The following is a 57,671-nucleotide window of genomic DNA, read 5'->3' on the forward strand; positions in this document are numbered from 1 at the left end:
CGTTTTTCGTCCACCACGTTTAGTACTTGATCCTTGTCCTACCTCAGTGACAATATTTTTTGTTTGAAGTGCATTGAGTACCCCTGTAATTGTAGCCTTATGAAGGTGTGTTAGTTTGGCAATTTCTGTTCGAGATATGGGTTTGTGGTTAAAGATTGTTTTCAAAACCAATTGCTCATTCGTATTTAAAGTGAAGTGATGATGCATAGTGCTCCCCCTCTAACATATGCGCATAATCATAGATATATTTAAAATTTCTAATAATAAACACAAGTATAGCATAAAGAATCAAACATTATAGAAAAGGCTTTAATCGTTGAGAGGCTGTTGATTTCTCGATAAAGAATGAATATATGGTGTTGATTGCGAGCAGCATGATATACACCACAGAGATAAATCCAATATAATTTAATGGAACACAAAGAATGCTTATTTAGATGATAAAAGTTTTACAAAGAAAAGGTGGTTTATGATGGAATATAGAACATTAAATAATGGAAATAAAATGCCACATTTGGGGTTAGGTGTTTTTAGAGTTCAAAATGATGATACAGCTAAAAATGCGGTAAAACATGCAATTGAAAGTGGTTATAGAAGTATTGATACAGCACTAGTATATAAAAATGAACAGAAAGTAGGCGAAGGAATTCGAGAGGCACTAGCTTCGACTGGATTGAAGAGAGAAGAACTATTTATTACATCTAAATTATGGTTTGATGACTTTGGTAGAGAAAATGTAAAAAGAGGTTACAACCAAACACTAGAAAATTTAGGTTTAGACTACTTAGATCTCTATCTTGTTCATTGGCCAGGATTGGATGAAAAAGTCATGATCGAAACATGGAAAGGTATGGAAGACTTATATCGTGAGGGTAGCGTTAAAAATATCGGAGTCAGCAACTTTAATATTACACATTTAGAAACGCTAAAAACACATACTTCAATAAAACCAGTGATTAATCAAATTGAATTCCATCCCTATTTAACACAAACAGATTTAATCGATTATTTAAATAAAGAAGATATTCAACCAGAATCATGGTCTCCATTAATGAATGCTGAAATTTTAAATGATGCAACTATTCAAGAAATCGCTGAAGAAATTGGGAAGTCTCCTGCACAGGTTGTGATACGTTGGAATATTGAAAATGGTGTCATTACAATACCCAAATCAGTTACACCCTCTCGTATAGAGGAGAACATCAATGTATTTGATTTTGCACTAGACGAGAAACATATGAAAAAAATAGCAATGCTTAACCAAAATAAACGCATTGGACCAGATCCACTTGTTTTTAATGGTCAATAGCATCATATCAATGCAAGGGAACATCAGCGAAGTGAGTTGTATGTACCCTTGCATTATTTGTATACAGATCATCATTTATTTTGATGATCAATATCAAAAACCATCATTTTTATTAATCTAAAACTTCTGTTTATAATATAAAAAAGCTTTAAACAAGGAGGATTAGATGAATACTCGACAAGCATATCAACAATTATTATTTGGGATGATGTCATTAATGATTGTTATGGCAGTAGGACGTTTTGCATATACACCGATTTTACCTTTTATGCAGCAAGCTATTGATATGACGCATCAAGAAGCAGGTATACTAGCAACGTTAAACTATTTAGGTTATTTAATCGGTGCCATTATTCCTATGTTTATCGTGCTAAAATCCAAAGTATACGACTTAAAATTATATTTAATGATTAATATTGTATCTACATTATTACTGGGTGTTTTTGAATCATTCTGGGCATTGTCTGTATTGCGTATTGTTTCAGGTATTACGAGCGGTACAGTATTTGTGTTGGCATCAAATACTGTATTAGAGGCATTGAAAAAAGCAAATAAACAACGATTTTCAGGTGTTTTATACAGTGCGGTAGGTATGGGGATTTTTTTGAGTAGTATCTTTATATTTCTATATACAACAGTAGAAACATGGAAGTCAACATGGCTATTATTAGGGGGAGGTTCGTTACTCTTAGGTTTTTTAATTATAATAGGTATGAAAGAAGCTCCTCAAAATACTAATTTAAAAGATGTGCAACATAATAAACCATCTCAAAAGTTCACTTTAAAGTTTATGATTTGTTTTGCCTTCGCATACTTTTTTGAAGGCGCAGGTTATATTATTACAGGTACTTTTTTAGTTGTTATTATCAATGCTATACCTGTACTGTCTGACTATGCTGCATTGAGTTGGATGTTTGTTGGGCTGGGTGCTATCCCTTCAACACTCATTTGGTCATTATTGGCAGAATATATAGGATATGAAAAAGCGATATACAGTGCATTTATATTACAAATTATAGGTGTAGGATTACCTTTAATTACGCACAATGCTTGGATGATAGTGATAGCTTCTATGTTATTTGGTGGTACATTTTTAGGGTTAACGACACTTTTTATGGCGAAAAGTCAGGAAATAATGTTACAGACTAATCAAAAAATAAATATGGTTTCATTAATGACAATAGTATATAGTTTGGGACAAATGTTGGCACCTATGATCTCGGGTCATCTTATTGGGAATTCAGAGCATTTTGATCTAGCGTTACTTTTTGCGACAACATTACTTTTATTGGGACTCTTATTCAGTATTTTGAGTTATCACGGTTATAAAACACAGGGGTGATTCAATGCACTTAGAAGATTTAAAAGCATTTGATAAAGTATGCGAACTTGGTAGTTTTACAAAAGCAGCACAAGCTTTGAATTTTGTACAATCTAGTGTCACGATGAAAGTCCAAAAGCTAGAGGCGTATTATGGAACACAATTATTGTATCGTGACAAAAAAGCGATTAAACCTACTGCAGCAGGAAAAGCATTGCGTATCTACATCAAAGATATTTTTCGATTATTAGATGAAGCAGAGCAACATATTAGCCATAATCATCAAGCGCAATTGAATTTGGGAGCGATTGAAACGATTACAGCGACACATTTACCACAGATTTTACAGCACTATCATCAATGCGAACCAAGTGTTGCAGTACAATTTCAGACTGGTTCAACTCAGGCATTGGTCAATAAGGTAAAAGCTAGAGAACTGGATTGTGCATTGATTTCAGGAGAGATAGAAGATCAAGCACTTGTTGCGGAGACATTCACTCATGAACAAATGGTTGTTATTGCATCAAAAGCTTTAGACGTCGAGCAGTCTAACCTTACAATACCTATTATTGTATTTGATCATGGTTGTTTTTACCGAACATACTTTACATCGTGGTTGAAATATCATGATATAGAGGTCAGTCATATGATTACACTTAATACACTTGATGGCATGTTAGGTTGTGTAGAAGGTAATCTGGGTATTGCGATGTTGCCACAGTCTGTTATACAGCGTTATCCTGAGCATAAATTTCAGTGTTTAGCTGTATCAGAGCCATTTTTACCTGTTCCGCTGCAAATCATATATCGAAAAGATTTATTTCAAACGGATACAATTCAAAATTTTATAAACTGTGTAAAGTCATAAATAAAGGCTGAACGAGCTGTCATATCAAAAGATCGTTCAGCCTAAAGTTGATTTAGAGGCTGATGATTCTCAATATTTTTCATGGTTAGTGTACTTTTCAAATAGAAAAAATAAACTTCTAAAGCAAAATAGTATGAATAGGAGCTGGAATATAGCGGAAATTTGACCTAGATCGGTGTAAGGGGAAATGAATATAGAATCACGGAATGGAACATACATAAATTCCTATTATAAATTAAGTTTTTGTTTTTATATAATCAAGAGTGTTTTAATTGTTTATAAAACAGATTGAAAAGTGTTAAAATTGTTCGAAGATATGAAAGTGATATAGTGATGAGATATCTAATGTACTCATCAATGTATCATCTGTTTTTGATAAAACGCAATGATCAAGACAAGTATAATAAGGAGGGATTTGATGTTTCTTGCATGGAACGAAATACGACGTAATAAATTAAAGTTCAGTCTCATTATAGGCGTTTTAATTATGATTAGTTATTTATTATTCTTACTCTCAGGTCTGGCAAGCGGTTTGATGAATATGAATAGGGAAGGTATTGATAAGTGGCAAGCTGATGCAATTGTTCTCAATAAAAATGCAAACCAAACAGTTGCACAATCACTTTTTAATAAAGAAGATACAGAAGGTACTTATAGCAAACAAACGACTTTGAAGCAATCAAACGTTATTGTTTCTAATGAGAATACTGAGGAAAATGCACTTCTTTTTGGTGTAACCCAAGATTCCTTTTTAGTACCCAAGCTGATTGATGGCAAAAAATTTAATGCAGATAATGAAGTCATTGCAGACGAAACGCTAAAAGAAAAAGGATTTAAATTAGGAGATACCTTATCACTTTCTCAATCTGATGAAACATTAAAAATTGTGGGATTTAGTGAAAGTGCCAAGTATAATGCTTCACCCGTCCTATTTGCGAATAACAACACACTCGAGAAATTAAATCCCAAATTGACAGAAGATGTGACCAATGCCGTTGTTATTAAAGATAAAAATTGGAAAGACAAACAGTTAAATAGTGATTTAGAAGCAATCGAAATAGAAAGTTTCATTGAAGAGTTACCGGGTTATCAAGCACAAAACTTAACACTTAATTTCATGATTACATTTTTATTTATAATTTCAGCGACAGTTATTGGTATTTTCTTATATGTGATCACGTTACAAAAAACAAACTTATTCGGTGTTTTAAAAGCACAAGGGTTCACCAATGGCTATTTAGCAAAAGTAGTGCTCTCACAAACCTTTATCTTAGCAGTGATTGGTACGCTTATTGGTCTTGGACTCACGTTAGTGACAGGTATGTTTTTACCCAATGCTGTACCGATTAAGTTTAGTGCAGTTACATTGACTATTTATAGTGTGGTATTAGTGGTCGTATCATTAGTTGGTAGTTTATTTTCTATTTTAACAATACGAAAGGTAGATCCATTGAAAGCGATTGGATAGGTTAGGAGGCGAAATGATATGTTGGAATTTAAAAATGTGACGAAGAATTTTAAAGATGGTAATCGAATCATTGAAGCAGTCAAGCCCACATCAATCAAATTTAATAAAAGAGAGCTTATCGCAATTATTGGTCCTTCTGGTTCTGGTAAAAGTACGTTTTTAACAATGGCGGGCGCACTACAAACACCATCATCTGGAGAAATTATCATTAATCAGCAAGAAGTATCACAAATGTCTCAAAAAGCACTTGCACGTACACGTATGCAAGAAATTGGTTTTATTTTACAAGCCACTAATCTCGTTCCATTCTTAACAGTAAAACAGCAATTTCAGTTACTCAAAAAACAGAAAAAAGATGTCATGGATGAGACATCTTACAAAAAGTTAATCAAACAACTAGGGCTTGAAAAGATTGAACATCAATTGCCTAGTGATATTTCAGGAGGACAAAAACAACGTGTTGCTATTGCCAAAGCGCTTTATACGCAACCTTCTATTATTTTGGCAGATGAACCTACAGCTTCACTCGATACAGAAAATGCAATGGAAGTTATGAAAATAATGAAAGAACAAACTGTGGAACAGCATAAAACCTGTATTGTTGTTACACATGACGAACGTCTGACATCTTATTGTGATGAGGTTTATCGTATGGAAGATGGTGTATTAACACGGGTGGAGGGAGATTGATCACTGTTATAGTGTTAAGTAGGGTCAAAGGTTGAATGTGAAACTGGAATAGAGCTTATGGTAGTAATACTAGGAAACTAGTACTTATTTAGCTAGTTTCCTAGTGTTTATATATAAGAAAAAGTTATTAAAGTGCCTAAAACTGAATTTTGATGACTTTTTATCAAAAGAACTAGATATCTATGTTCCGGTCTTAGAATTTAATTTATAAACTATAAAGACAGTGAGATAAATTCAGTTATTTTGATTTTTAATTGCATCAATAATGGCTTGAGAATGCTTATTTTGAGCATCGATATTGAATTGTGTATTTAGGCGTCCATTGCGATCATCGTTGTATTGGTTAATTTGATGAATAACTGTTTCAGAAAAAGATTCGGCGCGATGTGCTTCAAAAAATGGTAGAGGAATTGTGATACTATGTCCATTGTTTTCATATTGAAAAACAGTCAAAATACCTGATGATACCAATAATACTCCTAGTAGTATAAACAAGAAAGACATGAAAAGGCTAAGCTTTAATATCAAAAGTCCAAATAAAGCAATAATCGCGCCTCCGAATATTCGTCCTAATTTATAAGAGCTGCTCGTATAAACATTAGAAATATTACCTAACGGTGTCGTATGTTTACGGCGTCCCGCAGGAATAAGACCAAATAGAACAGTATTAGGAATATCAATCATAATATTATGATGGTCAACATCCATTTTTCCTTTAATCCAAGGTGTTGCAACTGATACTGCAAACATTTTTTCTTCGTCTGTCATTAATTGCATGGTAATGCCTCCATATATTATAAGTGTTGAGTAGTTTAAATATTTTTGAGTAGACTTTTATATTGAGAAAAAGAGAGTGCTATTTTTTGAATTAGTATTACGCATATTAAATGTTTAGTTTTTGATTATAAAAAAGAGTGAGTTCCATTAATAATATAAGCGACATTAAACTGATATACGATTAATTAGAACATACATAATGGTAATTTTATTTTATATGCTAGCATTAACAGTATTTTGCTTTGATTATCCCCTTTTCTTAATAAAGGTTTTACATTTTTTTAGTTATAAGAGTTCTACTTTTTACATTATTAAGTTGCTTTTAGATATTTGTTACTTTAGAGATGCTCTAATTTACTTCACTTTACGTTAGATTATTTTAGTTAATAACCATCTTTTTCAAATAATGTAATATATTAATAAAAAATACGAGTAATATAAAATACCTTTATCTACACCAATATTTTGTATGAATGAACAGGACTCACTATAAATAGCAAGATTTTATAGTGAGTCGTTTTTTATATCAGTTTTCAAAACAGTAAATTTTTTACTATAATTTAGTTGGTTTTTTTATTGCGTCTGAAGAAATATGTACTTAATGCTAAGACTAAGCTGCCAACAAGTGTTGAACCAAAGAGTACGGGATTATTATCAATACCAGTTTCTGGTAAAAATCCCTCTTTATTAGATTCTTGGTTTTGTGTTTGATCATCTGATTTTACAATAAGTTCTTGGCCAGGCTTAAGTGTGCTTTGATCCGTTAATTGATTATTTTTCATAATTTTTTCAACTGTTGTATCGTGTTCTTTGGCAATTTTATTCAATGTATCACCTTTTTTTACGACACATGTTGTATTTGATTTATTGTTAGCTTTGTTATTTTTATCGCTCGAGGCAGTAACACCAGCTTCTAGATTAGATACTTCATCTTTGTTTGTCCCTTTTTTGTCTTCAGAGGGGTTGTCTTTATTATCTGGAACAACAACACCAGCTTCAGGGTTAAAATTATCATTTTTATTGCTTTGATTATCTTTTGTAATTTCTTCTATTGGTGTGTTGTTGTTAACATTTGTTGTGTCTGATTTGCTGGCTTTTACCGCTTTATCAAAGATAATATCAGGGTGTTCGGAATTTTCTCGAATTTCTTGATAGAATTTTTCTTTTTCATCGTTGCTTAGTCCTGGTAAGAAAAATAGTTTAGAAAGAACATCTTTTTGAAGACTGTCATAAGGATCTTCATATGGTTTATGTGTTAGTAAGTCATTTAGAGTCTGAGCTTCAGCCATTAATTTTTCGAATGAATGAGGATCTTTTTTAACCTCCTTAACATAGTAGTATAAGTCATATTGAGTAAGATTATCAAAGTTTTGAGCAAATTCATCCAAGAGTTTAGCTTCTACATCTTGCTGAGCGTCACCTTCTGGTAAAACTGGAGTGGCTTCTCCATACTCTTTTTCGTTAGACTCTTCACCTTCTGGTAAAACTGGAGTGGCTTCTCCATACTCTTTTTCGTTAGACTCTTCACCTTCTGGTAAAACTGGAGTGGCTTCTCCATACTCTTTTTCGTTAGACTCTTCACCTTCTGGTAAAACTGGAGTAGCTTCTCCAAATTCTTTCTCAGTAATCTTCTCATCTTCTGCTTTTGTTTCAGTGGTAATATTTTTCTCTTTTTGAACTTCCTCTGCTGAGCCAACTGAGCTAAATAATAAAGAAGATGCAATCAGGCAAGAGCCAACACCTACTGAAAGTTTTCTAATGCTAAAGTAATGTTTCTTGTTCAATATAAACGCCCCCATTAATTGTTATTGTTCTAAAATAATTGATGTTCTATTAATTTTATAATTTTATATATTAAATATGATGTTCTCTTGTATTAATATCACCTCACAAATCTGCTTTGTTTTAATCAATCATATAAAGGTTCAACATGTTTAATAAATGTTTTTTAAGTTTCTTAACCAGGTATTGAGGGCCAAGTAATTTAATATTCGTCGTGTGTGTGATACATAAATGTAGTGCTTCTGTGTCTGGAATATCAAGTTCAACAATGTAGTCTTCGCCTATCTGTTTAATAACATTAATTGGATAGAGCTTTTTTAATTCAAGCAATATATTTTCTCTTGTTTGCAAAACAATTTCGTTTGTATAAGACGCTACTTTTTCATTGATGAGTTTGATATCTTTTATTTGATCGAGTGGTATAAATTTTTCACTTTGTCCATTTCGATAAAATAAGCCAACTTCGTGTTTATATAGTGTGAGCTTAGTTGGTAACATAGAAATACTGTCATAGTTACGTGTAGTAATACGAATAAATTGTGATGTGTTAACTGCTTTTTGTAATACAAGAAGGTTTGAGGAGTCTATCTCGTAATGTTTGACTTCAAGATGATTGATTAAATTAAATAAGTGAGTTTTATCTTGTACAAAATATTCAAGAACAAGAGATTTCAAAAATATTATAGTGTCTTTCCATACAGGAATATTAGATATGTTCAGTAATAACAAGAGTGCTTCTAGGTCTTGCTTTTTAATGTTCATCTCAAATTCTTTTGGAATACGGTATACTTGTGTTGTGTAATCAAATGTAATATCTTTTTTATCTAAAAATTCTTGACTATCATAAAGATAATTACGAATTTCACGAATATCACGTTTTACAGTTCTTTCACTGACACCAAATTCCGTAGATAATTGTGATTTATTAATATTTTGGTAATGTATTAGCCTGGTATAAATGCTTAGTAAACGTGTTGAACGACTCACGACATCAACTCCACCCTCCTGTTGCGATTATATAAAATAAAAAGGACATTTAAATGTGCAACCTGACATAGAATTTAATAAAATTTCGTTTGGGAAACTATAATTTCTAAAGGTGGATAACCCAATAGAGACAAATATCGTCCCTGTATGTAACTTTGTTTTTTCAATATAGAAATACATATAAAATTAATGTATGATTTTGTTAGAAAAGGTGTAAAAACCACAAATGAATTGCACAATAATATTTTAAATTATATCAATTTTGGTGGTATAAAATAATAGTAGGCATATTTAAAAAAGAAAAGGATGAGGTAAAAATGAAAAAGAGATTAGCAATTATTACCTTGAGTGCGTTAACATTAGCAGCGTGTTCGGGGAACAACAATGAACAACAAAGTAAAAATAATACGAATGAAAGCGAGCAAACAAAACAAGCCAGTCAACAGAATGATCAGTCGAGTTCAAAACAATCATCTAACAACAAAAACACATCTAATAATAATCAAAACCCCTCAACAGAAGAAGTGATTAACAATTTAACAGATGAAGAAAAAGTGGCATTGGCATTATTTGAACCGTCAGTGGAACAAACTGTTATTACAGCGAACGAACTTCTGAATGGTCAGTATACGGACTTAGGGGCAAATAGTAATAAAGGCAAGCAATTATATTCAACAGATTCGATGACGTTAGAACCCCTTCCTACTGAAAGTGGTTTACTAGCAGGTGCTCCTAGTACGATGAAGTGTTACCAATCCCATCCAAATAAAGGCACAGGTGCGGTACCTATAATAGCTGTAAGTGATCAAGAAGTTTTAGTGTTTGGAACGCAAAGTATGCCCACATATGATGAAATAAAAGATCACAATAACCCAACAAGTTCGGTTTTTAGCTTACGAGAGCTATATGAAAAATGGGGCAATCAAGATTACAAGCAAGTAGCAAGTAAAATTAAAATAGGTCAACCTGAACAAAACCAAATGAATCATGAAACATCTTCTTCAGATAAAAACAATCAAGAAGCTTCAGCATCTAAATCTTCAAGTTCAGCAGGTACAGTTGTAACAAGAGATAATGTGATTGATTTAGTAGAAGAATATGAAGGTCACTATTTGGATACGGATACTTATACTTATAAAGAACCAGCACGATTAGAAGATGGAAGTTGGGGCTTTTCATTTGTAGATCAATCGGGTGACTTGGCAGGGTCATATATTGTGAGTGAAGATGGAGATGTTACAAAATATGATGAAAAAGGTAGACCAGAGTAGTTTAGTACGTGCAATAAAAGAGGAATAATGATGAAGAGAAAATCCCCCTGATTTTTAGGTATGATAGCCGCATCCTTATTGGCAACAGCACTTGTAACAGAAAATGTACAAGCAGCAAGTTTAGATGATTTTGAATTTAAAGATTGGGACTTTACTAAAGATATTGAAGTGACAGATAAGAATGGTTCGCGTATTCATCAGCCAACAGAAGGATAGTCTCGTTTTGAATATATGCTAGGAGGATATTATGTTACTAATACATACAAGTATCATACTCTATGGATTAGGGCGATTATTTTATAATATACGCCCCAAAGAGATTAATCATTTCTATGGATTTCGTTCTAAAAAATCAAAAAAGAATGCGTACAATTGGGATAAGGCACAATTGATGTTTAGTCAATTGATGCAAAAGTATTTTGGTTACAGTAGCTTAGGGGGGATATTCTTTTTAGTGTTTGATGTATTATGTTGGGTGATTCACCATGACACACTCTTAGCTATCTCATTAAGCATACAAGGGGTTATTATAGGTGTATTACTATTGCTGATCTATATTCAGGTGAATTCGTCGTTATTATGACTTACGTGCACCCGCTATCACGAATGACAAATGTCTCTTTTGTCACATCAAGTTCAGCCATGGCACCATAAGGTAAAATACACTTAGGTTCATTGTGTCCAAAGCTTGCATTATAAAAAACAGGCTTATGCTGTTGGTGAAAGGCAGCTAATCCTTTTTGCCAAGTTGCTTTTATCATATCGTAGCCATCATTATTTTGAGGTTTACCGATAATGATGCCTTTAACATTGTCTAATATGTGTTGCGCTCCAAGTGTGTGTATCTCGTCTTCTAATAAATGTTGTGGAAGTGGGTCTTCTGAATTTTCAAGGAAGAGTATTTTGTCTTTAAATACATCAGGTTTAGGAAATATATGTGTTCCTCTTAGTTTACGAAGACTTTCCATACATCCACCTAGTAATGTACCTGTTACAATGCCTTGCCCGTTGATGACATCATAGCTTGCATTTTTAATTTTGGGACGTGCAATGTGAGGTGTCTCATTTGACCATTTTAATCCAAACTTACGATAATAGGGTGCTGTTGCAATAGGACCTATATTTGAAGATGAAAAGAGAACTTTATATAACCATTCTATGGTGTATTCATCCATTTCAACATTTTCAGCAAAGTCTGTAAGAATAGCTGGTCCATAAAAAGACCGTAAGCCTAATTGATAGAGAAATAAATGGACAGCTGTTGCATCGGAATAACCCATGAAAATTTTAGGATTTTTCTTAATCACATCTTTATTGAGGTAGGGGGTTATGCGAATCGCATCGTTACCCCCGATAAATGAGATGATGGCTTTAATGTTAGGATCAGCAAAAGCTGTATTCAAATCTTCTGCACGCTTTTCAGGATATTTTGCCAAGTCATCTATACCATTGCGTGCATTAGGCATTATTTTGACATTGAGATGAAAATATTGTTCTAGTCGTTGAATCGCAGTTTTAATACGTTTTTGCACAAAATCTTCTCCTGCAAGTCCAGATGATGGTGAGACGAGAGCGACAGTATCTCCATATTTGAGTGAGGGTGGAATGATTAATCTTGTCATTATATACCTCCCATTTGATGAGTTATAGAATAGAATAGCATATTTATAGTTGTTTGAAAATTCTGATTATAAAAACGGGTAGTGTGCCGTCATTATGACCTCACTCATACGGGAGTCTAAAAAATAACAAGAGGCGTCAGATGGAAAGGTTAGGATTGTTTGCCTCATGCGTTGATTAAGGTATATTGATACGTATTCATATTTTTGCCTCACACTCTGTGTATCTTTGGTGTATGATAATAATAATGAATAAGTGTGGGAGGTTATTTTGGTGACGCAAATACAGCCAAAATTTTTAAAGATTTATAATACACTATATGAAGAAATTCAGATGGGTCAGTTTCCCGGAGGACAAGCATTGCCCACTGAAAAAGCTCTATGCGAACGCTTTGAAGTGAGTCGTATGACGTTGCGACAAGCAATCAAGCTATTGGCGGAAGATGGTATTGTAACAAGTGTAAGAGGGAAAGGGCATTTTGTTGTATCACAAAACCGAGAACATCATGCGTCGAGTATAGGTCAAATTGCACATCCCCTTCAACAAATGTCGCATAGTGCAATGTCACTCTCGTCATTGACATATCGTGTTGATTTAGAGAGTGAGTATACTAATCATTTGTTTCCAACACACCCGACAGCTGTTGTAGCAATGGAGCGTTATTACACTTCTGAGACGAATCATACACGTCATGCTGATGCATTTTGTTTTAGCTTTATTCCGATTAGTGTGATCGATGCATACCATGTTAATACACAAGATGAGCAGGCTATCCACGTGTTTGTTGAGGAGATCGTATATAGTCATGCGAGCCATTCGGATTTAAAGTTATCAATAACGCAATCCCCCGCGTTTAAAAATCAGACATATACTTTTGATGGAGGGGACAATTGTTGGTTAGTGGTAGAGTCTTTGTATGGTCAACAGGAGAGTCCGATTATGATTAATAAATGGTATTTACCACAACAACATGCCGATGTTATTGTTTCTCGTGTGCGTGATATGCTATGACAGGTACCATAGCGCAATGTATATAGAATAGGTATGACAACAAAGTAGGCGTTTGCTAGATTAAATTTGTCAATTCTAGTTATATTTACTGAAGTGGAATGATGAAGCCTTTTGAGATATTGAGGTTTCTATTCCACTATTTTTATGTGAATTACTGAAAGCGTTCTCAAATTTGTCACAATTTCTATATTGAAAGCGTTATCTTACAGATGTATTATATAAGTGGTTAGACAATTAGACAAATAAATATACAACTTTATGGAGGTCATTATCATGAAAGCAACACCACATATTAAACCTATGAACGATGTAGAAATTGCAGAGACAGTGTTATTACCGGGAGATCCTCTACGTGCTAAGTTTATTGCAGAAACATACTTAGAGGATGTGAAACAGTTTAATACAGTGCGTAATATGTTTGGTTATACAGGAACATATAAAGGTCAAAAAGTATCTGTTATGGGATCAGGTATGGGTATTCCATCGATTGGTATTTATTCATATGAACTTATTCATACATTTGGATGCAAAAAATTAATTCGTGTGGGTTCATGTGGTGCTATGCAGGAAAATATTGATTTATACGATGTCATTATTGCACAAGCAGCCTCTACTGATTCGAACTACGTACAACAATATCAGTTACCTGGTCATTATGCTCCAATCGCATCTTTCAAATTATTAGAAGGTGCTGTCGATAAAGCACGCGAAAAAGAGGTAGCCTATCATGTCGGAAATATTTTATCTAGTGATATTTTTTATAATGCGGATACAACAACAACTGAACGATGGCAACGTATGGGCATTTTAGGTGTTGAGATGGAATCAGCAGCATTATATATGAATGCGACATATGCAGGTGTAGAAGCATTAGGTATCTTTACTGTAAGTGATCACTTAATTCATAATAAAGCGACGACACCAGAAGAAAGAGAACGTGCATTTACAGATATGATTGAAATTGCACTCTCTCTCATATAAGGAGTGGTAAAACATGGATATGGCATATTCAAAAGTAAAAAAAGCAGTACCTATTTTACTCTTTTTATTCGTTTTTAGTTTAGTTATTGATAACTCGTTTAAGTTGATTTCAGTGGCGATTGCAGATGATTTAAATATTTCAGTGACTACAGTGAGTTGGCAAGCGACATTAGCAGGTTTAGTTATTGGTATTGGTGCGGTTGTGTACTCATCATTATCTGATGCCATTAGTATACGAACACTTTTTATTTATGGTGTATTTTTAATTATTATTGGTTCAATTATTGGATATATTTTCCAACATCAATTTGCGTTATTACTTGCGGGACGCATTATTCAAACAGCAGGACTTGCAGCAGCAGAAACGCTCTATGTTATTTATGTAGCAAAATATTTGTCTAAAGAAGATCAAAAGACTTACCTTGGTTTGAGTACAAGTAGTTATTCACTTTCACTAGTTATTGGAACATTATCAGGTGGGTTTATCTCAACCTATTTACACTGGACAAATATGTTTTTAATTGCATTGGTTGTCGTGTTTACATTACCGTTTCTATTTAAATTATTGCCAAAAGAAAACTCAGATAACAAAGCACATTTAGATTTTATTGGTTTAGTATTAGTATCAACGATTGCAACGACAGTAATGCTCTTTATTACAAACTTTAACTGGCTCTATTTAATCGCAGCTATTCTTGTTATTGCAATTTTTGCACTATATATTAAAAATGCAAAAAAACCACTCGTAGATAAAAAGTTCTTTCAAAATAAACGTTATGCATCATTTTTGTTTATTGTGTTTATTATGTATGCAATACAGTTAGGTTATATCTTTACGTTTCCGTTTATCATGGAACAAATTTATCATTTTGAATTGGATACAACATCACTTTTATTAATTCCTGGCTATTTAGTAGCTGTTGTTGTAGGTGCATTAAGTGGTAAAATCGCATCTTTCTTAAATTCTAAGCAAGCAATCATTACAGCAATTGTCTTGATTATGTTAAGTTTATTTTTACCAGCCTTTGCAGTGGGGCAACATGTAGCGATTTTTGTAGTTTCTATGGTATTCTTTGCAGGTAGCTTTGCACTTATGTATGCACCATTATTGAATGAGGCCATCTGTACAATTGATGCGAATATGACAGGTGTGGCTATTGGTTTTTATAACCTTATTATTAATGTTGCGGTATCAGTGGGTATTGCGATTGTAGCAGCATTAATTGATTTTAAAACACTTAATTTCCCGGGTAATACTGCATTAGAGACACACTTTGGTATGGTATTAATTATTTTAGGGGTGATGAGTGTCGCAGCACTTGTATTGTTTATTGTGCTAAATCGTTGGACAAAAGTAGAAGAATAGGAGAGACAAATAATGAATTACGAAAAATATATTGATCATACATTACTAAAGCCTGAATCGACACGTACTCAAATAGATACGATTATAGAAGAAGCAAAGACGTATCATTTTAAGTCCGTTTGTGTAAATCCAACACACGTGGCTTACGCAAACAATAAATTAGCAGATTCTGATGTTCTTGTTTGTACAGTTATTGGTTTTCCGTTAGGTGCATCAACACCAGCGGTAAAAGCCTATGAAACCAAAGATGCCATTGCGAATGGCGCAGATGAAATAGATATGGTCATCAATATTGGCGCTTTGAAAGATGAGCGTTATGAAGCGGTTCAGCAAGATATTGAAGCCGTAGTGGAAGCCGCACAAGGTAAAACAGTGAAAGTCATTATTGAAACGGTATTATTAACGGATCATGAAAAAGTGAAAGCATGTGAACTCGCTCAAGCTGCAGGTGCGCACTTTGTTAAAACTTCAACAGGCTTTGTGGGTGGCGGTGCGACACCTGAAGATGTCAAACTCATGAAAGATACAGTGGGTGATGCCTTAGAAGTGAAAGCATCAGGTGGCGTACGAAACTTATCAGATTTTCAAGCGATGCTAGAAGCAGGGGCAACGCGTGTCGGTGCGAGTGCAGGGGTACAGATTATGCAAGGCTTAGAAGCGGATACAGATTATTAATAATTCATAAGGAGTGAGTGCGATGTCTACACCATTTCAACGTGTGCATCTAATTGTAATGGATTCTGTCGGTATTGGAGAAGCACCAGATGCGGCAGTATTTAATGATGAAGGATCACATACATTGAAACATACGCTCGAAGGTTTTAATCAAACATTGCCTAACTTAGAGCGATTAGGATTAGGGAATATTGATGATTTGCCAGTTGTGGGTCGTGTCGATTCGCCCACAGCGTATTATACAAAGATGAGTGAGGCGTCTGTTGGGAAAGATACGATGACAGGACATTGGGAGATTATGGGACTTCATATTGATGAACCGTTTAAAGTATATCCCAATGGTTTTCCTGACGAACTTATTGATGAAATTGAACGTTTAACAGGACGTAAAGTTGTAGCGAATCGTCCAGCATCAGGGACACAGATTATTGACGAGTGGGGTGCACATCAAATGGAAACAGGCGATTTGATTGTGTACACCTCTGCAGACCCTGTATTACAAATTGCAGCACATGAAGATATTATTCCACTTGAAGAGCTATATGAGATTTGCGAAAAAGTACGCGAACTGACAAAAGATCCCAAATATTTAATTGGACGTATTATTGCACGCCCATATGTTGGAGAGCCGGGTCACTTTACACGGACAAGCAACCGTCATGACTATGCGTTAAAACCATTTGGGAAGACTGTGATGAATACGTTAAAAGATGCGGATTATGATGTGATTGCGATTGGTAAAATTAATGATATTTATGATGGTGAAGGTGTGACGGAAGCGATTCGTACGAAAAATAATATGGACGGTATGGATCAGTTGATGAACGTCGTAGGACGTGACTTTACAGGATTAAGTTTTCTAAATTTAGTTGACTTTGATGCGTTATACGGACATCGTCGTGATAAAGAAGGTTATGCGCAAGCATTGAAGGACTTCGATGCACGTTTACCTGAGCTGTTGAGTCAGTTGAGAGAGGATGACTTGTTGATTATTACAGCAGATCATGGTAATGACCCAACAGCGGAAGGCACAGATCATACACGAGAATACATTCCGGTGTTATTCTATAGTCCGAAATTCAATGGTGGCAAAGCTTTAGATGGCGATACAACGTTTAGCTCTATCGGTGCAACGATCGCTGATAACTTTAATGTGAAGTTACCTGAATACGGTAAAAGCTATTTGGAACATTTGAAATAACATTGAATGTAAAAATGTATCATTTTGATGACTATATATAAAATAACCATTCATGCGATATAATTTTATTGCATGAATGGTTATTTTTTTTGCACTGTGTCATATGTTTTGTGTATTTAAGGTAGCTTTATGATTCTTTTTTAAGGTGTTCAACAATGTGAATCATATCATCCTGAATAACAAGTTGTGCTTTGTCATCAAAAGGCGTTGCAGTTTGGTTAATAATAATTAAATTTTTACCGTTAAAGTATGTGATGAGACCTGCTGCAGGTTGTACGAGTAGAGACGAACCTAAAACCACCAATGTATCGGCAGTTTGAAGTTTAGTTAATGCTTGATGAATTGTTGTATCATTTAACATCTCTCCATATAAAACAATATCGGGTCGTATGGGACTACCACACTTTTGACAGTGTACTAAATCGTGTTTGATTACTTCTTGTTTAGTATAGTGTGTGTGACAAGACATACAATAAAAACGATTCAGTGTGCCATGCAATTCGTCAACATTTTGGCTGCCAGCATCTGAATGCAAACCGTCAATGTTTTGTGTGATCACCCCGAGAGATTGCCCGGATTGTTCGAGTTGTGCAATCCAATGATGTACAGCATTTGGTTTTTTATCTGCAAAGAGTAAGTAACGCTGACAAAAAGCCATAAAACCAGTAGGGTCAGTATGCAAATAGTCAGAACTTAGTAAATATTCGGGAGAGCGACCTTCCTTTTCGACTTCATCATACAAGCCACCTGCTGAGCGAAAGTCTGGAATACCACTTGCCACAGAAACACCTGCACCTGTGAAAAAGACAATCCGTTGTGAATGATCTATAATGTTTTTTAATTGTGTGATCGTGCTGTTCATTATTCGTTCACTCCATTTATAACTTGTTCATTCTAACATAGCATTTTTCATATAAAGGAGGTATTAATTTGTTTCAAGAATGATAGATATATTTAAAAGAGATGATGTATTTTGACAAATAAGGTTGTCATTATGAATATTTTATAATACATTTATATCATCAGAGGATCGAGGAGGAAAAATCGATGAAAGTATGGCGGTTTTTAGGATTAATATTGCTCGGCGGATTAGTAGGAGGTGTGATAAGTATCGTTTTTAACATAGCAAATGGATTTCATTTTGTTACGTTAAAGTTAGAAAACAATCAAGTGATGATGACGATTACGTTTATAACACTTTTGATTATATTATTGTTATTTATATATAGTTTGTGGATACAACGTAAAGCTTTAGTATGTAAACAGTATATTTATCAAAACAAAGTCGATAGTGATACGGATTTATTAGAAAAAGAAGGAGAGCAATTGTTTTGGCAAGTTGGTATGCTCATGTATGGACAGTATACGGTATTGTTTATCTATTGCTTTATACTCGTTTTAGGCAATGCTTCTGATCGTTTTTTATGGTATATCCCATTTGTAGTTTTTGTGACTAGTCTAAGTGTACTCCCCTATAACTTTTTTGTTCGAAAATATGATCAGAGATTTCCTAAAGTGGGAGAGAAACAATATACTGAAAAGGTACTGGCAATTATGGATGAAGGAGAGCGTCATATTACATTATTATCAATGTATAAAACATACAGTATCAATATTTCTTTATTAATTATAGGAATTATTGTGTTAGGTTGTTATTCAATCAGTTCGCAATCGAATCAATCAGTAGGTATGTTTATATTAATTGTATTGTTTATTTATAATGCTTTTGCTTATATGCTGAAAGTCAGAAATTTTTATAAAATATAAAAATCCATTGAATATCAGACGTATCGTCGATATTCAATGGATTTTGTATTACTAGAGATTAGTATTCAATATTTGGCATTTTATTAACGCTTTGTTGATAGCGTTTCAATGCAACAGCCGCTGCACCAAAAATAATTGAAAGAATGACTAATTTTTTCATATCGATGCGCACTCCTTTTATTCGTAATAGTTCAATTCTAAGTCTTTAGAAGTTTGTTCACGTGTTTTGCGCATTAATGCTTCATCATCAATTAATGATTGACCATATGAAGGAATCATTTTTTTGATTTTTGTTGTCCATGCCTCTAACTCTTCAGGGAAGTTACGTTCAATAACTTCTAATGCAACTGATACAGATGTTGATGCTCCCGGTGACTCACCAAGTAAAGCAATAACACTATGATCTTCTGAGTTTACGACCTCTGTACCGAATTGAATGAAGCCTTTTCCGTAGTCTTCAGTGTCTTTAATAACTTGAACACGTTTACCTGCAGTGTATAGCTCCCAGTCTTCATCGCGTGCTTCAGGAACAAATGTGCGTAAATGGTTCATGCAGCCTTCTTTAGTCATTAAAATTTGATCGAATGAGTATTTTAATAATGGTAAGTTTTTCGCTGCTGACGCCAATAATGTTGTGATATTGTAAGGTTTCACAGATTTGAATAGGTCTAAGTTTGAACCATTTTTCAAGAATTTAGGGCCAACACTTGCGAATGGTCCGAATAAAAGTGTTTTCTTACCATCGATAAAGCGTGTATCTAAGTGTGGCACTGTCATTGGTGGTGTACCAGGTGGTTCTTTACCGTAAACTTTAACTCCGTGTTCTTCGATAACGGATGGATTCGTACATGCTAAGAATTGACCTGTAATAGGGAATCCACCTAAGTTTTTACTTTCAGGAATACCTGTTTTTTGAAGTAATGGAATTGCGCCACCGCCTGCACCGATAAAGATAACGTCTGCGATTTCAGTTTGAACACTACCTGTTTTGCGGTTACGAACTTTAACTTCCCATTTGCCATCTTCACGGCGGTGGAAGTTTGTTACTTCGTGGTTGTAACGTACATCGGCATTAGGGTGTTTTTCCATGCTACGTGCCATTTTACGTGTTAGTTCACCAAAGTTAACATCTGTACCTTCATCAATTTTACTTGCAGCCATAATATCACTTGCACTGCGACCTTCCATCATTAATGGCATCCATTTTTTCATAACTTCAATGTCTTCCGTATATTCAATATTATCGAACATAGGGAATTGTTTCATTGCGTTGTAACGGTTTTTAAGAAACTTAACATTGTTTACGCCACGCACAAAGCTAATGTGTGGTAATGGATTGATAAAATCTCTAGGGGTATCAATGTTTTTGCTTTTTACAAGATAGCTCCAGAATTGCTTAGAAATCTCAAACTCTTCATTGATAGATTTTGCTTTTTCAATATCAATAGAGCCATCAGGTTGTTGTACTGTGTAGTTAAGCTCACAAAGGGCTGCATGTCCAGTACCTGCGTTATGGTTCTCATTTGAACTTTCCTCACCTGGCTGATCTAAACGCTCATAAAGCTTTATGTTCCAGTCGGGCTCAAGGTCTTTGATCATTGAACCGAACGTTGTGCTGAGTACACCTGCTCCAATAATAATAATATCTTTGCTGCGTTTACTTGTCATAACGATCACCTTTCTATTTTGCTTGAGAGCAAGGCAATGGTTTACCTTGATATTTTCTATTATATACCACTCTTTTTTGATTTTAAATGATATATGTTTATACAATGAAAATTTATAGAGTGACACTGTAAAAACAGAGAGAATTAAACGATTTATAGGAAATATAGCTGTTTTATAGTAAATATATCAATGCTTTTGATTGAGTATACACATACCAATTTAAATATTTAAAGTAATTTGTAACTTTAATGTTGAAAATAAGTTAGAAACTTTTATACTTTAATCTATTTCAATAAAAAACTTGGAAATTGTCGAAAAAAGTAATTTTCTATAAACTTATTAACAATAAATTAAAATTTAATAATATAAATGTTGAATTCACACAAAAAAACGCTTACAATTTGGTTGAATTAGTCATAGGGTCATCTGATGTCTGTGGCGAAGGTTATTTAATTGGGGGAATTAAGATGAATGTTTTATTAATGCTCGTTGCGTTAAGTGCAGTAATCGTACCATTTATTTGTCTGGTTGTTTTACGCATGTCTGCTCTTGTGGGGATGACAATTAGTGCGATTATTGTGACTCTATTGGGCTACTTTGTATGGGGCATCGAAGGCAATGTAATTACGGCATCTTTTTTACAAGGTGTACATAAAACATTAACAATTATTTTAATTTTATTCGGTGCGTTAACATTATTGAATACATTGAGAGAAACAAATGCAGTTGCACGTATTAATGCGGGTTTTCAAAATGTGTCACACGATATGCGTGTACAAGTTATTATTGTGGCATTTTTGTTTGGTTCATTAATTGAGGGTGCATCAGGCTTTGGGACACCAGCGATGGTTACAGCACCTTTAATGGTTGCACTTGGTTTTAAACCTTTAACAAGTGTTGTCACAGCACTTATTGCTGATAGTGTATCTGTTTCGTTTGGCGCAGTAGGGACGCCTATATTGGTTGGGCTAAGTACACTAAAAGATGCTGATGATGCATTGTTTCAAACAACAGCTGTTCGTGTAACAACGGTTGAGTTACTGAGTGGGATGTTAATACCACTCATATTAGTTGCGACAATGGTTGTCTTTTTTGGTAAAGGAAAAAAAGGAAAGGCAATTTTAGAAATTTTACCGTGGACACTTTTTATCGGTGCAATTTATGTTGTAATGGCATGGGTATATGCACTACTTACTGGGCCAGAGTTTGTATCTATTCTTACACCATTAACCGTTTTAATTGTAGCAGTATATACAGCAAGAAAAGGAATACTCGTTCCAACAACAATTTGGCAAGATGCATTGACAGATGATTATGATACAACAGCTGATACAACACAGCATGATATGAGTTTGTTATCTGCATGGTCTCCATATTTAATTGTAGTTGGCTTGCTATTGTTAACACGTGTGATTGAACCAGTCAAAGATTTTACGACTGCTGTATTCAATTTGTCATGGAATGAGATATTAGGTTATGAGAGTATTTCATCAAGTTGGGAGCTTCTTTACTCTCCCGGAACAATATTGCTTATATCTGCCTTTTTAGCTGTTATTATTCAACGCAAATCCATTCGTAACTTCACAAAAGCCTGCCGTTTATCAGCTAAGACAATTCGTGTAACAGGTATTACATTGATTGCGACACTTGCAATGGTGCATGTATTTAGTAACTCTGCTCTGAACACAAATGAGTTATTAAGTATGCCAGAATTTATTGCACAGGGTATGGCGCATACATTTGGTGATGTTTGGTTAGTTATTGCCCCGTTTTTAGGTGCGCTTGGTTCGTTTATTACTGGCAGTGCGACTGTATCAACGTTGACATTCGCACCGATTCAAGCCAATATTGCTACGGCGATTGGTGCTGATCCTTATACGATTTTAGGTGCACAAGTCATTGGAGCAGCGGCGGGTAATATGATTTGTGTTCATAATGTAGTAGCTGTATGTGCCGTAGTAAATATGTCTGGTAAAGAAGGAAGTGTGATTAGTAAAACACTTGGACCAGCGATGTTGTATTGTATTTTAGCTGGAATTAGTACATTAGTTATGGTGAGCTTCTTTTTCTAAAGTAAATTGATAATCTAATAAATATCGTAAAGACACAACTTTTAGAGCGAAAATGTTGTGTCTTTTTACTATATAAAAGAGAAAAAGAAATAAATAAAAACAAAATATATTGAAAGCCTTTACAATACTTGTATAGACAAGCTATAATTTGTCTATACAAGTCTAAGGGCTAAGGAGTGATTAATGTGGCAGTGAAACAAATGGATGTGCAAGACATTATTGAAGCGATAGGGGGTGCTGATAATTTACAGTCAGCAACACATTGCGTAACGCGTTTGAGATTGGTGTTAAATGATGATAATCAAGTAGATAAGGAAAGATTGAGTGATAACCCACTTGTAAAAGGGCAGTTTAAAGCTGACAACCAATATCAAATTGTTATTGGTCCAGGGACAGTGGATGAAGTGTATAAAATTTTTATACGAGAAACGGGGACACAAGCAGTTTCTAAAGAAGAAGCAAAGGCTCAAGCAGCCAAAAAAGGTCATCCGCTTCAACGTTTAATTAAGTTGTTAGGTGATGTGTTTATTCCTATACTACCAGCTATCGTAACAGCAGGTTTGTTGTTGGGGATTAATAATGTATTAACGATGAAAGGGGCAAATGGTGCACCGTCGATTATTGAACGCTTTCCTCAAATTGCAGATATAGCGGATATTATTAATGTTATTGCAACAACCGCATTTATATTTTTACCTGCACTTGTAGGCTGGAGTGCAATGCGTGTATTCGGTGGTAATCCAGTGCTTGGTATAGTATTAGGACTTGTGTTGATGCATCCACAGTTGTTATCACAATATGCTATTGGGACGACTGATGATATTCCCACTTGGAAACTATTCGGATTAGAGATTGAGCAACTTAACTATCAAGGTCAAGTGTTACCAGTACTAATTGCAGCGTATGTACTCGCACGAATTGAAAAAGTATTAAATAGAGTTGTACCAGATGCTATTAAGTTGTTAGTTGTGGGACCTGTTGCATTATTAATTACAGGCTTCTTAGCTTTCTTAGTTATTGGACCGGCTGCTTTATGGATAGGTACAGGTATTACGGTGGCTGTGACTTGGTTATTTGATACGGCAGGATGGCTCGGTGGAGGTATTTATGGTTTAGTTTATGCACCTCTCGTTATTACAGGCTTACATCATATGTTCTTAGCAGTGGATTTTCAATTGATCGGTAGTGAATTACAAGGTACATATTTATGGCCTATTTTGGCACAGTCGAATATTGCACAAGGTTCAGCTGCATTAGGAGCATGGTACGTCTTCAAAAAGCGCCAAATGCATAAAGAACGTGGGTTAGCAGCAACATCAAGTTTGTCAGGTTTTTTAGGCGTGACAGAGCCAGCCATGTTTGGTGTGAATCTACCATTGAAATATCCATTCTTTGCAGCAATTATTACGACAATGTTCACGGGGGCCTTGATTGGTGCTGCTGGTGTACTAGGAAAAGTTGGTGTAGGCGGTCTTCCAGCAATCATCTCTATTAATCGTGAATTCTGGGGCGTATTTGGAGTGGCAACGGTAATTTCAGCTATTGTACCAGCAATTTTGACAGTTATTTTATCGAAGTTTATACGTGAAAAAACAAAAGAAATAGTAGATACTCAAGATAAATCTCTTTAATGTGAAGAAGAAAATCATAAAAGGTGGCTGTGGTAATGACGCAACAAGATTGGAGAAAATCCGTAGTTTATCAAATTTATCCAAAATCATTTAACGATACGACAGGCAATGGAGAAGGTGATATTCGAGGTATTATTAACAAGCTTGATTATCTAAATTTTTTAGGTGTAGATTATTTGTGGCTAACACCGATTTATGATTCGCCAATGAATGATAATGGATATGATATTCGTGATTATTATCAAATTAACGCGCAGTTTGGTAATGAATCAGACTTACGTGAATTAGTCGATGAAGCACATGCACGTGGGTTAAAAATTATGTTGGATATTGTGATTAATCATACTTCAACGGAACATGCATGGTTTGAAGCAGCAAGGCAATCTAAAGAAAGTCCATATCGGGATTACTACTTCTTTAAATCATCTGAACAGGGGTCACCAACAAATTGGGAATCTAAGTTTGGAGGTAATGCTTGGCAATACGATGCGCAGACGGCTGAATATTATTTACATTTATTTGATGTAACACAAGCCGATCTTAACTGGGATAATCCTAAAGTAAGAGAAGCGTTATATAAAGTGATTAATCATTGGATTGACTTTGGGGTGGATGGATTTCGTTTTGATGTGATTAACTTGATTTCAAAAGGCGACTTTGTAGACTCTGAAGACATTGGAAAAGAATTTTACACAGATGGCCCACGTGTCCATGAGTATATCCACGAAATGAATAGGGCGACATTTGGAGGCAAAGACTTAATGACCGTAGGAGAGATGTCGTCCACAACGATTGATCATTGTATCAACTATACAAAGCCAGAACGTCATGAATTGAATAGTGTTTTTAATTTTCATCATTTAAAGGTTGATTATAAAGATGGTGAGAAGTGGACGAATGAAAAATTTGATTTACAACAACTTAAAACCATATTGATGGAATGGCAGACAGGCATTTATAAGGGCGGTGGTTGGAATGCGATATTTTGGTGTAATCACGACCAACCACGTGTTGTTTCAAGATTTGGGAAGGATATAGATGAAGAAACACGTCAACAAAGCGCGAAAACACTTGCAATTGTGTTACATTTATTACAAGGTACACCTTATATTTATCAAGGTGAAGAAATCGGTATGACAGATCCGCATTTTACATCGATCAATCAATATAGAGATGTTGAATCATTGAATGCATATCAGACCTTAAAATCGAAAGGTTATAGTGAGGCAGAAGTTTTAGCGATTCTTGGACAGAAGTCTCGAGACAACTCGCGCACACCTATGCAATGGTCAGCAGATAAGCATGCCGGTTTTACTACGGGGACACCATGGATTGATGTAGCATCTAACTATGAAACAATTAATGTAGAGGCGGCGATGGCAGACCCTGATTCGATTTTGTATACGTATAAACACCTAATTGAACTGCGTCATACACATGATATTATTACATATGGGAATATCGTGCCACGTTATATGGAACATCCACAGTTGTTTGTGTATGAACGTCATTATAAAGGTGAAATATGGACAGTTGTTGCTAATATGACTGATACAGTTGCATACTTGCCAGAAGATTTAGCAGCTCTGTCTGGTGATACGATTATTCAAAATGGGTCGGTCACAGAAGAGTACCTTGAGCCGTATGCGTCGTATGTTATTTCCGTAGAAGTAAATTAAGAGGTAGACGTAGAGCATGAAAAGGCAAAATAAGTTTAAGTATATTTATGAGCAAATGCGTATGGCGATTATTGATGGTATATATGAATATGGTGCACAACTCCCTTCAGAACATCAACTTGTAGAACAATATCATGTATCACGTGAAACAGTTCGGAAAAGTTTGAACATGCTCGTTTCAGATGGAATGATACAAAAAATTCGTGGCAAAGGTTCAGTGGTTATTTATCGTGGAGTAACAGAATTTCCGTTTGCAGATTTAGTGAGTTTTAAAGAAGTACAGCAACAGAAGGGGACAAAACATCAGACAAGTGTGGTTGTTTTTGAACGTATTGCTGCAAGAGATGTTCCTCATGTAAAGCAAGCGTTGAATATTACAGGAGAACGTTATTTATGGCACGTGGTGCGTCATAGAAAAGTTGAAGGTATAACAAAAATCATTGATGAAGACTATATTTTATATGACTTATTTCCTGATTTGACGCGAGAGATTATGGCAGATTCGTTATATAACTATGTTGAACAGGTCAAAGGGTATGAGATTAGTTTTTCAAGTAAATCCATTACTTTTGAACCATTTGGCGAAATGGAGAAAGAAGTGTTTGGTAATGTCACCCCTCAATATACAGCAACTGTTCGAGGGATTGTGCATTTAAAAGATACAACACAATTCCAATACAATGTCTCTAAACATATTGCAACAGAATTTCGATTTGTTGATTTCTCAAGACGTCAAAAATAATTGTGAATATATGGTGTTACACTTGCAATATAAAGTGCATATATAGTATGATTAATCGTACCGTGCTAAGCGGGGAGGTAGCGGTTCCCTAAACTCGAAAACCGCTTTATGCGAGGCTGAATTCCTTTGTCGCGGACGTGTATTTGTGAAGTCTGCCCAAAGCACGAGGTGTTTGAAGATTTCGGTCCCATGCAATATGAACCCATGAACCATGTCAGGTCCTGACGGAAGCAGCATTAAGTGGATTCTCATATGTGCCGTGGGGTAGCCGAGATTTAGCTATCGACTTTGGTAACGTTTATGATGCACGTTCAACACAAAGGTGCACGGTTTGAATATGTATATAATAAAATTGTGATAAAAAGAGTTGAGATAATGCACTAGGGTGCTGTTATTTCAACTCTATTTTTGTGGTTTTAGATAATGTTATACTTGTTATAATCCTTTTGATAAGATGAAGTATTGAATGGGAGGTAGAAAGATGTCTGTATTTATTAGTACATTAACGGAAGTAGATTATGATCCGTCACTTGAAATGATTACACGTGCTTTTGAAGATGTGACAGAGTCAAATCATCGTGAAGCACAATTGGTTAAGGCACTGCGTATGGCGCCAGATTATCGCTATGAGTTAGAAGTGATTGCTAAAACAGAGGATGGGGAAGTGATTGGTCACGCAATGTGTAGTGAAGTCACTATCCATAGTGAGACAGAAACATACAGAGCGTTGGCGTTAGCCCCGTTATCTGTTGCTCCTCCATATCAAAATAAAGGTATTGGCAAAGCACTTGTTCAAGCTTTAGAAGAGCGTGCTTATACACAAGAATACACAACTATTGTTGTATTAGGACATGCAGACTATTATGCACAGCTTGGTTATGATGTTGCTGCAAACTATAATATTATGTCGCCATTTGATGTACCACGAGATATGTTCCGAGTAAAATTTTTGTGGGATACATTGGAAGACCATCCGCATGGTATGGTACGTTATCCTGATCCTTTTATGCAAAAATAACTTACTTACAATATTTTTAGATTAGCAAGCATTCATTGTACAGAGATAATAAGTACAAATGTATGGTTTAAAATACGGAGTGAACACGTTACTATTTTTAGTGGTCGCTAGAGAACAATAAGGATTTTGAGTATGTTAGCGTTTGGTGTTACTTCTAAATTGAAGTGAACATGGTATAATAAAGGCATTGTAAATCGGAGGTGCTAAAATGGACTATCAAGCGCTATATCGTATGTTTAGGCCGCAAAGTTTTGAAGACATAGTGGGTCAAGAACATGTTACGAAAACGTTGAAAAACGCTATTGCAAAAGGGAAACAATCACATGCCTATATTTTTAGCGGCCCTAGAGGTACAGGGAAAACAAGTATTGCTAAAATCTTTGCGAAGGCGATCAATTGTGAAGAACGTGATGATGGTGAGCCGTGTAATACTTGTCCAACTTGTCGAGGTATCACACGAGGTACCAACTCAGACGTGATTGAGATAGATGCTGCGAGTAATAATGGTGTAGATGAAATACGGAACATTCGTGATAAAGTAAAATATGCACCGAGTGAATCGAAATATAAAGTATATATTATTGATGAAGTCCATATGCTGACAACAGGGGCATTTAACGCGTTGTTAAAAACACTCGAAGAACCTCCTGCACATGCAATATTCATTTTAGCAACAACGGAGCCTCATAAAATCCCACCCACGATTATTTCACGTGCACAGCGATTTGACTTTAAAGCGATTAATCAAGGGCAAATTATATCACGTTTAAGATACGTTGCTGAATATCAAAAGATTACATATGATGAGTCGGCTTTAGAATTTATTGCCAAAGCTTCTGAGGGCGGTATGCGAGATGCACTTAGCATTATGGATCAAGCCATTGCCTTTGGGGATGAGCGACTAACGTTACAAGATGCGCTTGATGTTACAGGAAGTTTAGCTGAAGCAGATTTAAATGCATTGTTAAAAGATGTTGTACAAGGTGATGTACATGCAGCTTTTGAGCGTTACCATGCTTTTGTAAGTCAAGGAAAAGAAGTCAATCGTTTAATCAATGATATGATTTACTTTGTACGTGATACCATTATGGCAAAAACAACAAAGCATCCCACTGATTATGATGGGCTAGCGCATCTATCACTTAACATACTGTATCAAATGATAGATGTCATTAATGATACACTTGTGTCTATTCGCTTTAGTGTAAATCAAAACGTTCACTTTGAAGTTTTGCTTGTTAAACTATCTGAAATGATCAAAGAACAAAGTCATATAGATTCCAAACAACACCTAGAAACACCAGCTGACACGGTACTAGTTAAGCGATTAGAAGCTTTGGAAGCAGAGGTGAACACTCTGAAATCTCAAGGAGGTTCACGTACTTCAACAACGAAACAGCAATCTCCGAGACGACGAGGAGATTCAGCAACATATTCAGTTGAACGTATAGCTAAGGTGTTAGACAAGGCAAATAAAGAAGACATCGCGCGTATTAAAGAGCGTTGGCTAGATGTGATTCAGTATGCTAAAGATCGTGAGCAAAAAGCGCTTGTCAGCTTGCTTCAAAATTCTGAACCTGTTGCAGCAAGTGAAGATAAAGTGTTGATTAAGTTTGAAGAAGAGATTCATTGTGAAATATTAAAAAAAGATGAAGAAAAGCGACGTAGTGTAGAAAAAGTCATTAAAGATATTATTAATAAATCTGTCGAAGCAGTAGGTGTACCTGCTGACAAATGGATGCAAGTGCGCAGTGACTATATCACAACACGTAAGCGCAATGCACTTAATCACGAAAACAGTAATGAGCAAGCGGCTCCAAAACAGTCTAATGTCGTACAAACGGCGAAAGACCTCTTTGGTGAAGATATCGTCCATGAAGTCGACGGTGATACATGACAATAGAGTTAAAGGTATGTATAATTGTAAAAGAATCTTGAGTGAACATAGCTCTTGAACTAATAAGAGAATAATCAACAAATGCTTATATATTAAGGAGGAAAGACATTATGCGTGGTGGCGGTAATATGCAGCAAATGATGAAACAAATGCAAAAAATGCAGAAGAAAATGGCTGAAGAGCAAGATAAGTTAAAAGAAGAAAAAATTGAAGGAACAGCTGGTGGCGGCATGGTTAAAGTTGTCGTAACAGGTCATAAAGAAGTTGTGGATGTCATTATTAATGAAGAAGTAGTAGATCCAGAAGATGTAGAAATGTTACAAGACCTTGTACTTGCTGCAACAAATGAAGCGATGAATAAAGCTGATGAGTTAACGGCAGATCGTTTAGGCAAGCATACTAAAGGGCTCAACATTCCGGGATTGATGTAAGATGCATTACCCTCAACCGATATCAAAGCTTATTGATAGCTTTATGAAATTGCCAGGCATTGGTCCAAAGACGGCTCAACGTCTGGCTTTTCATGTATTAGATATGAAAGAAGACGATGTTGTACAATTTGCAAAAGCGTTGGTAGATGTTAAAAGAGAATTAACATATTGCAGTGTGTGCGGACACATTACGGAACAAGACCCTTGCTATATTTGTGAAGATAAACATCGAGATGACTCAATTGTTTGTGTTGTTGAAGATGATAAAGATGTTATAGCAATGGAAAAGATGAAAGAATACAAAGGGTTATATCACGTACTTCATGGAACAATTTCACCAATGGATGGCGTGGGGCCAGAAGATATTAATATTCCATCACTTGTTGAGAGACTTAAAGATGAAAAAGTTGAAGAATTGATATTGGCGATGAATCCAAATTTGGAAGGGGAGTCAACAGCCATGTATCTCTCAAGACTTGTCAAACCATTAGGGATTCGTGTTACACGCCTTGCACAAGGTTTATCGGTAGGTGGAGATTTAGAATATGCAGATGAAGTAACCTTATCTAAGGCAATATCAGGACGAACAGAAATGTAGTGACTCGTACCCAAATAGGATTGAAGGTATGCTTAAATTAATAAGCAACTTCAATCCTAACTATTTGTATGTACAATACCTCTTTTATCAGTTCTGATTTTATTTTTGTAAAAACAACTTTAAATAACAAAAAAACATAAAGAGTGTAAATATTAGTGTTGTTAAAAGGGTCATAACGCTGTATAGTTATTTTCTGTTGAGCGAAAAACATTCAACGAACAAAAAGATAAAAATTAATTTTAAAAAGTTGTTGACTTACCATTGCAACTTATGTATAATTAATTCTTGTCGAGTCAAAAGAAATGAACATTGAAAACTGAATGACAATATGTCAACGTTAATTCCGATAAATTGAGTACTAACGATAGTACTTTCGAGAGTGATTGACTTAAACAATCAAACGAGCTATATCAAGCTTACTTCTTTTATGGAGAGTTTGATCCTGGCTCAGGATGAACGCTGGCGGCGTGCCTAATACATGCAAGTCGAGCGAACAGACGAGGTGCTTGCACCTCTGACGTTAGCGGCGGACGGGTGAGTAACACGTGGGTAACCTACCTATAAGACTGGAATAACTCCGGGAAACCGGGGCTAATGCCGGATAACATGTCGAACCGCATGGTTCAACAGTGAAAGACGGTCTTGCTGTCACTTATAGATGGACCCGCGCCGTATTAGCTAGTTGGTGAGGTAACGGCTCACCAAGGCGACGATACGTAGCCGACCTGAGAGGGTGATCGGCCACACTGGAACTGAGACACGGTCCAGACTCCTACGGGAGGCAGCAGTAGGGAATCTTCCGCAATGGGCGAAAGCCTGACGGAGCAACGCCGCGTGAGTGATGAAGGTCTTCGGATCGTAAAGCTCTGTTATTAGGGAAGAACAAACGTGTAAGTAACTGTGCACGTCTTGACGGTACCTAATCAGAAAGCCACGGCTAACTACGTGCCAGCAGCCGCGGTAATACGTAGGTGGCAAGCGTTATCCGGAATTATTGGGCGTAAAGCGCGCGTAGGCGGTTTTTTAAGTCTGATGTGAAAGCCCACGGCTCAACCGTGGAGGGTCATTGGAAACTGGAAAACTTGAGTGCAGAAGAGGAAAGTGGAATTCCATGTGTAGCGGTGAAATGCGCAGAGATATGGAGGAACACCAGTGGCGAAGGCGGCTTTCTGGTCTGCAACTGACGCTGATGTGCGAAAGCGTGGGGATCAAACAGGATTAGATACCCTGGTAGTCCACGCCGTAAACGATGAGTGCTAAGTGTTAGGGGGTTTCCGCCCCTTAGTGCTGCAGCTAACGCATTAAGCACTCCGCCTGGGGAGTACGGTCGCAAGACTGAAACTCAAAGGAATTGACGGGGACCCGCACAAGCGGTGGAGCATGTGGTTTAATTCGAAGCAACGCGAAGAACCTTACCAAATCTTGACATCCTTTGACCGCACTAGAGATAGTGTTTTCCTCTTCGGAGGACAAAGTGACAGGTGGTGCATGGTTGTCGTCAGCTCGTGTCGTGAGATGTTGGGTTAAGTCCCGCAACGAGCGCAACCCTTAAGCTTAGTTGCCATCATTAAGTTGGGCACTCTAAGTTGACTGCCGGTGACAAACCGGAGGAAGGTGGGGATGACGTCAAATCATCATGCCCCTTATGATTTGGGCTACACACGTGCTACAATGGACATTACAAAGGGCAGCGAAACCGCGAGGTCAAGCAAATCCCATAAAGATGTTCTCAGTTCGGATTGTAGTCTGCAACTCGACTACATGAAGCTGGAATCGCTAGTAATCGTAGATCAGCATGCTACGGTGAATACGTTCCCGGGTCTTGTACACACCGCCCGTCACACCACGAGAGTTTGTAACACCCGAAGCCGGTGGAGTAACCTTTTGGAGCTAGCCGTCGAAGGTGGGACAAATGATTGGGGTGAAGTCGTAACAAGGTAGCCGTATCGGAAGGTGCGGCTGGATCACCTCCTTTCTAAGGATATATACGGAACATCATCTTAGATGATGATAGCGGATTAACGTGACATATTGTATTCAGTTTTGAATGCTCATATTTGAGGATTCAATATTGTACATTGAAAACTAGATAAGTAAGTATAAATGATTTTACCAAGCAAAACCGAGTGAATAGCGAAAGCTTGAAACTAAATTATCGCTAGTCGTCAACAGACGACTCACATAATTAATAACTGGTGATTGACAAGTCGTTGGACTTGGCAATATCACAATAAGATTAAGTTATTAAGGGCGCACGGTGAATACCTTGGCACTAGAAGCCGATGAAGGACGTTACTAACGACGATATGCTTTGGGGAGCTGTAAGTAAGCTTTGATCCAGAGATTTCCGAATGGGGGAACCCAGCACGAGTTATGTCGTGTTATCCACATGTGAATACATAGCATGTGAGAAGGTAGACCCGGAGAACTGAAACATCTTAGTACCCGGAGGAAGAGAAAGAAAAATCGATTCCCTGAGTAGCGGCGAGCGAAACGGGAAAAGCCCAAACCAACAAGCTTGCTTGTTGGGGTTGTAGGACACTCTATACGGAGTTACAAATGGCTATGTTAGACGAATAACCTGGAAAGGTTAATCAAAGAAGGTAATAATCCTGTAGTCGAAAACATAGACACTCTTGAGTGGATCCTGAGTACGACGGAGCACGTGAAATTCCGTCGGAATCTGGGAGGACCATCTCCTAAGGCTAAATACTCTCTAGTGACCGATAGTGAACCAGTACCGTGAGGGAAAGGTGAAAAGTACCCCGGAAGGGGAGTGAAAGAGAACTTGAAACCGTGTGCTTACAAGTAGTCAGAGCCCGTTAATGGGTGATGGCGTGCCTTTTGTAGAATGAACCGGCGAGTTACGATCTGATGCAAGGTTAAGCAGAAAATGTGGAGCCGCAGCGAAAGCGAGTCTGAATAGGGCGAATGAGTATTTGGTCGTAGACCCGAAACCAGGTGATCTACCCTTGGTCAGGTTGAAGTTCAGGTAACACTGAATGGAGGACCGAACCGACTTACGTTGAAAAGTGAGCGGATGAACTGAGGGTAGCGGAGAAATTCCAATCGAACTTGGAGATAGCTGGTTCTCTCCGAAATAGCTTTAGGGCTAGCCTCAAGTGATGATTATTGGAGGTAGAGCACTGTTTGGACGAGGGGCCCCTCTCGGGTTACCGAATTCAGACAAACTCCGAATGCCAAATAATTTAACTTGGGAGTCAGAATGTGGGTGATAAGGTCCATATTCGAAAGGGAAACAGCCCAGACCACCAGCTAAGGTCCCAAAATATATGTTAAGTGGAAAAGGATGTGGCGTTGCCCAGACAACTAGGATGTTGGCTTAGAAGCAGCCATCATTTAAAGAGTGCGTAATAGCTCACTAGTCGAGTGACACTGCGCCGAAAATGTACCGGGGCTAAACATATTACCGAAGCTGTGGATTGTCCTTTGGACAATGGTAGGAGAGCGTTCTAAGGGCGTTGAAGCATGATCGCAAGGACATGTGGAGCGCTTAGAAGTGAGAATGCCGGTGTGAGTAGCGAAAGACGGGTGAGAATCCCGTCCACCGATTGACTAAGGTTTCCAGAGGAAGGCTCGTCCGCTCTGGGTTAGTCGGGTCCTAAGCTGAGGCCGACAGGCGTAGGCGATGGATAACAGGTTGATATTCCTGTACCACCTAATTTCGTTTTAAGCGATGGGGGGACGCAGTAGGATAGGCGAAGCGTGCTGTTGGAGTGCACGTCCAAGCAGTGAGGTTGAGTGTTAGGCAAATCCGGCACTCATAAAGACTGAGCTGTGATGGGGAGAGAAAACACGTTTTCTCGAGTCGTTGATTTCACACTGCCGAGAAAAGCCTCTAGCTAGAAAGTAGGTGCCCGTACCGCAAACCGACACAGGTAGTCAAGATGAGAATTCTAAGGTGAGCGAGCGAACTCTCGTTAAGGAACTCGGCAAAATGACCCCGTAACTTCGGGAGAAGGGGTGCTCTTTAGGGTTCACGCTCTGAAGAGCCGCAGTGAATAGGCCCAAGCGACTGTTTATCAAAAACACAGGTCTCTGCTAAACCGTAAGGTGACGTATAGGGGCTGACGCCTGCCCGGTGCTGGAAGGTTAAGAGGAGTGGTTAGCTTCTGCGAAGCTACGAATCGAAGCCCCAGTAAACGGCGGCCGTAACTATAACGGTCCTAAGGTAGCGAAATTCCTTGTCGGGTAAGTTCCGACCCGCACGAAAGGCGTAACGATTTGGGCACTGTCTCAACGAGAGACTCGGTGAAATCATAGTACCGGTGAAGATGCCGGTTACCCGCGACAGGACGGAAAGACCCCGTGGAGCTTTACTGTAGCCTGATATTGAAATTCGGTACAGTTTGTACAGGATAGGTAGGAGCCTTAGAAGCGTGAGCGCTAGCTTACGTGGAGGCATTGGTGGGATACTACCCTAATTGTATTGGATTTCTAACCCGCAGCACTTATCGTGCTGGGAGACAGTGTCAGGCGGGCAGTTTGACTGGGGCGGTCGCCTCCTAAAGTGTAACGGAGGCGCTCAAAGGTTCCCTCAGAATGGTTGGAAATCATTCATAGAGTGTAAAGGCATAAGGGAGCTTGACTGCGAGACCTACAAGTCGAGCAGGGTCGAAAGACGGACTTAGTGATCCGGTGGTTCCGCATGGAAGGGCCATCGCTCAACGGATAAAAGCTACCCCGGGGATAACAGGCTTATCTCCCCCAAGAGTTCACATCGACGGGGAGGTTTGGCACCTCGATGTCGGCTCATCGCATCCTGGGGCTGTAGTCGGTCCCAAGGGTTGGGCTGTTCGCCCATTAAAGCGGTACGCGAGCTGGGTTCAGAACGTCGTGAGACAGTTCGGTCCCTATCCGTCGTGGGCGTAGGAAATTTGAGAGGCGCTGTCCTTAGTACGAGAGGACCGGGATGGACATACCTCTGGTGTACCAGTTGTCGCGCCAGCGGCATAGCTGGGTAGCTATGTATGGACGGGATAAGTGCTGAAAGCATCTAAGCATGAAGCCCCCCTCGAGATGAGATTTCCCAACTTCGGTTATAAGATCCCTCAAAGATGATGAGGTCAATAGGTTCGAGGTGGAAGCGTAGTGATACGTGGAGCTGACGAATACTAATCGATCGAAGACTTAATCAATTTTTATTCTTTCGGTTTCTCTTGTGAAACTTTTATACTTACAATCTAGTTTTGAATGTATAACATTCTTTTATCTGGTGCCTATGGCAAAGAGGTCACACCTGTTCCCATGCCGAACACAGTAGTTAAGCTCTTTAGCGCCGATGGTAGTCGGACTTACGTTCCGCAAGAGTAGGACGGTGCCAGGTTTTATTTTGAGGGAGGTCATTGTGACCTCTCTTTTTTTCGTTTAAGATAGAACATATCTTTTATAAGGAGGGAAGACTTTGAATAAAGGGCCTTTACAGAATCGTTTGGAAAAATGGTCAAAAACGCAACCAATTTCAATGCATGTACCGGGTCATAAAAATCAGACAATTGGTGACTTGTCTTTTGTTTCTGCCAAGTATGATATAACGGAAATTACAGGTTTTGATGATTTGCATCAGCCGGATGGTCTTCTAAAAGAAAGTATGGCTGCAATTGATAGACACCCAGATTATGATGCTTATTTTCTCGTCAACGGTACGACAAGTGGAATACTTGCGACAATTCAAGCATTTCAACCACTAGAGCAGTCAGTGGTTATAGCACGTAACGTACACAAATCAGTTTTTCATGCACTTGATTTAGGGGGTCAATCTGCCAATATTTTACCGACCGAAACAGACGATATAACAGGACAATATGTCAGACCCTCTCAGATTAATTCTTATAAAGCAAAGCTAGGTGTTGTAACGTATCCCAATTATTATGGGCAAATCTATAATATTAAACAGATTATCCAACAATTTCACCAGAGTCAGACACCTGTATTGGTGGATGAGGCACATGGTGCACATTTTGATTTAGAAGGTTTTCCATCCTCTTCATTAAACTTTGGCGCAGATTATGTTGTTCAATCTTTTCATAAAACCTTGCCCAGTTTAACGATGAGTTCTATTCTTTTTATACATAAAGATGCACCTAGAAAGGAAGACGTCATTCGTTTATTACAAACTTTTCAATCTTCTAGTCCTTCTTATTTATTAATGGCAAGTTTAGAATCGGCGTATCAATTTTATAAAATATACAGGAGTGATGTTTTTTTTGCTAGGCGAACACATATTATTCAAATATTACATCAGAAGAAATTGTGTGTCATCGAAATGGATGATCCTTTAAAGTTGTTAATTCGTTGTCCCGGTGTTTCAGGTGTAGAATTACAGCAGTGTATGGAAAATATGGGTATTTACGTTGAGCTGGCAGATTCACACTCTGTATTATGGATACTCCCACTTTGGCATGAAGGAGATAGCTTTCCGTTTCATTCATTAATTGAGCGTATACAGCATATGGTTCTTCCAACAGCTGAGAAGCAAAAGACACATTCGCACGCCAAGTTATTTAGTGGAGGAGGAAAGTATCTCCCGACATATATAAGTTGTGCAAGTTGGATACCTTTCACACAAGCAGTCGGAAAGATACTCGCACAACATCTCGTACTTTATCCACCGGGTGTACCGAGTTTACTTAAAGGAGAAAAGGTAACATCATCTATGGTAAAATTAATCGATGATTGGATAACACAGGGATTTCGTATAGAAGGACTTGTGGAAGGGAAAATTAAAGTGAAGGATGACTCATATGGGATTATTTATTACCATTGAAGGGCCAGAGGGTTCTGGAAAAACAACTATATTGGAATTAGTAGCTCAGCATTTAGCACTCACTCATGATGTGGTCACAACACGTGAGCCTGGAGGTGTTCAAACAGCAGAAGCCATTCGCAATATCTTGCTAGAAGGTGAGGCAGTGGATGCGCGAACAGAAGTACTACTATTTGCAGCCGCACGTCGTGAACATCTTGTAGAGAAAGTCATGCCAGCACTGGCTAGTCATAAGGTTGTATTATGTGATCGCTTTGTTGATAGTTCTTTGGCTTATCAAGGATATGCACGTCATATTGGAGTAGAAGATGTACAAATGATTAATGATTTTGCGATTGAAGGCTATTATCCTGACATGACAATTTATTTAGATATTCCAGCGGCATTAGGTCGTGAACGCATCCAAGCAAACCAGCGTGTACAAAATCGTTTGGACAAAGAGAGTTATGCATTTCATGAACGTGTGATTGGAGGCTATCGGCAGTTAATTGCAAAACATCCAGAAAGGTATACGGTTATCGATGCAAGTCGATCAGTGGAAGACGTGACGGCAGATGTAATCGCAGCGATTCAGCAAAAACTTGCACAAAAATCATTAGAAAAATAACTTGATGTGAGTATAGACCTCAACTAAGATGTGATATAATTAACGATAAGAGGTGTGTAACAAATGAAAATGATTATAGCGATTGTTCAAGATCAAGATAGCCAAGAACTGTCGGATAAACTCGTTGAAAATAATTTTCGTGCAACAAAGCTCGCAACGACAGGTGGCTTTTTGCGTGCTGGAAATACAACTTTCTTGTGTGGTGTAGCAGATGATCGTGTTGATGAAATTTTAGATGTGATTCGCACGACGTGTGGCAATAGAGAACAACTTGTTTCACCGATTACACCAATGGGTGGAAGTGCAGACTCTTATATTCCTTACCCAGTAGAAGTAGAAGTAGGTGGGGCGACAGTTTTCGTCATGCCAGTTGATGCATTTCATCAATTTTAAATGTGATAGCAGAGGTTGTGGCAGTGTATATGCGTCTTGAAAGACAATCTGCCTCAACCTTTTAAATTTGTGCTAAAGTAGATTGATTGGAATTTGATTTATAACAAGGAGGGCCGTGTGCAATGTCAGAAATTGAACAGCTAACAAAAGCATATTATAGTGGCAAATTGTCTCATGCTTATTTGTTTGAAGGTGATGATGCAGAAGCGATGACTTCAACAGCGATGGCATTTGCGCAGCTTATCCTGTGTCGAGAGGACACAAAATGTCATATGAAAGTCTCCCAGTATAATCATCCAGATTTTCATCATATACAAACAGAGGAAACGACGATAAAAAAAGAAAATATTGAGCAACTCATTCATCATATGAACCGTCTACCGATCGAAAGTAATCATAAGGTATATATCATTCAAGATTTTGAAAAACTTACAATTCAAAGTGAAAATAGTATTTTGAAATTTTTAGAGGAGCCACCACCCAACACGATTGCTATTTTATTGTCGACAAAACCAGAACAGATTTTGGATACAATTCACTCACGTTGCCAACACGTATATTTTAAGCCAATACAACGCACAAAGTTTGTTGATTTGTTAGTACAAGAAGGTGTATCACGTCCAACTGGGGAGTTAATAAGTACATTTACGACACAGTTTGATGTTGCGATTGCTCTAAGTACAGAGTATGATCTTATGTCACTTAGGCAAGTTATATTGCAATGGTGTCAAAGGTTATTGAATCAACAAGAGATGGCGCTTATTGGTGTGATTGAATTATTGAGGCAAGCTAAAAATAGGCGCTTACAATTGTTGACACTTGCAGGTGTGAATGCGTATTTTCAAGACCTGTTATACGTTAAAGTGGGTATGTCTGAAAAAGTAACATTTTCTGAGTTACAAGAAAGTTACAGTACGTATGTAATGCACATAGATTATGATGACTTAACACATATGATTGAAACAATTACAGAAGCACATAAAAAACTCAATCAAAATGTAAATCCGACATTAGTATTTGAGCAAATTGTGATTAAAATGAAAGGGTGATGCGTGTGTATTTTGTCGCTGGTATTTATTTTGAAAAGACAAACACATTAGAATACTATGATCCAGGGGAATGCTCTGTTATAGAAGGCGCATATGTCATAGTCGAATCACAGAGAGGTATAGAGTTGGGTGTTGTAAAGCATGCACCTAAGTCTGTTCACGATAATGATGTCACATTGCCATTAAAATCAATACTTCGTGTGGCAACAGATATCGATATTGAAACCTATCATCATAACGAAGACTTAGCAGATAAAGCATTTGAACTATGTAAAGCGTTTGTGCGTACACTTAAACTGGATATGCGTCTGGTTAATTGTGAATATACATTAGATCGCGCTAAAGTTATTTTTAACTTTACAGCAGACGAGCGTATTGACTTTCGTAAACTTGTGCGTATGCTTGCTCAAAAACTAAAAACACGTATTGAATTAAGGCAGATTGGTGTCCGTGATGAAGCAAAGTTACTCGGTGGGATTGGACCATGTGGACGTTCGCTTTGCTGCGCGACTTTTTTGGGTGACTTTGAACCGGTATCTATAAAAATGGCTAAAGATCAAAACTTATCATTAAATCCCACTAAAATATCTGGTGCATGTGGGAGACTGATGTGTTGCCTCAAATATGAAAATGATTTTTATGAGTCAGCACGTGCGAGCTTACCTGATATTGGCACATCTGTTAAAACTCCAGAAGGAACAGGAGAAGTCGTATCACTGAATATTATTGATGTCTCAATGCAAGTACGTTTAGAAGGAATGGATCAATTATTAGAATATCACATTGAAGAACTGGAGACATTAAAATAAGGAGGAAAATGTGTTGGATCGAAATGAACTCTTCGAACGTTTGATGCAATTGGAAAATAATGTGACCCATGTATACGAAGACATGCAGGAATTAAAAACACTTACTGTTGCCCTCGTTGAGGAAAATGTTGCACTGCAAATCGAGAATGATAACTTAAAAGCGGCAATGCAACAAGATGTCAATGAGCCACCAGTTGAACGTGTACAAGATGTAAAAAAAGAACCTAAAAAGAAGAAACTTCAAAGTCGAGAATATTTTGCGACTCTTTATCGAGAAGGCTTTCACATTTGTCACGATGTTTTTGGTAAACATCGAAAAGGTGAAGACTGTATATTTTGTATGAATATACTTAATGATAAGTTGGAGTAGATGGGGGTATCATGTTACAGGCGAATGAACGTTTTGATTATTTGTTAAAAGAAGACTTGCGTATTATTCAAAATGATAACGTTTTTTCCTTTTCTACCGATGCTTTATTACTAGGTCATTTTACACAAGTACGTAAACGTGATTATATTTTAGATCTATGTACAGGGAATGGTGTTATTCCATTGCTGTTATCGCATAAAGGACAAAATAAGATTATGGGTGTAGAAATCCAATCACAGCTTGTAGATATGGCACAACGCAGTGTTGAGGTCAACGGATTGGACGCACGTATTCAAGTTCAAGAGATGGATATTAATGCCATTCCACAAAGCTTTAAACCTGCACAATTTGATTTAGTCACATGTAATCCACCGTATTTTAAAGTCAATCAAACACATCAACATCAAATTGAGGCACATAAAATTGCGCGACATGAAATCTATTGTACATTAGATGATTGTTTACGCGTGGCAAATCATGTATTAAAGCAAGGCGGTCGTATTGTAATTGTGCATCGTGCAGAGCGAATGTTAGATGTTTTTACGGCTATGCGCCATTATCAGATAGAGCCCAAACGCTTACATATGATTTATAGTAAACCAAGAAAAGCTGCACAAACAATCGTAGTTGAAGGTCGAAAAGGTGGGAATCAAGGATTGGATATCGCCCCACCGTTTTATATGTATGATGAGAAAAACGAGTATACGGCTGAGATGAGGCGTATCTACTATGGTTAAACATTATACATACATTGTAGAATGTTGTGATCATACTTTATATACGGGTTATACAAATGATTTAAACTCACGCATTCATAAACACAATGAAGGCAAAGGCGCAAAATACACGAAAACAAGACGCCCCGTTCGTCTTAAGTACTATGAGACATATGATACGAAATCAGAAGCATTGAAGAGAGAATACGCGATAAAGCAACTGACACGACAACAAAAAATAGCTTTAATTGAGGAGCGATAGTATGAGTCATTTATATATAGTAGGAACGCCAATAGGTAATTTAGAAGATATGACGTTTCGAGCGATTCGCATATTACAGGAAGTAGATACTATTGCTTGTGAAGATACACGTGTCACAAAAAAGTTATGCCATCATTTTAAAATTGAAACACCATTGAAATCCTATCATGAGCATAACAAGGTACAAATGACTGAAACTCTGATTACATTATTGCGTAATGGTCAAAATGTTGCGCTCGTCTCTGATGCGGGATTACCGCTTATATCTGATCCGGGCTATGAACTTGTTGTACGCGCACGTCAGGAGGGCATTGACGTCACACCTATCCCGGGTGCTAATGCCGGATTAACTACTTTGATGGTGAGTGGTTTACCATCATTTACCTATACATTTTTAGGTTTTTTACCAAGAAAAGCGCGTGAAAAATCAGCGCTATTAGAAACACGTATGTATCAAGACAGTACGCTTATTTTATATGAGTCTCCATTTCGAGTGAAAGATACGTTGCAAACTATTGCTAAAATAGATGGCGTAAGACAAGTGACATTAGGTCGAGAGTTAACAAAAAAGTTTGAACAAATAGTGACGGGGCAAGTATCGGAACTCCTCTTACAATTGGATAAGCAGATCCCCTTAAAGGGGGAGTTTGTTATTTTGATTGAGGGTGCTTCATATCAGGAAACAACAGCATGGTTTGATGCGTTGCCTATTTCAGAACATGTACGCCACTATGTTGATCAGGGAAAAAAGCCTAAGCAAGCGATTAAGCAAGTGGCACAAGATCGAGATCTACCCACACAAACGATTTATAATATTTATCATAATATTGAGCATAGACCTGAAGTTTAGCTTGTTTGCGTAGAAAAATTTAAAAAGTTAAAGCATGTTTTTCTAAATGCTGTTCAATGAGAGAACATTGAAAATAGTAGTGAATTTCGATATATTAGATGAGATAAGGAAAGAGGAGGAGCGCTGATGGTAAAAGAAACGTTTTATGTTACGACACCCATTTATTATCCAAGTGGTAATTTACACATCGGGCATGCATATTCTACTGTTGCAGGAGATGTTATTGCGCGTTACAAGCGTCTGCAAGGTTATGATGTGCGTTATCTAACAGGAACAGATGAGCATGGTCAAAAAATCCAAGAAAAAGCACAAAAGGCAGGAAAATCAGAAATTGCCTATTTAGATGATATGATTGCAGAAATTAAGGCACTTTGGAAGAAATTAGAAATTTCTAATGATGACTTTATTCGTACAACAGAATCACGCCATAAAGTGGTTGTAGAGAAAATTTTTGAAAAGCTTCTTGCACAAGGAGATATTTATCTTGGTGAATATGAAGGTTGGTACTCTGTTCCGGATGAAACATATTACACAGAGACACAGCTTGTTGAGCCTATCTATGAGAATGGCAAAATTGTTGGAGGGAAAAGCCCGGATTCAGGTCATGAAGTGGAGTTAGTTAAGGAAGAGAGCTATTTCTTCAAACTATCAAAATATACAGATCGACTCCTTGCATTTTATGATGAGCATCCAGAGTTTATTCAGCCACCTTCTAGAAAAAATGAAATGATTAATAACTTTATTAAACCGGGACTAGCGGATTTAGCAGTCTCACGTACATCATTTGATTGGGGCGTCAAAGTACCATCAGATCCCAAACATGTAGTTTATGTATGGCTGGATGCCTTAGTAAATTATATTTCTGCGCTAGGTTATTTGACAGATGATGATACATTATTCCGTCGTTACTGGCCGGCCGATATACATTTAATGGCTAAAGAAATTGTACGTTTCCACTCTATTATTTGGCCTATTATTTTAATGGCACTTGATTTACCACTACCTAAAAAAGTGTTTGCACATGGCTGGATTCTGATGAAAGATGGAAAAATGAGCAAATCTAAAGGCAATGTGGTTGACCCGAATGTACTCATTGATCGTTATGGTCTTGATGCAACACGTTACTATTTAATGCGAGAACTACCATTTGGTTCAGATGGTGTCTTCACACCAGAAGCCTTTGTTGAACGTACGAATTATGATTTGGCAAATGATTTAGGAAATCTTGTGAATAGAACAATCTCTATGATTAATAAATATTTTGATGGTGAGTTGCCGGCATATTCTGGTGCAAAACACGATTTAGATGCTGAGATGGAAAGTATGGCACTTGAAACTGTCCAAGCTTATCATGAAAGCATGAGTAACTTACAATTTTCAGTGGCATTATCAACCGTGTGGAAATTGATCAGTCGTACTAATAAATATATTGACGAAACAACACCGTGGATTTTAGCGAAAGATCCTGAGCAGCGAGAAATGCTTGGTAACGTCATGGTGCACCTTGTTGAAAATATCCGTTTTGCAGCAGTATTATTACGTCCGTTTTTAACACATGCACCACAACAGATTTTTAAACAGTTAAATATAAATAATGACATATTATTTACATTTGATAGTGTAGAAAAATATGGTCAATTAACGGTACCTATCACAGTGACAGCTAAGCCAACACCAATTTTCCCAAGATTAGATGTGGAGGCAGAAGTGGCTTATATTAAAGCATCCATGCAGCCATCAAAAACAAAACAAGAAGATGTAATACCAGAGAAAGAACAGATTGATATTAAATCTTTTGATAAAGTAGAGATTAAGGCAGCAACAATTATTGACGCTGAAAATATTAAAAAGTCAGATAAGCTCTTGAAAATTCAAGTTGATCTTGATCAAGAACAACGTCAGATTATATCTGGCATTGCTCAATTTTATCAACCAGAAGATATTATTGGTAAAAAAGTTGCAGTGGTGACTAATCTGAAACCTGCTAAGTTAATGGGACAAAAGTCAGAAGGTATGATTTTATCAGCTGAGAAAGACGGTGTTTTAACGTTAATTAGTCTACCTAATGCTGTACCTAATGGTGCAGTGATTAAATAAAGAAGATTAAGAGGTGAAGTCATGACAGAAGGACTCACCTCTTTTCTGTCATGGTTCTATTTATTTTGAAGTGAAAATGATTATAAAAAATAAGATTAGCATTTTTTGATAAAAGAAAGGAGTCATAATATGTTGATAGATACACATGTGCATTTGAATGCGGATCAGTATGATGAAGATTTGCAAGAAGTGATTACACGAGCACAAGAGGCAGGAGTAGACCGTATGTTCGTTGTGGGTTTTGATACAGACACGATTGAGCGTGCGATGAAGTTAATTGAGGACTATTCATTTATTTACGCAATTATTGGATGGCACCCTGTTGATGCGATAGATTGTACAGAAGAACGCCTTGCATGGATTGAAGCGTTATCGTCACATCCTAAAGTGATTGGTATTGGAGAAATGGGATTGGATTATCATTGGGATAAATCACCAAAAACGATTCAAAAAGAAGTATTTCGTAAACAAATTGCATTGGCAAAACGTGTGAAACTTCCGATTATTATTCATAATCGTGAAGCAACACAAGATTGTATTGATATTTTAATGGAAGAGCATGCTGAAGAGGTGGGAGGAATTATGCATAGCTTTAGTGGCTCACCAGAAATTGCAGACATTGTTGTTAATCAGTTGAATTTTCACATTTCATTAGGAGGGCCAGTGACTTTTAAAAATGCTAAACAACCTAAAGAAGTAGCGAAGCATGTACCATTAGATCGTCTATTGGTCGAAACAGATGCACCTTATTTGTCACCTCATCCATATCGTGGTAAGCGCAATGAGCCAGCACGTGTTACGTTAGTAGCAGAACAGATTGCAGAGTTACGAGGAATAAGTTACGAAGAGGTTGCTAAACAAACGACAGCAAATGCAGAACGCCTATTTAATCTATGATCAATAGTGTAAGTGTGAGGAGAAATATATGAAAATAAATGAATTTATTGTTGTTGAAGGCAGAGATGATACGACACAAGTAAAACGTGCAGTTGATTGTGACACAATTGAAACAAATGGCAGCGCAATTGATGAAAAAGTGTTGGAAGTTATTCGTCATGCTCAAGAAACTAGAGGCGTAATCGTTTTGACTGACCCTGATTTCCCGGGTGATAAAATCCGGACGACCATTCGTAACGCCGTACCGGGAGTGAAACATGCTTTTATTAATCGGGAAGTAGCAAAGAATAAACGTGGAAAAATTGGTGTGGAGCATGCATCACTACAAGATATTCAAGAGGCGTTATCGCACGTATCAACACCTTTATCAGAGGAGATAGAGTCCATTGATCAATCCGTATTAATTGATTTAGGGTTAATTATGGGGCCAGATGCCAGAAGACGTCGAGATATTTTAGGGCAAAGATTACATATTGGTCATTCAAATGGTAAACAGCTGTTAAAGAAACTGAATGCTTTTGGTTATACAGAGTCAGATGTACGAAAAGCATTAGAAATAGAGGAGTAAAGTGTATGTACGATAAAGATATTGCAACCCCATCAAGGACAAAAGCGTTGCTCAATCAATATGGTTTTAGCTTTAAAAAGAGTCTAGGTCAAAATTTTTTGATCGATGTCAATATTATTCATAAAATTATCGATGCATCAGGAATTGACGAAAATACCGGGGTGATTGAGATTGGTCCCGGAATGGGGTCTTTAACACAACAATTGGCAAAGCGTGCTAAACATGTACTTGCATTTGAAATAGACCAACGTTTGATACCTGTACTTGAAGATACGCTATCTCCATATCATAATGTAACAGTAGTGAATGAAGATATCTTGAAAGCCGATGTTGCAAAAGAAATCAAAGCACACCTCAGTGATTGTGATAAAGTTATGGTTGTTGCCAATTTGCCATACTATATCACGACGCCTATCTTATTAACACTACTGGAGCAAGATTTAAAAATTGATGGCTATGTGGTTATGATGCAAAAAGAAGTTGGAGAACGTTTGAATGCATCTGTTGGAACAAAAGCATACGGTTCACTCTCTATTGTGACACAATACTATACAGAAACGTCAACAGTTATGACCGTACCTAAGACTGTATTTATGCCACCACCTCATGTTGATTCTATTGTTGTAAAGCTCATGAAGCGTGATATGCCACTTGTAAATATTGATAATACAGAACGCTTTTTCAAAATGACGAAGGGAGCATTTGGACAGAGACGCAAAACAATCTATAACAACTACCAAAATGTATTTGTAGAAGGCAAAGTGTATAAAGCTGATATTGCAGCATGGTTGGAGCAAGCAGGTATAGAGCCAACAAGACGCGGTGAAACATTGTCAATACAAGAATATGCACGATTGTATGACGAGTTGAAAAATTTCCCGAATTTGACTTTGTAAATGGATTGACTTTAAGATAATACCTTGTTAAAATTATAATTTTTGATTGACTAAACTCGCTATTTCGTGTTATAATACACTTATAGCGAGGTGGAGCAATATGCCAAAATCTATTGGAGACATCAAAAATCGACTTGATTGTCAATTAGGGAATCGTATTGTACTGAAAGCTAACGGGGGACGTAAAAAAACAATTGAACGTTGTGGTGTATTAGCAGAGACATATCCTTCTGTGTTTATTGTTGAATTAGACCCAAACAAACATAATTTTGAACGCGTATCGTATACATACGCCGATGTGTTAACACAAAATGTACATGTATCATTTGTTGAAGATGATACATATCAAGAAGTTAACGCAAGATAAATCTTGTTATACACAAGTTGATATTGTACATAATTGAGCTATTCAATCTCTGAGATTGGATGGCTTTTTTGTTTCCATATATTAAAGAATAATAAATACAAATAGAGTTGCTTTAATATTCAATTATGTAATGTTTAATAAACTTTTGTGAAATATTAAAAGAACTTTAGAGTTGCTGGTTGTTTTCCGTATTAAATGACGTTATCATACGAATATAAGAGTCATGTAATATTTTATAAAACTTTGAGCGCACACTTTCTGGATTCCTGAAAAATCTTTTCGAGTTATTAAAGTAATTATGGTAAAATCACTATAATACTAACTTGAAAGAGGAAAACTGTGATGATTTATGAAACAGCGCCAGCTAAGATTAACTTAACGTTAGACACTTTATTTAAAAGAGATGATGGTTATCATGAAGTTGAAATGATTATGACGACTATTGATTTAAATGATCGATTGTCTTTTCAAAAACGTCGTGATCATAAAATTATTTTAAATGTAGATGAGACGTTTATCCCATCTGATGAGCGCAATTTAGCATATCGTGCCGCACTGCTTATGAAAGAAACATATGGTATTAAACAAGGTGTCACTATTACATTAGATAAAAACATCCCAGTTTCTGCTGGATTAGCTGGAGGTTCTAGTGATGCCGCTGCTACATTTCGTGGGCTGAACCGTCTATTTGATTTAGGTCTATCTCTTGATGATTTAAGCACACTATCAGCAGAAATCGGTTCGGACGTCCCGTTTTGTATTTATGGAACAACAGCGCTATGTAGAGGCCGTGGAGAAGAGATTGAGTTATTAAAACGTCCACCATCTGCATGGGTGATTGTTGCCAAGCCTCAGACCGGTTTGTCAACGCCTGAAGTTTATGGCGGTCTTGATTTAACCAAACCATACAAGGTGCATACACAATCTTGTTTGGAGGCTATCGAATGTGAGGACTATGATGGGGTATGTCGTAGCTTATCTAATCGCCTTGAACCTGTTTCGATGCATTTACAGCCAGAAATAAAGAAAATTAAAGCAAATATGCTTAATAGTGGTGCAGATGGCGCATTGATGAGTGGAAGTGGACCAACAGTTTACGGTTTTGCGCAACGCGAACGTCAAGCACGTCATATATATAATGCTGTTAGCGGTTGTTGCAATGATGTTTACCTTGTCAGAACACTTGGCTAACATATAGAGAAAGGATGAAAGAACAAGGTGCGTTATAAAAGAAGTGAACGAATTGTTTATATGACTCAATATTTAATTAGTAACCCTAATCAACTTGTACCGTTAACATATTTTGTAGAGAAGTTTCAACAAGCAAAGTCATCTATTAGTGAAGATGTCCAAATTATTAAAGACACTGTTATTAAAGAAGGTCTTGGTACGATTGAAACTGTTACGGGTGCAAGTGGTGGTGTACGCTATCGTCCTCAGATGCAACGTGATGAAGCAGAAGAGGTCATACAGGAAGTGACAACGCTTTTGCAAGAAAAAGATCGCCTTTTACCTGGAGGATACCTCTTTTTGTCTGATTTAATGGGAAACCCTACCCTGTTAAAAAAAGTGGGCCGACTTATTGCAACAATTTATATGCAGGAGGAATTAGATGCCATTGTGACGATAGCGACAAAAGGTATTTCTCTTGCTAATGCAGTTGCAAGTATTTTGAATCTCCCTGTGGTTGTCATACGTAAAGACAACAAAGTGACAGAAGGATCTACCGTGTCTATTAATTATGTATCCGGTTCATCTCGTAAGATCGAAACAATGGTTTTATCGAAACGTACACTTAAAGAACATTCAAATGTCTTAGTGATAGATGATTTTATGCGTGCAGGTGGTTCAATCAATGGTGTTATGAATTTGATGTCAGAGTTTAAAGCACACGTAAAAGGGGTATCAGTACTTGTGGAATCTAAAGAGGTAAAGCAGCGACTGGTGGAAGATTACACTTCTTTAGTCCGTTTATCTGATGTTGATGAATATAATCAAGATTTCAAAGTAGAGGCAGGCAATAGTTTGTCTAAATTCTAAATTTAAAAAGGAGCGGTCAACAATATGAAACTAATTAACACACAAAAGGCACCAGCAGCAGTTGGACCCTATTCACATGCTGCGATTGTCAATGGCTTGGTCTATACTTCAGGTCAAATCCCTTTAAATACAGAGGGAGAGATCGTGAGTGATTGCATTCAGGAACAGACTAAACAAGTGATTGAAAACTTGAAAGTTGTCTTAGAAGAAGCGGGCTCAGATTTAGATCATGTTGTCAAAGCTTTAATTTTCTTATCAGATATGGAAAATTTTCAAAAGGTAAATGAAGTATATGGTTCATACTTTGATGCGCATAAACCAGCAAGAAGCGCTGTTGAAGTTGCGCGTTTACCAAAAGACGTTAAGATTGAAATGGAAGTTATTGCAGAAGTTAAAAATGTATAACTGATTTGCAGTACACATTTTCAAAATAAAAATAATTAACAAAACTATGGGGGTAGCACTTATGAAAGTGACAGATGTAAGACTTAGAAAAATTCAAACGGATGGTAGAATGAAAGCATTGGTATCTATTACACTTGAAAATGCCTTTGTGATTCATGACTTACGTGTAATCGAAGGAAACTCAGGTCTATTTGTAGCAATGCCAAGTAAGCGTACATCAGATGGAGAATTCCGTGATATTGCACATCCGATCAATTCAGATATGAGACAAGCAATTCAAGACGCTGTAATGAAAGTCTATGATGAAACAGAAGAAGTACTTCAAGTTTCAAATGACGATGCAGACGCATCATCAGAAGAAGCGTAAGATATTGAATAATAATAAAAGTAATATGTCGTGTACATATTGTTCGTGATAAAAGAGACTAAGTTTCAGACTATAATAGTTGAAACTTAGTCTCTTTTATAATGAATAGCTGTTAAAATGTTCACAATTTGATAAGTTGATGTTCTTTTACTTCTTGAAAGTATAGACATGCTTAAATTATAATTATATAGAAGTGCAAAACATATTGGAGGTTCATTACCATGCAGAAACATGCAATTGTTTTAGCGGCTGGAAAAGGAACACGGATGAAGTCAAAGAAGTATAAAGTGCTTCATGAAGTTGCAGGAAAACCAATGATTGTACATGTTATTGATCAAGTTTCCCAATCAGGTGTGACTGATATTGTGACAATCGTTGGACACGGCGCAGAACAAGTTAAAGAAACTTTAGGTAGTACATCACGATACAGTTTTCAAACTGAACAACTGGGGACAGCACATGCAGTGAAGCAAGCAGCAGAGCATTTGGCAGGAGCGCAGGGCACAACATTAGTCGTTTGTGGCGACACACCTTTGATTACTGCTGAGACGCTGTCAAAGTTAATGACGTATCACGAAGAAACTGGAGCTCAGGCGACGGTATTATCGGCGACAGCTACTAACCCATATGGATACGGACGTATTGTAAGAGATGCGCAAGGTGCATTAGTTGAAATCGTGGAAGAGAAGGATGCCACTGAAGCACAGAAAGCCATTCATGAGATTAGTTCAGGTGTTTTTGCTTTTGATAATGCAATATTATTTGAGCTATTACATCAAGTTGATAATAACAATGCACAAGGTGAATATTACCTTCCGCAAGTGCTGACATTGATTTTACAGCAACAAGGGCATATAGGTGTATATCATACAGAAGATTTTGATGAGATTATGGGAGTTAATGATCGGATTGCATTAAGCCGTGCAGAGCAAGCGCACCGTGTTCGCGTCAATGAGAAGCATATGCGTAATGGTGTGACGATCATTGATTCTACAACCACGTATATTGGCTCCGATGTAGTGATTGGTGAAGATACAGTTATTGAGCCGGGTGTCAAAATCATGGGCAATAGTCGTATTGGCAGTGATGTACGCATTGGACAATATTCGGAAATTCGAGATAGTCAAATACATAGTGGTGCTGTCATCAAGCAATCCGTTATTACGGATGCTATTGTAGGTTCGCGATCAACAGTTGGACCATTTGCACAATTGCGCCCCGGCGCTCAATTAGGACAAGAAACAAAAATTGGTAACTTTGTTGAAGTGAAAAAAGCATGCTTAGATGATGGTGCAAAAGTTTCGCATTTAAGTTATATTGGAGATGCAGAAGTAGGTGCCCGTACAAATATTGGTTGTGGCGCGATTACTGTGAATTATGATGGTATCAACAAATTTAAAACAAAGATTGGTAAAGATGTATTTATTGGTTGCAATGCGAATTTAGTTGCACCTGTTTCAATTGGTGATGGTACACTTGTCGCTGCAGGATCGACGATTACAGATGATGTACCAGCAGAAAGTTTAGCGTTAGCACGCACGAGACAAACCACTAAAGTCGGTTATTTAGCAAGAGATATAGATAATTAGTACAACCGGTAAAAAGCAAAATGAATAATTTTAATAAACTAGTGAGCAAAACAAATAATGGAGGATTCACAATGTTAAACACCGAATATAAAAATTCGTCTCTGAAGATTTTCTCGTTGAAAGGTAATGAACCACTTGCAAAGGAAGTTGCAGATCATGTAGGGGTAGAGCTGGGTAAATGTACAGTTAAACGCTTTAGTGACGGCGAAATCCAAATCAATATTGAAGAAAGTATTCGTGGTTGCGATGTTTTTATTATTCAGCCTACTTCAAACCCAGTCAATGTACATTTAATGGAGTTATTAATTATGATTGATGCGTGTAAGCGTGCATCAGCGAAAAGTATATCAATTGTTGTACCTTATTATGGCTATGCAAGACAAGACCGCAAAGCGCGTAGTCGTGAGCCGATTACGGCTAAGCTTGTAGCAGATTTATTTGAAACAGCTGGCGCAGATCGTATGATTGCATTGGATCTGCATGCACCACAAATTCAAGGTTTCTTCGATATTCCAATTGATCATTTGATGGGTGTACCTATTTTAGCTGATTACTTTTTAAATAATAAAGAGATTGATCCAGAAAAATGTGTTGTTGTATCACCAGATCATGGAGGCGTAACCCGTGCGCGTAAACTTGCTGATATTTTAAAAACACCGATTGCAATTATTGATAAACGTCGTCCAAAACCTAATGTAGCAGAAGTGATGAATATTGTGGGACAAATTGAGGGACGTACAGCTATTATTATTGATGATATTATTGATACTGCAGGAACAATCACATTGGCAGCACAAGCGTTAAAAGATAAAGGTGCAACAGATGTGTATGCATGTTGTACACACCCTGTACTATCTGGACCGGCGAAAGAACGCATCGAAAATTCAGCGATTAAAGAATTAATTGTAACTAATTCGATCCAACTTAAAGAAGAGCAAAAGCCTAATAATATTAAAGAGTTATCAGTAGCAGAATTATTGGCACAAGCTATTGTACGTGTTTATGAGTGTGAATCTGTTAGCGTATTGTTTGATTAATAAGTTGACTTATTGTTAGATTTTGTGTAGAATATTTCTGTTCGTGTCAATATGAACAAATACACATTTGCAAGCAGCGTATGCTGATGGGCAAATGCAGCACGAGAGGCGTGCAGAAGAAAGGTGGAATAGAATATGACTTCATTAAAGTCTATTATTCGTCAAGGTAAGCAAACACGTGGAGATTTGCGTAAAATCCGAGAAGCAGGTAAAGTACCTGCAGTTGTATATGGTTACGGTACAAAAAACGTATCAGTTAAAGTAGATGAAGTGGAATTCATTAAAGTGATTCGTGAAGTAGGTCGTAACGGTGTTATTTTATTAGGTGTAGGTTCAAAAGAAATCAAAGTAATGGTATCTGACTACCAATTTGACCCTCTTAAAAACCAAATTACACATATTGACTTCTTAGCAATTAACATGAAAGAAGAACGTACGGTAGAAGTACCTGTTCATTTAATCGGTGAAGCACCTGGTGCAGCTGAAGGTGGTGTAGTTGAACAACCATTGTTTGACTTAGAAATCACTGCAACACCAGATAATATTCCTGAAAGCATCGAAGTAGACATCAGTGAGTTAAATGTTGGTGATACTTTAAGTGTACAAGATATTAAGGTAACAGGTGATTATACGATTGAAAATGATGCAGAAGACGCAGTTGTTTCAGTTGTTGCACCAACAGAAGAACCAACAGAAGAAGAAATTGAAGCAATGGAAGGCAATGAAACACCTGAAGAGCCAGAAGTTGTAGGCGAAGAAAAAGAAGAAGCTGAAGAAGAGTAAGCTTAATCAAACGGACGATTTTCATGTATAAAGATGAAAATCGTCCGTTTTTTTAAATGTCAAAAATATTTTTAAGAATAAGAAGTGCTACTATTAAAATAATAATACTGGATACTTTGTTAACTATTAAGATCAATGAACCAGATGAATCTATTTTCCTCATTTGTTTGCCTGCAACTGCTAAGCCTATAAACCAGAGCCATGAGATAGAGATAGTCGCAAGTGTAAAGGCTATTTTTTCGAAACCTGTATAGAGTGCTGCACTTGTTCCGATAACACCTACAGTATCGATGATAGCATGGGGGTTTAATAGTGATACAGATACTGCAAAGCTTATTTGTTTTTGAGCAGACATAGGTGCTTGTTCACTTGTTTCGGATGGTTTTTCTTGCCATAGAGACCAAGCCATGAATAATAGAAAGATAAAACCAATAATGTATATCAACAACTGTAGTGTAGGATATTGATTTAAAATAAGTGAAACACCGAGTACAGCAATTAATATCAAAAATGTATCACATAAACCCGCTGTAATAATAACTGGAAGTGTCTTTTTAAAATATTTATGATTAGCCCCTTGATTAAAAACAAAAACATTTTGAGCCCCTAATGGTAAGATAAGGCCTAATGCTAGTAAAATGCCATGTAATATCGATTGAGTCATAGTTAGCCCCCTTTTGTTATTTCAATTTAACAGGATAATGGATTAAGTTCAATATTCAATTGTGATCTTAGATTCATTTGGATTGAGTAGTTGTTATGAGTGTTGTGACTGGTAGCGTGACAATGCTATTCAAGTCTTAAATTTAGTGCTCTTGATTAGGAGATAGAATCGCTTTTATTCGTGAGGTAGCAGCTCGACCAATTTAGGTTAACAATGGCAGCTAATAAAGGCAGAAAATGTGTGATTGTGTTAATATAGATAGGCAATTAGAAAAGAGACAAAGATGTAAAAGGAATAAAGTGAGTACTAACCAGTATAGATGGTTTTTCTATGGTAGGCTATCCGTTTTTTAGTTTCTCTCAAACTAGATTATTTATGTGAATACAAAAGTGTAGTCGTTTTAAACGATTCAGACTTTTTACATTATAAATTGTCAAATAAAATAAGTATAATAGATGACTAAATGAGAGACTCAACATGCTTTTTAAACTTGAGCTGTTTCTGTATTGAGTCGTCTTTGTTGTATGAAATTATGAATAATACCGTGTTTAAGATATTAGGTTGCTTTGAAAAGATAGTGCCCCTATATCATTGTACATTGGTAATAGCGCGCTACTTGGAAGACGATATCTCTTGTTAGGATTTTTGAATGGTGTTGTACTTGCTCAGCATAGATAAAATTTTAGATTAACCCAAGTTTCGATCTTACAGCTAAAAAGATGGAGGAATATGTTATGAAGTGTATTGTAGGTTTAGGCAATGTTGGTAAGCGCTATGAGTGCACAAGACACAACATTGGCTTTGAAGTTATAGATTATTTGTTGGCGCAACATCGTATGAAATTAGATAAACAAAAGTTTAGAGGGGCTTATACAATTGAGCGTATAGGTGATGAAAAAGTGATGTTTATAGAACCGCTAACATTGATGAACCTGTCGGGTGAGGCGGTTGGACCATTGATGGATTATTATAATGTCGAGATTGAAGATTTGCTCGTGCTTTATGATGATTTAGATCTTGCACAAGGACAAGTGCGCCTTAGACAAAAGGGAAGTGCAGGGGGGCATAATGGTATGAAATCCATAATTAAAGCATTAGGAACAAGTGACTTTAAACGTATCCGTATAGGTATCGATAGACCGACGAATGGTATGTCAGTACCTGATTATGTGTTGCAGCGCTTCTCAGAAGGTGAGATGGAGACGATGCAACCGGTAATTGAATATGTAGCGGATGCAGTGGAAGCGTTTATGAGTTCTGAAACATTTGAAAATGTGATGACACATTATAATGGAGCAGTCAAATGAAATCGATAATTAATGAACTGATTCATCAAGACACACAATTTAAAGTATTAACAGATAAGGTCGGTCATCAAGATCTATTGGTAACAGGATTAACATCATCAGCCAAAGCGTCTATCATTTCAGAATTGTACAGGTCAGATCATCGTCAAGTTTTACTCGTGACTAATAACTTGTACCAAGCCGATAAACTGGAAGCCGATTTACTACAATTTATACGAGATGATGAATTGTATAAGTATCCCGTACAAGATATGATGACAGAAGAATTTTCTACACAAAGCCCTGAGTTTATGAGTGAACGTGTGCGCACATTAACAGCACTCGCTCATGAACGTCGAGGGTTATTTATCGTGCCGATTAATGGGTTGAAAAAATTACTAACACCTAAAGCACTCTGGCAGTCACATCAGACTGTTCTTAAAGTAGGAGAAGATTTAGATGTTGAGTCATTTTTAACTCGACTCGTCAATATGGGCTATCGTCGTGAGTCTGTCGTTTCAAATATAGGTGATTTTTCAGTAAGAGGTGGGATTATTGATATTTATCCACTGCTAGGCGAACCTATTCGCATAGAGTTGTTTGATACAGAGATTGATTCCATGCGTCAATTTGATGTTGAAACACAACGTTCATTAGAAAATATCGAAGTTGCTGAGATCACAACAGCACATGATTATATTATGACAGAGTCAGTTAGGGAATACACAGCCCAAAATCTAACAGCAGCATACGAAAAGACACGACCTAAAATAGATAAAGCGGTAAGGCAGGATATTAAAGACACATATGATGCATTTCATATTACAGATGAAGAACGCTTTGACCCACAGGTATTACGTCGATTAATTGCATTTATGTATGAACATCCTGAAACGCTGATTGATTATTTTAAAGATAATGCAGTAATACTTGTTGATGAATATAACCGTGTGAGAGAAACAGAGCAGACTTTGTCGATGGAATCTGCGGACTTTTTGCAAAATCTTGTTGAGAGTGGTAAAGGGTTTATGGGTCAACACTTTATGCGTGAGGATGCCTTTCAAAGTTTAATAGAAGCGCAAAAAGTAACGTATTTTACGCTTTTTACAGCATCAATGCCTGTGCAATTAGATGAGATTATAAAGTTTTCGTGTAAGCCGGTACAACAATATTATGGTCAATACGATATTATGACTTCAGAGTTTCAGCGCTTTATTAAACAAGACTATCACGTTGTTGTAATGGCAGAAACAGAGACAAAGAAATCTCGAATACAATCGATGTTGAGTGAGATGCATGTTCCCACACTTTTGAATCCAAGTGTTGAAGCGATGGCTCCAGGGCATGCAGCGATTGTTAATGGTAGTCTTGCTGAAGGTTTTGAACTGCCGTATATGTCATTGGTAGTTGTAACAGAACGTGAACTTTTTAAATCTCAACAGAAGAAAACGTCTAAAAAACGTCGTAAAACAATAAGTAATGCAGAAAAAATTAAGTCTTATCAAGAATTGAATATTGGAGATTACGTTGTACACGTTCATCATGGTGTAGGGCGCTATTTAGGTGTTGAGACATTAGAGGTAGGTGACGTTCATCGGGACTACATGAAAATCCAATATAAAGGGACAGATCAACTCTTTGTACCTGTGGATCAAATGGATCAAGTCCAAAAATATGTTGGATCAGAAGATAAAACACCTAAACTGTATAAACTGGGTGGCAGTGAATGGAAAAAAACGAAAGCCAAAGTTCAGAGTAGTGTAGAAGATATTGCTGACGAATTAATTGCACTCTATAAAGAACGTGAACAGTCTGTGGGCTACCGGTTTATGCCGGATACAGAAGAACAGCATGCTTTTGAAATGGATTTTCCTTATGATTTGACAGAAGACCAGGAAAAATCAATCCATGAAATTAAAGAAGATATGGAAAGTGAACGTCCAATGGATCGCTTATTGTGTGGAGATGTTGGCTATGGTAAGACAGAGGTGGCAGTACGTGC

Annotated in this window: 54 protein-coding genes, 3 rRNA genes and 1 other RNA gene (2 of these 58 cut by a window edge); 49 read left to right on the forward strand and 9 right to left on the reverse strand. The window is 37.0% G+C overall.

The features are described from left to right. Window positions 1-207, reverse strand: partial view of an ROK family transcriptional regulator gene (locus tag FGL66_RS00270; RefSeq protein WP_180809643.1) — the 5' end (the start) only. 942 nt of this gene lie to the left of the window's left edge; only the first 207 of its 1,149 coding nucleotides appear in the window; the start codon lies at window positions 205-207; its stop codon lies off the left edge, out of view. A gap of 265 nt (window positions 208-472) precedes the next feature. Here FGL66_RS00270 and FGL66_RS00275 point away from each other — a divergent pair, with 265 nt between their 5' ends. The 5 genes from FGL66_RS00275 to FGL66_RS00295 all read left to right on the forward strand — a co-directional run bounded on the left by FGL66_RS00275 (window position 473) and on the right by FGL66_RS00295 (window position 5,656). Continuing rightward, on the forward strand, window positions 473-1,309 hold the full coding sequence (locus FGL66_RS00275; protein WP_180809644.1) for an aldo/keto reductase: 837 nt from the start codon (window positions 473-475) through the stop codon (window positions 1,307-1,309). Window positions 1,310-1,475: 166 nt separating this feature from the next. Continuing rightward, window positions 1,476-2,651, forward strand: coding sequence for a YbfB/YjiJ family MFS transporter (locus FGL66_RS00280; protein WP_180809645.1), 1,176 nt, complete (start codon window positions 1,476-1,478; stop codon window positions 2,649-2,651). 4 nt (window positions 2,652-2,655) lie between these two features. After that, window positions 2,656-3,498, forward strand: coding sequence for a LysR family transcriptional regulator (locus tag FGL66_RS00285; RefSeq protein ID WP_180809646.1), 843 nt, complete (start codon window positions 2,656-2,658; stop codon window positions 3,496-3,498). 418 nt (window positions 3,499-3,916) lie between these two features. After that, window positions 3,917-4,966, forward strand: a complete 1,050-nt coding sequence (locus FGL66_RS00290) for an ABC transporter permease (protein ID WP_180809647.1) — start codon at window positions 3,917-3,919, stop codon at window positions 4,964-4,966. Window positions 4,967-4,984: 18 nt separating this feature from the next. Continuing rightward, the gene (locus FGL66_RS00295; protein ID WP_180809648.1) at window positions 4,985-5,656 is read left to right on the forward strand and encodes an ABC transporter ATP-binding protein; all 672 of its coding nucleotides are present in this window, start codon (window positions 4,985-4,987) and stop codon (window positions 5,654-5,656) included. Window positions 5,657-5,890: 234 nt separating this feature from the next. Here FGL66_RS00295 and FGL66_RS00300 read toward each other — a convergent pair whose 3' ends face one another. From FGL66_RS00300 to FGL66_RS00310, 3 genes are all read right to left on the reverse strand, one after another. Continuing rightward, window positions 5,891-6,433: a DUF2892 domain-containing protein gene (locus FGL66_RS00300; RefSeq protein ID WP_180809649.1), complete on the reverse strand. Its 543-nt coding sequence runs from the start codon at window positions 6,431-6,433 to the stop codon at window positions 5,891-5,893. Window positions 6,434-6,993: 560 nt separating this feature from the next. Further along, on the reverse strand, window positions 6,994-8,217 hold the full coding sequence (locus FGL66_RS00305) for a LysM peptidoglycan-binding domain-containing protein (protein ID WP_180809650.1): 1,224 nt from the start codon (window positions 8,215-8,217) through the stop codon (window positions 6,994-6,996). Window positions 8,218-8,338: 121 nt separating this feature from the next. Then, window positions 8,339-9,202, reverse strand: coding sequence for an HTH domain-containing protein (locus FGL66_RS00310; protein ID WP_180809651.1), 864 nt, complete (start codon window positions 9,200-9,202; stop codon window positions 8,339-8,341). Between the two features lie 317 nt (window positions 9,203-9,519). Here FGL66_RS00310 and FGL66_RS00315 point away from each other — a divergent pair, with 317 nt between their 5' ends. From FGL66_RS00315 to FGL66_RS00325, 3 genes are read left to right on the forward strand one after another with little or no spacing between them, the layout of a single operon-like run. Next, window positions 9,520-10,473 (forward strand): hypothetical protein, encoded by a 954-nt coding sequence (locus tag FGL66_RS00315; protein ID WP_180809652.1) that lies wholly within the window; start codon window positions 9,520-9,522, stop codon window positions 10,471-10,473. A 60-nt stretch (window positions 10,474-10,533) separates the two neighbouring features. Further along, a complete protein-coding gene (locus FGL66_RS00320) occupies window positions 10,534-10,689 on the forward strand; it encodes a hypothetical protein (RefSeq protein ID WP_180809653.1) in 156 nt (51 codons plus the stop codon). Between the two features lie 31 nt (window positions 10,690-10,720). Then, entirely contained in the window at window positions 10,721-11,056 is a 336-nt protein-coding gene (locus FGL66_RS00325; protein WP_180809654.1) for an SdpI family protein, read from the forward strand. A 1-nt stretch (window position 11,057) separates the two neighbouring features. Here the strand turns inward: FGL66_RS00325 and FGL66_RS00330 are convergent, their stop codons facing one another. After that, the gene (locus FGL66_RS00330; protein ID WP_180809655.1) at window positions 11,058-12,095 is read right to left on the reverse strand and encodes a S66 family peptidase; all 1,038 of its coding nucleotides are present in this window, start codon (window positions 12,093-12,095) and stop codon (window positions 11,058-11,060) included. 271 nt (window positions 12,096-12,366) lie between these two features. Here FGL66_RS00330 and FGL66_RS00335 point away from each other — a divergent pair, with 271 nt between their 5' ends. The 5 genes from FGL66_RS00335 (at window position 12,367) to deoB (ending at window position 17,327) form a co-directional block, all read left to right on the forward strand. Further along, on the forward strand, window positions 12,367-13,104 hold the full coding sequence (locus tag FGL66_RS00335; protein ID WP_258007285.1) for a GntR family transcriptional regulator: 738 nt from the start codon (window positions 12,367-12,369) through the stop codon (window positions 13,102-13,104). Between the two features lie 273 nt (window positions 13,105-13,377). Beyond that, the gene (gene deoD / locus FGL66_RS00340) at window positions 13,378-14,085 is read left to right on the forward strand and encodes a purine-nucleoside phosphorylase (RefSeq protein ID WP_180809656.1); all 708 of its coding nucleotides are present in this window, start codon (window positions 13,378-13,380) and stop codon (window positions 14,083-14,085) included. Window positions 14,086-14,098: 13 nt separating this feature from the next. Further along, window positions 14,099-15,451: an MFS transporter gene (locus FGL66_RS00345; RefSeq protein WP_180809657.1), complete on the forward strand. Its 1,353-nt coding sequence runs from the start codon at window positions 14,099-14,101 to the stop codon at window positions 15,449-15,451. Between the two features lie 12 nt (window positions 15,452-15,463). After that, window positions 15,464-16,126 carry a deoxyribose-phosphate aldolase gene (gene deoC, locus FGL66_RS00350; protein ID WP_180809658.1) on the forward strand — a complete coding sequence of 221 codons (663 nt, stop codon included), beginning with the start codon at window positions 15,464-15,466 and terminating at the stop codon, window positions 16,124-16,126. A gap of 22 nt (window positions 16,127-16,148) precedes the next feature. Beyond that, window positions 16,149-17,327, forward strand: a complete 1,179-nt coding sequence (gene deoB, locus FGL66_RS00355; RefSeq protein WP_180809659.1) for a phosphopentomutase — start codon at window positions 16,149-16,151, stop codon at window positions 17,325-17,327. A 127-nt stretch (window positions 17,328-17,454) separates the two neighbouring features. On the opposite strand, the gene FGL66_RS00360 is transcribed toward deoB, so the two are convergent. Next, entirely contained in the window at window positions 17,455-18,189 is a 735-nt protein-coding gene (locus tag FGL66_RS00360; protein ID WP_180809660.1) for an NAD-dependent protein deacylase, read from the reverse strand. A gap of 185 nt (window positions 18,190-18,374) precedes the next feature. Here FGL66_RS00360 and FGL66_RS00365 point away from each other — a divergent pair, with 185 nt between their 5' ends. Continuing rightward, window positions 18,375-19,094 carry a DUF3169 family protein gene (locus FGL66_RS00365; protein ID WP_180809661.1) on the forward strand — a complete coding sequence of 240 codons (720 nt, stop codon included), beginning with the start codon at window positions 18,375-18,377 and terminating at the stop codon, window positions 19,092-19,094. Between the two features lie 58 nt (window positions 19,095-19,152). On the opposite strand, the gene FGL66_RS00370 is transcribed toward FGL66_RS00365, so the two are convergent. Then, window positions 19,153-19,254, reverse strand: coding sequence for an SE2200 family small protein (locus FGL66_RS00370; RefSeq protein ID WP_180809662.1), 102 nt, complete (start codon window positions 19,252-19,254; stop codon window positions 19,153-19,155). A 17-nt stretch (window positions 19,255-19,271) separates the two neighbouring features. Then, window positions 19,272-20,762 carry an L-lactate dehydrogenase (quinone) gene (gene lqo, locus FGL66_RS00375; RefSeq protein WP_180809663.1) on the reverse strand — a complete coding sequence of 497 codons (1,491 nt, stop codon included), beginning with the start codon at window positions 20,760-20,762 and terminating at the stop codon, window positions 19,272-19,274. Between the two features lie 467 nt (window positions 20,763-21,229). On the opposite strand from lqo, the gene FGL66_RS00380 reads away from it, so the two are divergent. From FGL66_RS00380 to FGL66_RS00540, 33 genes are all read left to right on the forward strand, one after another. Beyond that, window positions 21,230-22,834 (forward strand): L-lactate permease, encoded by a 1,605-nt coding sequence (locus tag FGL66_RS00380; protein ID WP_180809664.1) that lies wholly within the window; start codon window positions 21,230-21,232, stop codon window positions 22,832-22,834. A 185-nt stretch (window positions 22,835-23,019) separates the two neighbouring features. Further along, entirely contained in the window at window positions 23,020-24,465 is a 1,446-nt protein-coding gene (treP, locus tag FGL66_RS00385) for a PTS system trehalose-specific EIIBC component (protein ID WP_180809665.1), read from the forward strand. A 35-nt stretch (window positions 24,466-24,500) separates the two neighbouring features. Beyond that, window positions 24,501-26,144, forward strand: coding sequence for an alpha,alpha-phosphotrehalase (gene treC, locus FGL66_RS00390; RefSeq protein ID WP_180809666.1), 1,644 nt, complete (start codon window positions 24,501-24,503; stop codon window positions 26,142-26,144). A gap of 16 nt (window positions 26,145-26,160) precedes the next feature. Further along, the gene (gene treR, locus FGL66_RS00395; RefSeq protein WP_180809667.1) at window positions 26,161-26,886 is read left to right on the forward strand and encodes a trehalose operon repressor; all 726 of its coding nucleotides are present in this window, start codon (window positions 26,161-26,163) and stop codon (window positions 26,884-26,886) included. A gap of 60 nt (window positions 26,887-26,946) precedes the next feature. Beyond that, an RNA gene (gene ffs / locus FGL66_RS00400) (signal recognition particle sRNA large type) lies at window positions 26,947-27,216 on the forward strand. A 151-nt stretch (window positions 27,217-27,367) separates the two neighbouring features. Then, window positions 27,368-27,904 carry a GNAT family N-acetyltransferase gene (locus FGL66_RS00405; protein ID WP_180809668.1) on the forward strand — a complete coding sequence of 179 codons (537 nt, stop codon included), beginning with the start codon at window positions 27,368-27,370 and terminating at the stop codon, window positions 27,902-27,904. A gap of 208 nt (window positions 27,905-28,112) precedes the next feature. Next, window positions 28,113-29,801 carry a DNA polymerase III subunit gamma/tau gene (gene dnaX, locus FGL66_RS00410; RefSeq protein WP_180809669.1) on the forward strand — a complete coding sequence of 563 codons (1,689 nt, stop codon included), beginning with the start codon at window positions 28,113-28,115 and terminating at the stop codon, window positions 29,799-29,801. A 110-nt stretch (window positions 29,802-29,911) separates the two neighbouring features. Further along, entirely contained in the window at window positions 29,912-30,232 is a 321-nt protein-coding gene (locus FGL66_RS00415) for a YbaB/EbfC family nucleoid-associated protein (protein WP_044361061.1), read from the forward strand. A 1-nt stretch (window position 30,233) separates the two neighbouring features. Continuing rightward, entirely contained in the window at window positions 30,234-30,830 is a 597-nt protein-coding gene (gene recR / locus FGL66_RS00420) for a recombination mediator RecR (RefSeq protein WP_180809670.1), read from the forward strand. A gap of 424 nt (window positions 30,831-31,254) precedes the next feature. Beyond that, a 16S ribosomal RNA gene (locus FGL66_RS00425) occupies window positions 31,255-32,805 on the forward strand. 259 nt (window positions 32,806-33,064) lie between these two features. After that, window positions 33,065-35,989 (forward strand): 23S ribosomal RNA (locus tag FGL66_RS00430). Window positions 35,990-36,062: 73 nt separating this feature from the next. Continuing rightward, window positions 36,063-36,177 (forward strand): 5S ribosomal RNA (gene rrf / locus FGL66_RS00435). The 16S, 23S and 5S rRNA genes sit together here, the layout of an rRNA operon. Window positions 36,178-36,255: 78 nt before the next feature. After that, complete coding sequence (locus tag FGL66_RS00440; protein ID WP_180809671.1) at window positions 36,256-37,617, forward strand: aminotransferase class I/II-fold pyridoxal phosphate-dependent enzyme; 1,362 nt, start codon at window positions 36,256-36,258, stop codon at window positions 37,615-37,617. Then, window positions 37,595-38,224: a dTMP kinase gene (tmk, locus tag FGL66_RS00445; RefSeq protein ID WP_180809672.1), complete on the forward strand. Its 630-nt coding sequence runs from the start codon at window positions 37,595-37,597 to the stop codon at window positions 38,222-38,224. The genes FGL66_RS00440 and tmk overlap by 23 nt, the downstream gene beginning before the upstream one ends. 63 nt (window positions 38,225-38,287) lie before the next feature. Next, window positions 38,288-38,617 (forward strand): cyclic di-AMP receptor DarA, encoded by a 330-nt coding sequence (gene darA, locus FGL66_RS00450; RefSeq protein ID WP_180809673.1) that lies wholly within the window; start codon window positions 38,288-38,290, stop codon window positions 38,615-38,617. Window positions 38,618-38,739: 122 nt separating this feature from the next. Continuing rightward, window positions 38,740-39,666 (forward strand): DNA polymerase III delta subunit-related protein, encoded by a 927-nt coding sequence (locus tag FGL66_RS00455; RefSeq protein WP_180809674.1) that lies wholly within the window; start codon window positions 38,740-38,742, stop codon window positions 39,664-39,666. Beyond that, entirely contained in the window at window positions 39,666-40,475 is an 810-nt protein-coding gene (locus FGL66_RS00460; protein ID WP_374757664.1) for a PSP1 domain-containing protein, read from the forward strand. The genes FGL66_RS00455 and FGL66_RS00460 overlap by 1 nt, the downstream gene beginning before the upstream one ends. A gap of 13 nt (window positions 40,476-40,488) precedes the next feature. Beyond that, window positions 40,489-40,845 (forward strand): DNA replication initiation control protein YabA, encoded by a 357-nt coding sequence (gene yabA, locus FGL66_RS00465; RefSeq protein WP_180809676.1) that lies wholly within the window; start codon window positions 40,489-40,491, stop codon window positions 40,843-40,845. An 11-nt stretch (window positions 40,846-40,856) separates the two neighbouring features. Then, the gene (locus FGL66_RS00470) at window positions 40,857-41,582 is read left to right on the forward strand and encodes a tRNA1(Val) (adenine(37)-N6)-methyltransferase (RefSeq protein ID WP_180809677.1); all 726 of its coding nucleotides are present in this window, start codon (window positions 40,857-40,859) and stop codon (window positions 41,580-41,582) included. After that, window positions 41,575-41,823 (forward strand): GIY-YIG nuclease family protein, encoded by a 249-nt coding sequence (locus FGL66_RS00475; protein ID WP_180809678.1) that lies wholly within the window; start codon window positions 41,575-41,577, stop codon window positions 41,821-41,823. Before FGL66_RS00470 ends, FGL66_RS00475 begins: the two co-directional genes overlap by 8 nt. 1 nt (window position 41,824) lies before the next feature. After that, on the forward strand, window positions 41,825-42,673 hold the full coding sequence (gene rsmI / locus FGL66_RS00480; protein ID WP_180809679.1) for a 16S rRNA (cytidine(1402)-2'-O)-methyltransferase: 849 nt from the start codon (window positions 41,825-41,827) through the stop codon (window positions 42,671-42,673). Between the two features lie 126 nt (window positions 42,674-42,799). Continuing rightward, complete coding sequence (metG, locus tag FGL66_RS00485; RefSeq protein ID WP_180809680.1) at window positions 42,800-44,770, forward strand: methionine--tRNA ligase; 1,971 nt, start codon at window positions 42,800-42,802, stop codon at window positions 44,768-44,770. Window positions 44,771-44,899: 129 nt separating this feature from the next. Further along, window positions 44,900-45,667 carry a TatD family hydrolase gene (locus FGL66_RS00490; RefSeq protein WP_180809681.1) on the forward strand — a complete coding sequence of 256 codons (768 nt, stop codon included), beginning with the start codon at window positions 44,900-44,902 and terminating at the stop codon, window positions 45,665-45,667. A 28-nt stretch (window positions 45,668-45,695) separates the two neighbouring features. Then, window positions 45,696-46,235 carry a ribonuclease M5 gene (rnmV, locus tag FGL66_RS00495; RefSeq protein WP_180809682.1) on the forward strand — a complete coding sequence of 180 codons (540 nt, stop codon included), beginning with the start codon at window positions 45,696-45,698 and terminating at the stop codon, window positions 46,233-46,235. 5 nt (window positions 46,236-46,240) lie between these two features. Next, the gene (gene rsmA / locus FGL66_RS00500) at window positions 46,241-47,131 is read left to right on the forward strand and encodes a 16S rRNA (adenine(1518)-N(6)/adenine(1519)-N(6))-dimethyltransferase RsmA (RefSeq protein ID WP_180809683.1); all 891 of its coding nucleotides are present in this window, start codon (window positions 46,241-46,243) and stop codon (window positions 47,129-47,131) included. Between the two features lie 100 nt (window positions 47,132-47,231). After that, the gene (locus FGL66_RS00505) at window positions 47,232-47,498 is read left to right on the forward strand and encodes a Veg family protein (RefSeq protein ID WP_180809684.1); all 267 of its coding nucleotides are present in this window, start codon (window positions 47,232-47,234) and stop codon (window positions 47,496-47,498) included. Window positions 47,499-47,840: 342 nt separating this feature from the next. Continuing rightward, window positions 47,841-48,689 (forward strand): 4-(cytidine 5'-diphospho)-2-C-methyl-D-erythritol kinase, encoded by an 849-nt coding sequence (gene ispE / locus FGL66_RS00510; RefSeq protein ID WP_180809685.1) that lies wholly within the window; start codon window positions 47,841-47,843, stop codon window positions 48,687-48,689. Between the two features lie 27 nt (window positions 48,690-48,716). Then, window positions 48,717-49,538, forward strand: a complete 822-nt coding sequence (purR, locus tag FGL66_RS00515) for a pur operon repressor (protein ID WP_180809686.1) — start codon at window positions 48,717-48,719, stop codon at window positions 49,536-49,538. Between the two features lie 24 nt (window positions 49,539-49,562). Beyond that, complete coding sequence (locus FGL66_RS00520) at window positions 49,563-49,943, forward strand: RidA family protein (RefSeq protein WP_180809687.1); 381 nt, start codon at window positions 49,563-49,565, stop codon at window positions 49,941-49,943. Between the two features lie 61 nt (window positions 49,944-50,004). Further along, window positions 50,005-50,310, forward strand: a complete 306-nt coding sequence (gene spoVG, locus FGL66_RS00525; RefSeq protein ID WP_180809688.1) for a septation regulator SpoVG — start codon at window positions 50,005-50,007, stop codon at window positions 50,308-50,310. A gap of 221 nt (window positions 50,311-50,531) precedes the next feature. Beyond that, a complete protein-coding gene (gene glmU / locus FGL66_RS00530; RefSeq protein WP_180809689.1) occupies window positions 50,532-51,899 on the forward strand; it encodes a bifunctional UDP-N-acetylglucosamine diphosphorylase/glucosamine-1-phosphate N-acetyltransferase GlmU in 1,368 nt (455 codons plus the stop codon). 71 nt (window positions 51,900-51,970) lie between these two features. After that, complete coding sequence (locus tag FGL66_RS00535; RefSeq protein WP_180809690.1) at window positions 51,971-52,936, forward strand: ribose-phosphate diphosphokinase; 966 nt, start codon at window positions 51,971-51,973, stop codon at window positions 52,934-52,936. A 135-nt stretch (window positions 52,937-53,071) separates the two neighbouring features. After that, window positions 53,072-53,719 (forward strand): 50S ribosomal protein L25/general stress protein Ctc, encoded by a 648-nt coding sequence (locus FGL66_RS00540; protein WP_180809691.1) that lies wholly within the window; start codon window positions 53,072-53,074, stop codon window positions 53,717-53,719. 52 nt (window positions 53,720-53,771) lie between these two features. Here FGL66_RS00540 and FGL66_RS00545 read toward each other — a convergent pair whose 3' ends face one another. Next, window positions 53,772-54,383 (reverse strand): LysE/ArgO family amino acid transporter, encoded by a 612-nt coding sequence (locus FGL66_RS00545; RefSeq protein ID WP_180809692.1) that lies wholly within the window; start codon window positions 54,381-54,383, stop codon window positions 53,772-53,774. A 734-nt stretch (window positions 54,384-55,117) separates the two neighbouring features. Between FGL66_RS00545 and pth the strand changes: the two genes are divergently transcribed. Beyond that, entirely contained in the window at window positions 55,118-55,690 is a 573-nt protein-coding gene (gene pth / locus FGL66_RS00550; RefSeq protein ID WP_180809693.1) for an aminoacyl-tRNA hydrolase, read from the forward strand. Beyond that, window positions 55,687-57,671 carry the 5' portion of a transcription-repair coupling factor gene (gene mfd / locus FGL66_RS00555; RefSeq protein WP_180809694.1) on the forward strand. Its footprint extends 1,540 nt past the window's final position, so the window shows 1,985 of its 3,525 coding nt (coding positions 1-1,985); the start codon lies at window positions 55,687-55,689; its stop codon lies beyond the right edge, outside the window. Before pth ends, mfd begins: the two co-directional genes overlap by 4 nt.

The organism is Staphylococcus sp. 17KM0847, from assembly GCF_013463155.1.
Taxonomy (GTDB): Bacteria; Bacillota; Bacilli; order Staphylococcales; family Staphylococcaceae; genus Staphylococcus.

Bases quoted from the DNA above. Each gene is read 5' to 3' on its own strand.
- treR (WP_180809667.1), top strand. From the start codon at position 26,161: ATGAAAAGGCAAAATAAGTTTAAGTATATTTATGAGCAAATGCGTATG.
- FGL66_RS00280 (WP_180809645.1), top strand. From the start codon at position 1,476: ATGAATACTCGACAAGCATATCAACAATTATTATTTGGGATGATGTCA.
- FGL66_RS00370 (WP_180809662.1), bottom strand. From the start codon at position 19,254: ATGAAAAAATTAGTCATTCTTTCAATTATTTTTGGTGCAGCGGCTGTT.
- FGL66_RS00295 (WP_180809648.1), top strand. From the start codon at position 4,985: ATGTTGGAATTTAAAAATGTGACGAAGAATTTTAAAGATGGTAATCGA.
- dnaX (WP_180809669.1), top strand. From the start codon at position 28,113: ATGGACTATCAAGCGCTATATCGTATGTTTAGGCCGCAAAGTTTTGAA.
- ispE (WP_180809685.1), top strand. From the start codon at position 47,841: ATGATTTATGAAACAGCGCCAGCTAAGATTAACTTAACGTTAGACACT.
- deoB (WP_180809659.1), top strand. From the start codon at position 16,149: ATGTCTACACCATTTCAACGTGTGCATCTAATTGTAATGGATTCTGTC.
- FGL66_RS00540 (WP_180809691.1), top strand. From the start codon at position 53,072: ATGACTTCATTAAAGTCTATTATTCGTCAAGGTAAGCAAACACGTGGA.
- recR (WP_180809670.1), top strand. From the start codon at position 30,234: ATGCATTACCCTCAACCGATATCAAAGCTTATTGATAGCTTTATGAAA.
- pth (WP_180809693.1), top strand. From the start codon at position 55,118: ATGAAGTGTATTGTAGGTTTAGGCAATGTTGGTAAGCGCTATGAGTGC.
- metG (WP_180809680.1), top strand. From the start codon at position 42,800: ATGGTAAAAGAAACGTTTTATGTTACGACACCCATTTATTATCCAAGT.
- rsmI (WP_180809679.1), top strand. From the start codon at position 41,825: ATGAGTCATTTATATATAGTAGGAACGCCAATAGGTAATTTAGAAGAT.
- FGL66_RS00415 (WP_044361061.1), top strand. From the start codon at position 29,912: ATGCGTGGTGGCGGTAATATGCAGCAAATGATGAAACAAATGCAAAAA.
- FGL66_RS00460 (WP_374757664.1), top strand. From the start codon at position 39,666: ATGCGTGTGTATTTTGTCGCTGGTATTTATTTTGAAAAGACAAACACA.
- darA (WP_180809673.1), top strand. From the start codon at position 38,288: ATGAAAATGATTATAGCGATTGTTCAAGATCAAGATAGCCAAGAACTG.
- lqo (WP_180809663.1), bottom strand. From the start codon at position 20,762: ATGACAAGTAAACGCAGCAAAGATATTATTATTATTGGAGCAGGTGTA.
- FGL66_RS00275 (WP_180809644.1), top strand. From the start codon at position 473: ATGGAATATAGAACATTAAATAATGGAAATAAAATGCCACATTTGGGG.
- FGL66_RS00285 (WP_180809646.1), top strand. From the start codon at position 2,656: ATGCACTTAGAAGATTTAAAAGCATTTGATAAAGTATGCGAACTTGGT.
- treC (WP_180809666.1), top strand. From the start codon at position 24,501: ATGACGCAACAAGATTGGAGAAAATCCGTAGTTTATCAAATTTATCCA.
- FGL66_RS00360 (WP_180809660.1), bottom strand. From the start codon at position 18,189: ATGAACAGCACGATCACACAATTAAAAAACATTATAGATCATTCACAA.
- FGL66_RS00505 (WP_180809684.1), top strand. From the start codon at position 47,232: ATGCCAAAATCTATTGGAGACATCAAAAATCGACTTGATTGTCAATTA.
- FGL66_RS00330 (WP_180809655.1), bottom strand. From the start codon at position 12,095: ATGACAAGATTAATCATTCCACCCTCACTCAAATATGGAGATACTGTC.
- rnmV (WP_180809682.1), top strand. From the start codon at position 45,696: ATGAAAATAAATGAATTTATTGTTGTTGAAGGCAGAGATGATACGACA.
- rsmA (WP_180809683.1), top strand. From the start codon at position 46,241: ATGTACGATAAAGATATTGCAACCCCATCAAGGACAAAAGCGTTGCTC.
- deoC (WP_180809658.1), top strand. From the start codon at position 15,464: ATGAATTACGAAAAATATATTGATCATACATTACTAAAGCCTGAATCG.
- tmk (WP_180809672.1), top strand. From the start codon at position 37,595: ATGGGATTATTTATTACCATTGAAGGGCCAGAGGGTTCTGGAAAAACA.
- spoVG (WP_180809688.1), top strand. From the start codon at position 50,005: ATGAAAGTGACAGATGTAAGACTTAGAAAAATTCAAACGGATGGTAGA.
- FGL66_RS00365 (WP_180809661.1), top strand. From the start codon at position 18,375: ATGAAAGTATGGCGGTTTTTAGGATTAATATTGCTCGGCGGATTAGTA.
- deoD (WP_180809656.1), top strand. From the start codon at position 13,378: ATGAAAGCAACACCACATATTAAACCTATGAACGATGTAGAAATTGCA.
- FGL66_RS00290 (WP_180809647.1), top strand. From the start codon at position 3,917: ATGTTTCTTGCATGGAACGAAATACGACGTAATAAATTAAAGTTCAGT.
- FGL66_RS00545 (WP_180809692.1), bottom strand. From the start codon at position 54,383: ATGACTCAATCGATATTACATGGCATTTTACTAGCATTAGGCCTTATC.
- FGL66_RS00380 (WP_180809664.1), top strand. From the start codon at position 21,230: ATGAATGTTTTATTAATGCTCGTTGCGTTAAGTGCAGTAATCGTACCA.
- FGL66_RS00300 (WP_180809649.1), bottom strand. From the start codon at position 6,433: ATGCAATTAATGACAGACGAAGAAAAAATGTTTGCAGTATCAGTTGCA.
- glmU (WP_180809689.1), top strand. From the start codon at position 50,532: ATGCAGAAACATGCAATTGTTTTAGCGGCTGGAAAAGGAACACGGATG.
- FGL66_RS00325 (WP_180809654.1), top strand. From the start codon at position 10,721: ATGTTACTAATACATACAAGTATCATACTCTATGGATTAGGGCGATTA.
- FGL66_RS00345 (WP_180809657.1), top strand. From the start codon at position 14,099: ATGGATATGGCATATTCAAAAGTAAAAAAAGCAGTACCTATTTTACTC.
- FGL66_RS00490 (WP_180809681.1), top strand. From the start codon at position 44,900: ATGTTGATAGATACACATGTGCATTTGAATGCGGATCAGTATGATGAA.
- FGL66_RS00455 (WP_180809674.1), top strand. From the start codon at position 38,740: ATGTCAGAAATTGAACAGCTAACAAAAGCATATTATAGTGGCAAATTG.
- FGL66_RS00320 (WP_180809653.1), top strand. From the start codon at position 10,534: ATGATAGCCGCATCCTTATTGGCAACAGCACTTGTAACAGAAAATGTA.
- FGL66_RS00520 (WP_180809687.1), top strand. From the start codon at position 49,563: ATGAAACTAATTAACACACAAAAGGCACCAGCAGCAGTTGGACCCTAT.
- FGL66_RS00475 (WP_180809678.1), top strand. From the start codon at position 41,575: ATGGTTAAACATTATACATACATTGTAGAATGTTGTGATCATACTTTA.
- FGL66_RS00405 (WP_180809668.1), top strand. From the start codon at position 27,368: ATGTCTGTATTTATTAGTACATTAACGGAAGTAGATTATGATCCGTCA.
- FGL66_RS00470 (WP_180809677.1), top strand. From the start codon at position 40,857: ATGTTACAGGCGAATGAACGTTTTGATTATTTGTTAAAAGAAGACTTG.
- FGL66_RS00535 (WP_180809690.1), top strand. From the start codon at position 51,971: ATGTTAAACACCGAATATAAAAATTCGTCTCTGAAGATTTTCTCGTTG.
- FGL66_RS00315 (WP_180809652.1), top strand. From the start codon at position 9,520: ATGAAAAAGAGATTAGCAATTATTACCTTGAGTGCGTTAACATTAGCA.